Origin of the sequence: Streptomyces sp. NPDC096040 (assembly GCF_040303265.1) — a bacterium.
Classification (GTDB): Bacteria; Actinomycetota; Actinomycetes; order Streptomycetales; family Streptomycetaceae; genus Streptomyces.
In genome coordinates this window covers 56,955-113,502 of record NZ_JBEOTA010000023.1, presented here as the reverse complement: position 1 = coordinate 113,502, position 56,548 = coordinate 56,955, and the positions used below count along the sequence as shown (strand labels likewise).

Here is a 56,548-nt window from a genome sequence, read left to right as displayed (position 1 = left end):
CAGACGGCGATCGCATGCCCGTGCGCGGGCAGCACGCTGAGCGGACGCCGCCCCGCGCGCGCGTATCGCCACCGCAGGGTCCGCCCGTCATACGCCTCGACCACCGCGCCACTCGCGCGTGCGCTGTGCGCGGCAGGACCGGGGGTGAGGTGGTCGCCGTAGGGGGCCGGACGGATCCGCTGCCCCATACATAGGAGGGCGCCGGCCAGGAGAAGGACGAGGGTGATGGGGAGGAGGTGGTGGGTGGGGGGTTTGCGTGGGAGGGGGGTCGGAGGGTGCTGTTCGGCGGGAGCCGCCAACGGACCGAGCGCGCGGGGGCCGCGGGCCGCGGGTTCCCGGTCCCGGGAGCCACCGGGAGGGGGGACCGGATTCTGGGGGCTGCCAGGAGGAGGGGCTGAGGCCCGGAGGCGACCGGGAAGGGCGACTGGGGCCCGGAGACGACCGGCTGGAGGGATCGGGGGCCGGAGGCCACCGGGAAGGGGGATCGGGTTCTGGGGGCCACCGGGCGGAGGGACCGGGTGCCGGAGGCCACCGGCGGGAGGAACGGGGTTCCGGAGGCCCCCGGGAAGGGGGGCCGGGGCCCAGAGCCGACCTGCAGCGGGGGTCTGGTCCCGGGGGACGCCCACCACAGGGACCGGGGCGCGAACGCCACCCGCACAAGACGCCCCGTCCCCAAGACCGCCAACCACCGGGACCGGGGCCCGAACGCCGTCCGCAGAAGACGCCTCGTCCCGAAGACCGTCCGCGGCTCGGGCCTCGACGCGGAAGCCGACGGGAGCGGAGACTCCGGCCCGGAGACCGTCCGCAGCGGGGACCCGGGCCCGGAGACCGACCGGAGCGGAGACTGCCGCCCGGAGACCGTCCGCGCGGGCCTCGTCCCGGAAGCCGCCCACCACAGGGACCGGGGCGCGAACGCCGCTCGCAGAAGACACCCCGTCCCCAAGACCGCCAACCAAAGGCACCGGGGCCCGAACGCCGTCCGCAGAAGACGCCTCGTCCCGAAGAGTGTCCGCAGCGGGGGGCTCGTCCGGGAAGCCGTCGGCTGCGGGCGGCGGCGGTGTCTTGAAGGTTCCGGTGGCGGGCGGTGGGGTTCTCCCGTGTGGCAGAACGGGCACCGCTCCCCCCTTCGGCGCCCGCTCGGGCGCCCTCGTCCCATGGATCAGGCGCAGAGCGTAGCCATGCCAGCGAGGCGGGGGCGGGCGTGACGCGGGGGCGGGGCGGGACGTCGCCCGATCGGGCGTTCGTCGGGACGGTGGCGGTGGTCAACAGCGTGCAGGACTTCTGGAAGCAGGAGTTCCAGCAGCGCCGGGGCACCTACACGAACGCCCCGGCGGTCTTCTACAGCGGCCGGGTCGGCACCGCGTGCGGTACGGCGACCTCGGCGGTCGGGCCGTTCTACGGGATGAGCCACTGAGCCGCCGACCTGCACCGGCGGCGCGGGCCGGGGGCGTTGTCAGTGCCGGGTGCAAGACTGTGGAGCCGGAACGACGGCTTTCGGGGGACCGGCACACAAGGGAGTGATCGGCATGGCAGGCACGACCGGCGGACGGCCGAGCATCTATCCGTCGCTGCTGTACGCGGACGCGAAGGCGGCGATCAAGCAACTGACGGAGGCCTTCGGCTTCACCGAGCTGTCGGTGTACGAGGCCGAGGACGGCATGGTGCTGCACGCCGAGCTGGTGCAGGGCAACGGCGCGATCATGCTGGGTTCCAAGGGCCGCGGCGGCCGTTTCGACGCGGCGATGGAGGGCGCGGGCCCGACCGGCGTGTACATCGTCGTGGACGACGTCGACGCACACCACCAGCGGGCCGTGGACCATGGCGCCGAGATCCTGATGCCCCCGACGGACCAGGACTACGGCTCGCGGGACTACATGGCCCGGGATGTCGAGGGCAATATCTGGAGCTTCGGTACGTACGCCCCGGAGATAGCGGCCTGACCCACCCGACCCGCTCCTGCCGTCAGCCGCCGGTGTGCACCTGGAAGGCGGCCCGGCGGACGGCTTTGGCCAGCGCCGGGTCGGGGTGGGCGGCGGCGAGGGCGACCAGGACCTGCACGGTGCGCGGATGCCCGACGGCCCGCACCTCGTCGAGCAGCGCGGGGACGGTGGGCTGCAGCGCCGACTCCAGATGACGGACCAGCAGCGGTGCCTCGCCGTGGTCGGCGACCGCGGCGGCCGTGTCCACCCAGAGCCAGGTGGCCTCTTCGCGGGTGAGCACCTCGTGGGCGTCCTCCGGGTCGATCCCGTCGTGCTCGGCCAGCCACAGCAGGGCGTACGGCCGCAGGGTGGGCTCGTCGACGACCGCGCGGACGTCCGGTTCGGCGGGGGCGCCGACCACGCGCAGTGCCTCGAAGGCGAGGCCGCGCAGCAGGGCGTCCTCGCCGCGGGCGGCGGCGACGAGTTCGGCGACGGCGCTGCCGACGGGGCGGGCGGCGAGCCAGGCGCGGTACTCGGCGCGGGCCGCGTTGGGGCGGAGCTGGGCGCAGCCGCGCAGCATCTCCTCGGCGGCGACCTCGATGTTCCCGGCGGGGCTCTGCGCGGCCACGCAGATCTGCTCCAGCTTGACCCAGACCGCCCAGTTGCCCAGCGGGGTGAGCGTGGCCTGGCCGGCGCCGTAGGTCAGCGCGCCGACGGAGGCGAGCGCGTGCAGGGCCCAGTCGAGGAGGGGAGCGAGCTCCGCGTCCTCGGCGGGGGCTGGGTCCTCGGCCGGTGCACGGTCCGCCGGGTCGGTGCGGGCGGCGGGCAGGGCGGCGACGGGAACGGCGGACCCGGACCCGGTCTCCGTCCCGTAGGGGACCTCGCAGCGCTCGGTGCGCAGTTCGGTGACCCGCTGCCGGAGCAGGTCCAGGAGCTGCTCGACCGGGACGGGACCGGCGGACAACTGGAGGAAGGAGAGCACCTGGGGCATGGCCGAGACGACCTCGGCGACGGCGGCGGCCTCGAACTCCGGGGGCTCCGGATGGGCGAGCGACCAGGCGTCGAAGAGAGCGACCCAGCCCCGCAGTACGGCACTGTCGTCGCGGTCCCAGGCGCGCAGGCGCCAGCCGGGGCGCGCGCTGTCCCCGTGCACCTCGACCAGGCCGGCGAGCCGGGCGGTGTCCCAATCGGCGCGGATCTGAGCCACGGTCAGGCCCAGATCGCCTGCCGCGCGTTCGGCGGACGCCTCGGAGAGAGTGGCCTTGCCGTCGGCGGTCGCGCCGTCGCTGCCCGGACCGAGGGCCGTGTCGGCCCAGTGGGCGACTCGGGCCGCTCCGGCCAGCCCGGACCGCGCCATTCTGGCCAGTTCGGCGGGGGCCGGGGTGCCCTCGGGGGGGCGGGGTGCGGGGCGGCGCGCGGGCCGCTGGTTCATCGCTCGGGGGGCGGCGGCCAGGGGTCGCGTTCGGACGAGTCGAAGCCTTGAGTCGCGCGGGATACGGGACGTCACGGGTGCAGTCTTCCGGTTGACGGTCCGAAAACCCAAACGGAATGTCACGGCGGGCGACGGGGCTGGCCAACGCACGGGGCCCGAGGGGAGGCGAGGAGGCATGTTCAGGCCAGTGGTACGGCCTTAAACGGAACCTGCGGCACCGACTGGAATCGGGGCCTCCGGCCTGTGTCGGGGTGGGGCGTGGAAAGGGATACACATGAGGGCAACATCACATCAAGAACGCCATGGCACCCAAGAGGGGATATCAGCTGATATCGCGGCCATCACATCAAGGGCGTGAGGAATCGGCGCAGCCGCTCCTCGTACTGATTGGGGTCGGCGTTCCACATGGCTCCGTGCGGGGCGTCCGGCACGGTGTGCAGGGCGATGCGGTCGGGGCGCCGGGCGGCGAGTCGGCGGGAGTACGTCCAGGGGGCCACCGTGTCGTCCGGGCCGTGGACGATCAGGGTGGGCACGGTGGGCTGCTCCGGGTCGACGGGGGCGCCGACGTGGTCGGCGTGCAGGCCGGCGCGGCCCTGGGCGGCACGCACCGCGAGCGGCAGTAGCGGCTCGGGGGTGTGCCGGGCCCTGGCGAGGGCGCGCAGGGTGGCCTCCCAGTTGAGCACCGGCGAGTCCAGGACCAGCCCGGAGACGCGCTCGCGCAGCGCCGAGTGGGCGGCGGCGCGCAGCGCCATGGTGGCGCCGGTGGACCAGCCGTACAGCACGACGCGGCGGGCTCCGTAGCGGACGGCGTAGCGGATCGCCGCGTCCAGGTCGCGCCACTCGCTCTCGCCCAGGTGGTTCAGGCCGTCACGGGGGCGCGGGGCGCCGAGGTCGCCGCGGTAGGCGAGGGCGAGCACGGGCAGGCGCCGGCCGTGCAGGAACGGCATGACGTTCATGGGGAGCTCGCGGGTGGTGCCGAGGCCGTGCACCGCGATCACCCAGGTGTCCCGGTAGCCGGGCACGAACCAGGCGGGCAGCGACCCGAGTTCGCCGGGTATGTCGATGTCGGCGTGGTCCAGGCCCAGTGCCGCGCGCGGGTTGCCGATGTGGACGTTGGGGGTGAGCCAGACCCTGTCGCCGGGTTCGAGGGTGCCGTGGGTCACGCGTTCCAGCCGCCGTACGACGGTGTCGGCGGTGTGCGCGACGGACTCCAGGACGGCGCCGACGACCGCGTGCGAGCCGTTGCCGGCCAGGCCGTAGGTGCCGGGGCGCAGCGAGGCGAGGTCCCGGGTGAGGGCGATGCGGCCGACCGCGGTGCCGTGCACGGTGAGCCGGGGCTCGGTGGGCAGGGGGCGCCCCGGCGGCGCCTTCAGCGCGGCGTCACTGGCCAACCGCCCCGCGGCCACGCCGGCCACGCCGGCGGCGAGTACGGCACCGACGGCTGCGGCCGTGACTTTGACTGGGCGCACCTGTCCAGTGTCGGGGCGGACTTCGGCGACGGCCAGCGGGGGCAGGGGAAACATGAGCCGCCTTGGGGTGTGGGAGGAGCTTCCGACAGGGGCGTCCGGGTTCCCTGTCAGCCGCCGGTCTCACCCCGTCCGCCGGCCGTACCCCCGCAGCAGCTCCCCCACCTCCGCCACCTGTGCCGGTGACAGCAGGCTCGGGGTCAGGCCGGGGACGGCGGACGCCGTCAGCCACAGGTGGCACATCCACTCCAGCTGGGCCGTGCGGTCGTAGGCCTGGGTCAGGGTGGAGCCGTAGGTGATCGTGCCGTGGTTCTGGAGGAGGCAGCCAGAGCGGTCCGTCAAGGCGCGGAGCATGTTCTCGGCCAACTCCTCGGTGCCGTATGTCGCATACGGGGCAACCCGGACGGCGCCGCCGAGCGCGGCGGTCATGTAGTGGATCGCCGGAAGCTCGGGGACGAGTGTCGAGACGGCCGTCGCGTGCACGGCGTGGGTGTGCACGACAGCGCCCGCGTCCGTGCTGCCGTAGATCGCGAGATGCATCGGCAGTTCGCTGGTCGGGACCAGTGTGCCGAGGACCCGGCGGCCGGCGAGGTCGACGCCCGTCACGTCGTCGGGGGTGAGCCGGTCGTACGGCACGCCCGACGGTGTGACCAGCACGGTGTCGCCGACGCGGACGGAGACGTTGCCGGAGGTGCCGACGACCAGTCCGTCGGTCACGGTGCGGCGGGCCGTGGCGACGAGTTCCCGCCAGGCGCGCGCCTCCTCCGCGCGTACATCCCGCCTTCGCGGCTCCGACACACCCTGTGCGCCGCCGCGCCCATCCCGTCCGTCACGCTCGTCCCGCCGTTGCTCAGCCATGGCCCGATCCTGTCAGGCAGCACCCCAACCGGCTTGTACGGCAGGGCACTTTAGGCCGGACGTCCCGAATCCAGTAGAGCGCAAACCACCGCGAAGAGTCCCATTTCAAGGCTTGGCCGAAGATCGCCGAGAATACGCCGATCTTCCAATAATATCTGGACGATTTTTCGTACACGTCGCCATTCCGGGGGGAAACATGGCCCGTGACCGCTCCGTCGTACCGTCACCACAACCGTGACCACGCCCGCGTTCTCGCGGCGGCCGTGGCCGCGCTCGCCCTCGGGGGGGCCGCGACCGCGTTCGGCGGGACACCGGCGTCCGCGGCGAGCCTGCCGAAGGGGCACGACGTCTCCTCGCACCAGAAGAACGTCGACTGGTCGAGCGCCAAGGCGAAAGGCGCGAGGTTCGTCTACATCAAGGCGACCGAGTCCACCACCTACCGCAACCCGTACTTCGGCCGGCAGTACAACGGTTCACGCAAGGCCGGAATCATGCGGGGCGCGTACCACTTCGCCCTGCCGGACAGGTTGTCGGGCGACCGGCAGGCCGCGTACTTCGTAAGCCACGGCGGCGCCTGGGCCGCGGACGGCTGGACGCTGCCGCCCGCGCTCGACGTCGAGTACAACCCGTACGACAAGAAGCACAGGTGCTACGGGCTGAGCCACTCCAAGATGGTCAAGTGGATCAAGTCCTTCAGTGCCGAGCTGGAGCGGGAGACCGGTCAGCGGCCGGTGATCTACACGACCACCCACTGGTGGGACCTCCGCACGGGCGGCAGCAGCGCCTTCGCCGCGGACAACGCCCTGTGGATCGCCCGCCACGGCTCGGCGGACGCGGGAGCACTGCCGACGGGATGGTCGCACTGGACCTGCTGGCAGTACGACGACAGCGGCAGTCTGCCGGGTGACCAGAATCTCTTCAACGGGTCGGCGAGCCGGCTGAAGGCGTTCGCCAGGGGCTCCTGGCCAAGGAACGACCGGGCCGCCGGACCGGAAACGGGACGGCGGCTTCGCCCACTCCCGCGCACGGATACCCCGAAGTCGATCTCAGACACCACGGAGACCACCCCAGTTCATCTTCCGTTCATTCAGGTTGCCTACGGTCCAACAGCCGATGACCCCTGAAGATTGCCTGGGTAAATGGAAAGCTTCTCGCTGATCCTCGCGATTGTGGTGGTGACCGCACTCGCGTTTGATTTCACGAACGGTTTCCACGACACCGCCAACGCGATGGCCACGACCATCTCGACCGGCGCGCTCAAGCCCAAGATCGCGGTGGCCATGTCCGCCGCGCTCAACCTGGTCGGCGCCTTCCTCTCCGTGGAGGTCGCCAACACGATCTCCAAGGGCCTGGTCGACGAGAACGGCATCCGCCCCGAGGTCATCTTCGCCGCCCTCGTCGGCGCGATCCTCTGGAACCTGGTGACCTGGCTGGTGGGCCTGCCCTCCAGTTCCTCGCACGCCCTGATGGGCGGCCTGATCGGCGCCACCGTCGCCTCCGCCGGTTTCGGCGCGGTCCACGGCGACGTCCTGGTCACCAAGGTCCTGCTCCCGGCGGTCGCCGCCCCCGTGGTCGCGGGCATCGCGGCGATGCTCTCCACCCGCCTCTCCTACACGCTCTCCCGGAACGCCGAGGACGAGGCCACCCGCAAGGGCTACCGCGCCGGCCAGATCGCCTCCGCCGGCCTGGTCTCACTCGCGCACGGCACCAACGACGCGCAGAAGACGATGGGCATCATCACCCTCGCGCTGATCGCGGGCGGTGCCGTCGCGCCCGGCTCGAACCCTCCCACCTGGGTCATCCTCTCCGCCGGCCTGGCAATCGCGCTCGGCACCTACATCGGCGGCTGGCGCATCATCCGCACCATGGGCAAGGGCCTGACCGACCTCCAGCCACAGCAGGGCTTCGCCGCCCAGACCAGCGCGGCCACCGCCATCCTGGCCTCCTCCCACCTCGGCTTCTCCCTCTCCACCACGCACGTCGTCTCCGGTTCCGTGATGGGCGCGGGCCTCGGCCGCAAGGGCGGCACGGTCCGCTGGTCCACCGCGACCCGCATGGTCGTCGCCTGGGTGCTCACCCTCCCCGCGGCCGCGGTCGTCGGCGCGCTCGCCGAGTCCGTGACGGACCTCGGCGACTGGGGCACGGCGGTCGTCGCCGTCTTCCTCGTCGCCTCCAGCGCCGCGATCTGGAAGCTCTCCCGCCGCGAGGTGGTGGACAGCGCCAACGTCAACGACACCGACGGCACGGAGCCGGCCGGCGTGGTGACCACGGCGATCGCCGCCGTGACCCCGCCGCCCGCGGGCACGGTGACCGACGACCTCACCGCCACGATCCCGTCCCCCGCCCCGGCCGCCGCCACCGACCCGGCCGCGACCGTCTGACCCCCGAGGAAGAACCGACATGAACATCGACTGGGCAGCCATCGGCTCCGTCTTCGGCGTCAGCCTCGTGGTCACCGTGGGCATGGTGGCTCTCTTCACCCTCGGCATCAAGGGCCTCTCCGCCCGCGAACGCGCCACGGCCCAGGGCAACTCGGCGGCCCTGGCCGTGACCACCGCCTACCTGTGCTTCGCGGCCTGCGCGGCCGTCGTGGCGTACGGCATCCATCTGATCGTGGCCAAGGCCTGACCGCGGCCGAAGCCTGAACGCGAGGCCGGCAAAGGCTCCTCCCCGAATCCGCTCGGGAGGAGCCTTCGGCATGCCCCACGGGCCCCGCTGGACCACCGGTGTGGGCCTTCCCACACAGTCCCCTCGCAGGTCAACGGCAAGTTGACGGGTCTTCCGGGAGCGTGGTGGACTTCCGGAGCCAAGTACGGCGGCAAGAGAGGAAGCCGGTGTGAATCCGGCGCGGTCCCGCCACTGTCACCGGGGTAGCAGTCCCCGGGAGCCAGGAACTCTCACCGCCGGTCTCGTCGAACCAGGGCGTGGACACCCTGAGTGAGGACCTATCGCCATGCGCGGCTGCCGACCGAGGTTGAGTACCCGACCCGTCCCCGACTCTTCGGCCGGCTGAGCCGATGGGTGCCGGTCGCGTCTTCGCGTACGGCGCCGCCGCCGGCCTTCTCGGTGATCTGCTGTTCGGCGATCCGCGCCGGGGGCATCCGGTCGCCGCGTTCGGGCGGACGGCCGGGACCGTGGAACGGCTGCTGTGGCGGGACCACCGCGGGTGGGGCGCCCTGCACACCGCGGTGTGCGCCGGCGGTGCCGTGACCCTGGGCGCCACCGCCCAGCGGCTCGTACGACCCTCCACCGCCGCTTCCGTCGCGCTCACCGCGACCGCCACCTGGGCCGTCGTCGGGGGCACTTCACTCGCCCGCGAGGCCGGCGCCATCGGGCGTGCCCTGGAGGCGGGCGATGTGGAGGCGGCGCGCGCCCGGCTGCCGCATCTGTGCGGGCGGGATCCGCAGTCCCTGGACGCCGACGGGATCGCCCGGGCGGTCGTGGAGTCCGTCGCCGAGAACACGAGCGACGCGGTCGTGGGTGCGCTGGTGTGGGGCGCCGTGGGCGGGGTGCCGGGGCTGCTCGGGTTCCGGGCCGTCAACACCCTGGACGCCATGGTGGGCCACAAGTCGGCCCGTTACCGGCGCTACGGGTGGGCTTCGGCGCGACTGGACGACGTGGCGGGGTGGCCGGGGGCACGGCTCACCGCCGTACTGGCCGCCGTCGCCGGAGGTGACGGCCGGGGGGCCGTACGGACCTGGCGGGCCGATGCGGCGAAGCACCCGAGCCCCAACGCCGGGCCGGTGGAAGCGTCGTTCGCGGGGGCGCTGGGGGTACGGCTCGGCGGGACGCTGTCGTACGGCGGGCGGATCGAGCATCGGCCCGTGCTGAACCGGGAGGGGCGTGCCGTGGAGGTCCGCGACATCTACCGGGCCGTGCGGTTGTCACGGCGGGTCGGATGGCTGGCGTTGGGGGTCGGCGCGGCCGGGTCCCTGCTGCTGGCGTCGCTTTCGGGAAGGACGTCATGAACGGCGGAGGTCTCCTCGTAGCCGGTACCACCTCCGATGCCGGCAAGAGTGTGGTCACCGCCGGTATCTGCCGGTGGCTGGCGCGGCAGGGCGTCGAGGTCGCGCCGTTCAAGGCGCAGAACATGTCCCTCAACTCCTTCGTCACACGCGAGGGCGCCGAGATCGGGCGGGCGCAGGCCATGCAGGCGCAGGCCTGCCGGGTCGAGCCGACCGCGCTGATGAACCCCGTGCTGCTCAAGCCTGGCGGCGAGCAGAGCAGTCAGGTCGTGCTGCTCGGGAAGCCGGTCGGTGAGCTGAGTGCCCGCGGATACCACGGCGGGCGGCAGCAGAAGCTGCTCGGGACCGTGCTCGACTGTCTCGCCGAGTTGCGGGGCACGTATGACGCGGTGATCTGTGAGGGGGCGGGCAGTCCGGCGGAGATCAATCTGCGCCGGACCGACATCGTGAACATGGGGATCGCGCGCAACGCGCGGATGCCCGTGCTCGTCGTCGGCGACATCGACCGCGGGGGCGTGTTCGCCTCCTTCTTCGGTACCGTCGCCCTCCTGTCGCCGGAGGACCAGGCTCTCGTCGCCGGGTTCCTCGTCAACAAGTTCCGGGGCGATGTCTCCCTGCTGGAGCCCGGCCTCGACATGCTCCACGGGCTCACCGGGCGGCACACCTACGGCGTCCTGCCGTTCCGGCACGGCCTCGGGATCGACGAGGAGGACGGGCTCCGTGTCTCGCTGCGCGGCACCGTCCGCGAGTCGAACGTCGCCCCGCCCGTCGGCGCGGACGTGCTGCGGGTCGCCGTCTGTGCCATCCCCCTGATGTCCAACTTCACGGACGTGGACGCGCTGGCCGCGGAACCGGGTGTCGTGGTGCGGTTCGTGGACCGGCCCGAGGAACTGGCCGACGCCGATCTCGTCGTGGTCCCGGGAACCCGGGGGACGGTCCGGGCCCTGGAATGGCTGCGGGAGCGGGGGCTGGCGGACGCGCTGCGGCGCAGGGCCGCCGAGCAGCGACCCGTGCTCGGCGTCTGCGGTGGCTTCCAGGTCCTCGGGGAGCACATCGAGGACGACGTCGAGAGCCGGCGCGGGCAGGTGGCCGGCCTCGGGGTGCTGCCCGTACGGGTGCGGTTCGCCCGGGAGAAGACCCTCACCCGGCCCGTCGGGGAGGCCCTCGGCGAGCGGGTCGAGGGGTACGAGATCCATCACGGGGTCGCCGAGGTGACCGGAGGCGAGCCCTTCCTGGACGGCTGCCGGGTCGGGCAGACCTGGGGCACCCACTGGCACGGCTCCCTGGAGTCGGACGGTTTCCGCCGGGCCTTTCTGCGCGAGGTGGCGGCCGCCGCGGGCCGCCGGTTCGTGCCGGCCCCCGACACCTCGTTCGCCGCGCTGCGCGAGGAGCAGCTCGACCGGCTCGGCGACCTGATCGAACAGCACGCGGACACCGACGCGCTCTGGCGGCTCATCGAGTCGGGCGCGCCGCAAGGACTGCCTTTCATCCCACCGGGAGCGCCCGCATGAGCACTGTGTTGTTGTTGTCGACCGCCGACACCGATCTGCTGGCGGCCCGGGCCGCTGCCGGTGCGGACTACCGGATCGGCAATCCGACGCGCGTCGACGTCGCGGAGGAGCTGCCCGCGCTGATCGAGGGCGCGGACATCGCCGTCGTACGGCTGCTGGGCGGCAAACGGGCCTGGGAGGACGGGCTCGCCGTGCTCCGGGCGTCCGGTGTGCCGACCGTGCTTCTTGGCGGCGAGGCAGTGCCGGACGCCGAGTTGATGGCCGAGTCGTCGGTACCGGCGGGTGTGGTCGCGGAAGCGCTGCGCTATCTCGTCGAGGGCGGGCCCGCGAACCTGCTGGAGCTGTCCCGGTTCCTGTCGGACACCGTGCTGCTGACCGGCGAGGGGTTCGCCGAGCCGCAGAAGATGCCCGAGTTCGGGGTGCACGGCTCCTACGAGATCCGGGAAGGCCGCCCCACGGTCGGGGTGCTCTTCTACCGGGCCCATGAACTGAGCGGCAACACCGCCTTCGTGGACACCCTGTGCGACGCGATCGAGGCGCGTGGCGCCAACGCCCTTCCGGTGTACTGCGGTTCGCTGCGTGGGGCGGACGCCGGGCTGTACGAGATCCTCGCCGGGGCCGACGCGCTGGTCGCCACCGTGCTGGCCGCCGGCGGCACCCACGCCTCGCAGGCCTCGGCCGGCGGTGACGAGGAGGCCTGGGACGTCGGGGCGCTCGCCGATCTGAACGTCCCGGTGCTGCAAGGCCTCTGCCTGACCTCCTCCCGGCAGGCCTGGGGCGAGTCCGACGCCGCCCTCTCCCCCATGGACGCGGCGATGCAGGTCGCCATCCCGGAGTTCGACGGCCGTCTGGTCACCGTGCCGTTCTCCTTCAAGGAGCAGGGCCCGGACGATGTCCCGGTGTACGTCGCCGATCCCGAGCGGGCCGGGCGCGTCGCCGGGATCGCCGTACGGCACGCCCGGTTGAAGCACAAGCCGAACGGGGAGAAGCGTGTCGCGCTGGTCTTCACCGCGTATCCGACCAAGCACTCGCGGGTCGGCAACGCGGTCGGTCTGGACACACCGGCGTCGGCGGTGCGGGTCCTTGACGCCCTCAAGGCGGCCGGCTACGGCGTCACCGAATACCCCGCCGACGGCGACGAGTTGATCCATCGCCTGATCGCGGCCGGCGGGCACGACGTGGAGTGGCTGACCGAGGAGCAGCTGGCCGTCGCGCCCGCACGGGTGCCGCTCGCTGACTACCGGGCGTGGTTCGAGAAGCTCGACCCGGAGCTGCGGGACGCGATGACTCAGGCGTGGGGCGAGCCGCCGGGCTCCCTCTACGTCGACGGGGAGGACATCGTCCTCGCCTCCCTCCGGTTCGGGAACGTCGTGGTGATGATCCAGCCGCCACGCGGCTTCGGCGAGAACCCGATCGCGATCTACCACGACCCGGACATGCCGCCGTCGCATCACTACATGGCCGCCTATCGGTGGCTGGAAAACAGCTTCGGCGCGGACGCGATCGTGCACATGGGCAAGCACGGCACGATGGAGTGGCTGCCCGGCAAGGGGCTCGGGCTGAGCGCCGGCTGTGCGCCGGACGCGGTCCTCGGTGACCTCCCCCTGATCTACCCGTTCATCGTCAACGACCCCGGCGAGGGCACCCAGGCCAAGCGGCGCGGGCACGCCACCGTCGTCGATCATCTGGTTCCGCCGATGGCCCGGGCCGACACCTACGGCGACCTGGCCAAGCTGGAGCAGCTGCTCGACGAGTACGCGCTGGTCTCCGACCTGGACCCGGCGAAGGCGCCGGCCGTGCGGGCGCAGATCTGGACGCTGGTCAAGGCGGCCGAGCTGCATCACGACCTGCATGTGGACGACCAGCCGGACGACGCCGACTTCGACGAGTTCGTGATGCACATCGACGGCTACCTGTGCGAGATCAAGGACGTGCAGATCCGCGACGGCCTGCACATTCTCGGCGGCGGGCCGGTCGGCGAGGCACGGGTGAACCTGGTGCTCGCCGTGCTGCGGGCCTCGCAGGTGTGGGGCGGCCAGGCCAACGCGCTGCCGGGACTCAGGGCATCCTTCGCGGCCCGTTTCGGGCTCAGCGAGAAGGAGTTGCTGGCCGAGCCCGGCGCGCCGGTGAAGGTGCCGGTGGAGCTGACGGATCTCGTGGAGGGTCCGTCGCGTACGGCAGCCGACGCGATCGACCTGCTGGAGCAGCTGTGCCGCCGGGTCGCGGAGGGCATGGAGCAGCGGGGCTGGGCCGTCACCGAGAGCCGGGCGCTGGTACGGGAGGTGCTCGGCACCGAACTCCCGGAAGCCGTAGCGGTGCTGGAGTTCGCCTGCGCCGAGGTCGTGCCCCGGCTGGCACGCACCACGGACGAGATCGGCCACATCCTCAAGGCACTTGACGGGGGTTACGTTCCCGCCGGTCCCTCCGGTTCGCCCACGCGCGGGCTGGTCAACGTGCTCCCCACCGGCCGCAACTTCTACTCGGTCGACCCCAAGGCCATTCCCTCCCGGCTGAGTTGGGAGGTCGGCCAGTCCCTCGCCGACTCGCTGGTGCAGCGGTACCTCCAGGACACCGGCGAGTATCCGAAGTCCGTCGGGCTGACGGTGTGGGGCACCTCCGCCATGCGCACCCAGGGCGACGACATCGCCGAGATCCTGGCGCTGCTGGGCTGCCGTCCGGTCTGGGACGAGGCGTCGCGGCGGGTGACCGGCTTCGAGGTGGTCCCCCTGGACGAACTGGGCCGGCCCCGCATCGATGTCACGGTCCGTATCTCCGGCTTCTTCCGGGACGCGTTCCCGCACGTGGTCGGGCTGATCGACGACGCCGTGCGCAGGGTCGCCGAGCTGGCCGAACCCGCCGACCGCAACTACGTGCGCGCGCACGCCGACGAGGACACCGCCGAGCACGGCGACCGGCGGCGCGCCACCGCCCGTATCTTCGGCTCCAAGCCGGGGGCGTACGGCGCCGGGCTGCTGCCGCTGATCGACGCCCGCAACTGGCGGTCGGACGCGGACCTCGCCGAGGTGTACGCCGTCTGGGGCGGTTACGCCTACGGGCGCGGGCTCGACGGGCGGGCGGCGCGCGGGGACATGGAGACCGCGTTCAAGCGGATCGCCGTCGCCGCGAAGAACGTGGACACCCGCGAGCACGACCTCGTCGACGCCGACGACTACTTCCAGTACCACGGCGGCATGGTCGCGATGGTGCGCCATCTGACCGGCGCCAACCCCGAGGCGTACGTGGGTGATTCGGCCACGCCCGACCAGGTGAGGACCCGTACCCTCGGCGAGGAGACCCACCGGGTCTTCCGGGCCCGGGTGGTCAACCCGCGCTGGATGGCGGCCATGCGGCGGCACGGCTACAAGGGCGCCTTCGAGATGGCGGCGACCGTCGACTACCTCTTCGGGTACGACGCCACGGCCGGGGTCGTGGACGACTGGATGTACGAGAAACTCAGCGCGGAGTACGTCTTCGACGCGGAGAACCGGGACTTCATGAAGAAGTCCAACCCGTGGGCGCTGCGCGGCATCACCGAACGGCTCCTGGAGGCCGCCGACCGGGGCCTGTGGGCCGAGCCGGACGCGGACACCCTGGAGCGGCTGCGCGCCACCTACCTGGAGCTCGAAGGCGACTTGGAGGGCGACCAGTGACCACCCCCTTCCCCTTTACGGCCGTCGTGGGTCAGGACGACCTGCGGCTGGCGCTGCTGCTGAACGCCGTGTCACCGGCGGTCGGCGGAGTACTGGTGCGCGGCGAGAAGGGCACCGCGAAGAGCACCGCCGTGCGGGCCCTGTCGGTGCTGCTGCCGGCCGTGGACGTCGTCGCCGGCTGCCGTTTCTCCTGCGACCCGGCCGCACCGGACCCGGCCTGCCCGGACGGGCCGCACGAGCCGGGTGCCTTCGAGTCCCGCCCGGCACGCATGGTCGAACTGCCGGTCGGCGCCTCCGAGGACCGGCTGGTCGGCGCCCTCGACATAGAACGGGCCCTGGCGGAGGGCGTGAAGGCCTTCGAGCCGGGCCTGCTGGCCGACGCCCACCGGGGCATCCTCTACGTCGACGAGGTCAACCTCCTCCACGACCACCTGGTCGACCTGCTGCTGGACGCGGCCGCGATGGGCGCCTCGTACGTGGAGCGTGAGGGTGTCTCCGTACGGCATGCGGCGAAGTTCCTGCTCGTCGGCACCATGAACCCCGAAGAGGGCGAGCTGCGGCCGCAGCTGCTGGACCGGTTCGGTCTGACGGTGGAGGTGGCCGCCTCACGCGAGCCCGACCAGCGGGTGGAGGTGGTACGGCGGCGGCTCGCCCATGACGACGATCCGGCGGGTTTCGCGGCGCGTTGGGTCGACGAGGAGGCGGCCGTACGGCAACGGATCGTGGCGGCACGGGCGTTGCTGCCATCGGTGCGGCTGGGCGACGGGGCGCTGCGGCAGATCGCGGCGACCTGTGCGGCCTTCGAGGTCGACGGCATGCGCGCCGACATCGTGATGGCGCGGACGGCGACCGCGCTGGCCGCGTGGGCCGGGCGGACCGACGTACTGGCGGAGGACGTCAGGCAGGCCGCGCTGCTCGCGCTGCCGCACCGCAGGCGCCGTAACCCCTTTGACGCGCCGGGGCTCGACGAGGACAGGCTGGACCGGACGCTGGAGGAGTTCTCGGGAGAGTCCGAGGACGACGATCCCGATCCGGACGGTCCCGGCGGGGGCGGCGGACAGCCCGCGCCCGACGACGGTGCCCCGCAGGGCGGCGACACGGGTGCGCGGCCCGAGGCCGGGGAGGACGGCGAGCCGCAGGCCTCCGGCGGCGGCTCGGGCGAGCAGGCGCCGACGCGGGCCGCCGAGCCCTTCCGCACCAAGGTGCTGACCGTGCCGGGGATCGGCGCGGGCGCCGCCGGCCGGCGGTCCCGGGCGCGGACCGAGCACGGGCGTACGACGGGTGCGCGGCGGCCCCGGGGGGCCCTGACCAAGCTGCACCTGGCGGCGACCGTGCAGGCGGCCGCCCCGCACCAGCGGGCGCGCGGGCGGTCCGGGCCGGGGCTTGTGGTCCGGCGGGACGATCTGCGGCAGGCGACCCGGGAGGGGCGTGAGGGCAACCTCGTACTGTTTCTGGTCGACGCGTCCGGGTCGATGGCGGCCCGGCAGCGGATGGGCGCCGTGAAGGGGGCCGTGCTGTCGCTGCTGCTCGACGCCTATCAGCGGCGGGACAAGGTGGGTCTGGTGACGTTCCGGGGGGCGGCGGCCGATGTGGCGCTGCCGCCGACCTCCTCCGTGGACGCGGCGGCGGCCCGCCTTGAGTCGCTGCCGACCGGGGGTCGTACGCCCCTCGCCGCCGGGCTGCTCAAGGCGCATGACGTGCTGCGGGTGGAGCGGTTGCGGGATCCGGCGCGGCGGGCGCTGATGGTCGTGGTGACGGACGGGCGGGCCACGGGCGGACCGGAGCCGGTCGCACTCGCCGGGCGGGCGGCCCGGCTGTTCGCGGCCGGCGGGGTCGCCTCCGTGGTCGTGGACTGCGAGTCGGGGCCGGTACGGCTGGGGCTCGCCGGGCAGCTCGCCGGTGAGCTGGGCGGTACGGCGGTGACGCTCGACGAGTTGCGGGCGGACTCGATCGCCGGACTGGTGAAGGACGTGCAGAGGAGGGCCGCGTAGTGCCGCAGGGACAGCCGAGTGTCGTGCCGGACGACGGGCTGACGACTCGTCAGCGTCGGAACCGGCCGCTGGTCGTCGTGCACACCGGCGTCGGCAAGGGCAAGTCCACCGCCGCGTTCGGGCTCGCGCTGCGGGCCTGGAACCAGGGGTGGCCCATCGGGGTGTTCCAGTTCGTCAAGTCGGCGAAGTGGAAGGTCGGCGAGGAGCGGGCACTGCGCGTCCTCGGGGACTCCGGGGAGGGCGGGACCGTCGCCTGGCACAAGATGGGCGAGGGCTGGTCCTGGGTGCAGCGGGACCTCCAGGGTGACAACTTCAGCAACGAGGAGAAGGCCCGGGAGGGCTGGGAGCAGGTCAAGCGTGACCTGGCGGCCGAGACGTACCAGCTGTACGTGCTCGACGAGTTCGCGTACCCCATGCACTGGGGGTGGGTGGACACGGACGAGGTCGTCGAGGCGCTGCGGAACCGGCCCGGGAACCAGCATGTCGTGATCACCGGGCGGAACGCGCCCGAGAAGCTGGTGGACTTCGCCGACCTCGTCACCGACATGTCCAAGGTCAAGCATCCGATGGACGTGGGACAGAAGGGGCAGAGGGGCATCGAGTGGTGATGTCGTGGTGAGTTCCGTTTCCGTCCCACGGCTGGTCATCGCCGCGCCCTCCTCCGGCAGCGGCAAGACCACCGTTGCCACGGGGTTGATGGCCGCGTTCGCCGCGCGGGGGCTCGCCGTGTCCCCGCACAAGGTCGGGCCGGACTACATCGACCCCGGGTACCACGCGCTCGCGACCGGGCGGGTGGGGCGGAACCTCGACGCGTATCTGTGCGGGCCGGAGCTGGTCGGACCGCTGTTCGCGCACGGTGCGCGGGGATGCGACATCGCCGTGGTCGAGGGTGTGATGGGGCTGTACGACGGGGCCGCCGGGGAGGGTGAACTGGCGTCCACCGCTCATGTCGCGAAGCTGCTGCGGGCGCCAGTGGTGCTGGTCGTGGACGCGTCGTCGCAGTCGCGGTCGGTGGCGGCGCTGGTGCACGGGTTCGCGTCCTGGGATCCGGAGGTGCGGGTCGGGGGCGTGATCCTGAACAAGGTGGCGTCGGACCGGCACGAGGAGTTGCTGCGGGAGGCGCTGGAGTCTTCCGGGGTGCCGGTGTTCGGGGTGCTGCGGCGGGTGGCTCAGGTGGATACGCCGTCTCGGCACCTGGGGTTGGTGCCGGTCGCCGAGCGGCGGGGCGAGGCGGTGGACGCGGTTGCCGCGATGGCGGCGCAGGTGGAGCGGGGGTGTGATCTGGAGGAGTTGCTGGGGCTGGCGCGGGGTGCGGGAGCGTTGTCGTGTGCGGCCTGGGATCCGGCTGAGGCCTTGGTTTCCTCGCCCCCGCCGCCCCTGCCCGTCCCATCCCCAGGGGCTGGCGCCCCTTCGGCCCCCGTTTCGGGGGCTGGCGCCCCCGGGCCCCCGCTTCGGCCCGAAGGGCCTCGTCCTCAAACGCCGGACGGGCCGAGTGGTAGGCCTGTCGTTGCGATGGCCTCCGGGGCCGCCTTCACCTTCTCCTACGCCGAGCACACCGAGCTGCTCGTCGCGGCCGGGGCCGAAGTCGTGCCCTTCGACCCCCTGCGGGACGAGCAACTGCCCGACGGAACACGTGGGTTGGTCATCGGCGGTGGCTTCCCCGAGGTCTACGCCGCCGAGCTGTCCGCCAACGAGCCTCTGCGGAAGGGCGTCGCCGCCCTCGCGGAGAGCCGTGCACCGGTCGCCGCCGAGTGTGCCGGGCTGCTCTATCTGTGCCAGGAGCTGGACGGGCTGGCGATGTGTGGCGTGCTGGATGTCCGTGCGCGGATGACCGAGCGGCTGACTCTCGGCTACCAGGACGCCGTCGCCGTGAGCGACAGTGTGCTGGCCGTCGCCGGGACGCGGATGCGGGGGCATGAGTTTCACCGGACCACGGTCGAGCCGGGGACCGGTGCGGCGCCCGCGTGGGGTGTGCGTACTCCTCGGCCGCGGGTCGAGGGTTTTGTACAGCAGGGTGTGCACGCGAGTTATCTGCACACGCACTGGGCGTCCGAGCCCGGTGTGGCCCGAAGGTTCGTGGAGAGGTGCCGGACGTCATGAGCAACAGCAGGTTGATCGGAGTCGGGGTGGGTCCCGGTGACCCCGAGCTGGTGACCGTCAAGGGGGTCAACGCTCTGCGCGCGGCCGATGTCGTCGTCGTACCGGTGATGGACAGCGGGGAGCGGGGGCGTGCGGAGGCGACCGTGCTGCACTACGTCGACGCGGAGAAGGTCGTACGCGTCGTGTTCGCGCTCAACGAGCGCAGCGACCGGGGGCGGCGGGAGGCCGCCTGGGACGCGGCCGGCGCCAAGGTCGCCGAGTTGCTGCGTGGGCATGGGGTGGTCGCCTTCGCCACCATCGGGGATCCCAACGTCTATTCGACGTTCACCTATCTCGCGCAGACCATCACCGGGCTGGTGCCGGACGTGGTTGTGGAGACCGTGCCCGGTATCACCGCCATGCAGGACCTCGCCGCCCGCTCCGGGGCCGTGCTCACCGAGGGGACCGAGCCGCTGACGCTGGTGCCGGTGACGGCGGGTGCCGAGGTGCTGAAGGACGCGCTGAGCGGGCCGGGGACGGTCGTGGCGTACAAGTTCGGGCGGCAGGCCGGCGCCGTCGCGGAGGCGCTGCGGGAGACCGGGCGGATCGAGGACGCCGTGTGGGGGTCGGCGCTCGGGCTGGACGAGGAGTCCATCCGGCCCGCCGCCGAACTCGACGGCTCCCCGCTGCCGTACCTCTCCACACTCATCGCGCCCCCGCGCCGGGACGGTGGCAGAGGCGGGAAGCTGTGAGCGCGTCAACCCGAGATGCCCACCACCAGCCAGATGAAGGCGGCGCCGGCGACCGTGCACAGCAGGGTGGAGCGGGCCGGGTGTTCGTGGTGGGCCTCGGGGAGGATCTCGGCGGCGGCCAGGTAGAGCAGGACACCGCCGAAGAGGCCGAGATAGCCGCCGAGCACGGTCTTTGGAAGGGTGAAGAAGACGGTGGACAGGGCGCCGAGGACGGGTGCGCAGGCGTCGGCGACCAGCATCCCTACCGCCCGGCGGCGCGCGTTGCCGTAGAGACTCGTGATGGTGAACGTGTTGAAGCCGTCCGCGAAGTCGTGCGCGATCACGGCCAGCGCCACCGCCGCGCCCATGCCGCCGCCCACCTGGAAGGCCGCGCCGATCGCCACGCCGTCCATCGCGCTGTGCCCGACCATCGCGCCGGCCGCCGTCAGGCCCACCTCGGGCGCCCGGTGACCGTGCTCGGCGCCGCCGTGCGCGGCCTGGCGGAGGGCCAGCGTGCGTTCCACCAGATGGGCCAGCAGGAAGCCGGTCACGAAGAGCAGCAGGGCGGCCGGTACGCCGAAGATCTCCCGGCCGGCCGCGTGCAGCGCCTCCGGCAGCAGGTCGAGGCCGACCACCCCGAGCATCAGGCCGCCGGCCAGGCCCAGGACCAGATGGCGGCGGTCGGTCACGCGCTGTGCCGTCCAGCCGCCGGCCAGCGTCATCAGGAACGCGCCGAGCGCGACGAAGACCGCCATGTGCCCTTGCTATCCGATCGACCGGCCCCAGCGCACATCCAGCAACACCGGTAACACCGTTTGTCCAGAGAGGACCGATTTTCCATGGCCGATGCCGCTGCTCCCGCCGGCAAGGTGACCTTCGTCGGTGCCGGCCCCGGCGCCGCCGACCTGCTGACGTTCCGGGCCGCGCGCGCGATCGCCGAGGCCGACGTGGTGATCTGGGCCGCGAGCCTGGTCCAGGCGGAGGTCCTTCAGCACGCGCGCGAGGACGCGGAGATCCTCGACTCGGCCACGATGTCCCTGGAGGACGTCGTCGCCGTGTACGAGCGGGCGCGGGCCGAAGGGCTGCGGGTCGCCCGGATCCACTCCGGCGATCCGGCCCTGTGGGGCGGTACGCAGGAGCAGGTCGACCGGTGTGCCGGGATCGGCGTCGAGGTCGAGATCGTGCCGGGTGTGTCCTCCTTCTCGGCCGTCGCGGCGCTCGCCCAGCGCGAGCTGACCATTCCCGAGGTCGCGCAGTCCGTCGTCCTCACCCGGCTCGGCGGCGGCAAGACGCCGATGCCGCCGGGCGAGGAGGTCCGGGAGTTCGCCCGGCACGGCACCACCATGGCGATCTTCCTGTCCGCCGCGCGCAGCGGGCAGCTGGTGCGGGAGTTGCTGGAGGGCGGCTATCCGACGTCCACGCCGGTCGTCGTCGCCTATCAGGCGACCTGGCCGGAGGAGCTGATCGTGCGGTGCACGATCGAGACGCTGGAGGAGACGGTCAAGGAGCACAAGCTCTGGAAGCACACCCTCTTCCTGGTCGGCCCCGCCCTGGACGCCCACGGCACCCGCTCGCACCTCTACCACCCGGGCCACTTCCACGGCTTCCGCAAGGCCGACCCGGAGGCCCGGAAGGCGCTGCGCGAGCGAGGGGCCAGTACATGATCACGGTCATCGGTACGGGGACGGGGGTGCCCCTGCCGCCGGAGTCGCTGGCCGGGGCCGAGCTGGTGGTCGGCGGGCGGCGGCACCTGGACGCGGTCCGGCTGCCGGAGGGGGCCGGGCGGATCGTCCTCGGGCCGCTGGCGCCCGCGCTCGACGCCATCGAGGAGTACGCCGGCAAGGACCGGTCCGTGGTCGTGCTGGCCTCCGGGGACCCCGGGTTCTTCGGGATCGTGCGGGCGCTGGCCGAACGGTTCGGGCCGGAGCGGCTCGAGGTGCGGGCCGGCGTGTCGTCCGTCGCCGCCGCGTTCGCGCGGGTCGGGCTGCCGTGGGACGACGCGGTGGTGGTGAGCGCGCACGGGCGGGAGCCGCGTACGGCGGTACACGTGTGCCGGGCGCATCCGAAGGTGGCGGTGCTGACGGGGCCGGGGGCGGGCCCGGCGGAGCTGGGGGCCACGGTGCCGGCGGACCGGCGGCTCGTCGTGGCGAGCGCGCTCGGTGATCCGGAGCGGGAGCGGGTGGAGTGGGTCACGCCCGCCGAGGCCGCCGGCCGGGACTGGGGAGCGGACGTCAGCGTGGTGCTGTGCCTGGACGCGGCACGGGCGCTCGGTGCGGTGCGTACCGTCGCCGGGGTGCCTGCCGGGCCTGCCCGATGGGCCCTGGACGAAGGGGAGTTCGCACACCGCGACTCGATGATCACGAAGTTCGAGGTACGGGCGCTGGCGCTGGCCCGGCTCGGGCCGCGCCTCGGCGACCTGGTCTGGGACGTCGGCGCGGGCTCCGGGTCCGTGGCGGTGGAGTGCGCACGCCTCGGGGCGGCCGTAGTCGCCGTGGAGAAGGCCACGGACGGGGTCGAGCGGATCGCCGCCAACGCGCGGGCGCACGGCGTGTACGTGGAGGTGGTGCACGGTACGGCGCCGGACGCCCTGGCCGGGCTCCCCGATCCCGACGCCGTGTTCGTCGGTGGGGGTGGCGGCGAGCTGCCCGCGGTCGTCGGCGCCTGCGCGCTGCGTGCCCGGCGGTCGGTGGTGGTCGCGCTGGCCGCCCTGGACCGGGTGCCGGCGGCGCGCGAGGCGCTCACCGGTGCCGGGTTCTCCTGCGACGGGGTGCTGCTGCAGTCGTCGCGTCTCGCGCCGCTGCCGGGGGATGTGACCCGGCTGGCGGCGGCCAACCCCGTGTTTCTGCTGTGGGGGACCCGAATCCCCCTTTTCGAAGAAGGAGTTGCTCAGTGATCGGCCTCATTTCCGCCACCGCGGCGGGGGCGGCGGCGCGCGACCGGCTGGCCGCGGCGTGGCCGGACCGCACGCGGGTGTACGACGGTCCGGTCGGGGACGCCGTGCGGTCCGCGTTCGCGGAGTGCGGGCAACTGGTGTGTTTCCTGGCCACGGGGGCGGTGGTACGGCTGATCGCCCCGCTGCTGGACGAGAAGACGACCGACCCGGGTGTGGTGTGCGTCGACGAGGGCGGGCGGTTCGCCGTGTCCCTGGTCGGCGGGCACGCGGGTGGTGCGAACGAACTCGCCCGGGAGGTGGGCGAGGTGCTGGCCGCCCAGCCGGTGGTGACCACCGCGACGGACTCCGTCGGGCTGCCCGGCCTCGACACTCTCGGCTTCCCGGTCGAGGGCTCGTTGGCGATCGTGTCGCGGGCGCTCCTTGACGGCGAACCGGTCGCCCTGCGCACCGAGTTGACGTGGCCGCTGCCGCCGCTGCCGCTGGCCGAGGAGGGCGCGTACACGGTCCGGCTGACCGACCGCGCGGTCGCACCCGCCGAGCACGAGGTCCTGTTGCGCCCGCCGTCCCTCGTCGTGGGCGTCGGCGCCTCCAGGAGCGCTCCCGTCGACGAGGTGCTCACCCTGATCGAGGGGGCCTTGCGGGACGCGGGACTCTCTCCTCGCAGCATCGCCGAACTCGCCACCGTCGACGCCAAGGCCGACGAACCCGGCATCGTCGAGGCGGCAGCACGGCTCGGGGTCCCCCTGGTGACGTACTCCGCCGAGGAGCTGGCCGGCGTGGAGGTGCCCAACCCCTCCGACGCGCCCCTGGCCGCCGTCGGCACCCCGTCCGTCGCGGAGGCCGCGGCCCTGGTGCGCGGGGGCGAACTCCTCGTGCCCAAGCGGAAGTCGGGCGCTCAGCCGGCCATGGCGACCTGTGCGGTCGTACGGCGGCTCGCGCGCGGGCGGCTCGCGGTCGTCGGGCTCGGACCCGGCGCCCGTGATCTGCTCACCCCGCGGGCCAGGGCCGAACTCCGGCGCGCCTCCGTGCTCGTCGGGCTCGACCAGTACGTCGACCAGATCCGCGACCTGCTGCGGCCCGGCACCCGCGTCCTGGAGTCGGGGCTCGGCGCCGAGGAGGAGCGGGCGCGGACCGCGGTCGCCGAGGCGCGTGCGGGGCATGCCGTCGCGCTGATCGGCAGCGGGGACGCCGGCGTGTACGCCATGGCCTCCCCCGCGCTCGCCGAGGCCTCCGACGACATCGACGTGATCGGCGTCCCGGGCGTCACCGCGGCCCTCGCCGCCGGGGCGATCCTGGGTGCGCCGCTGGGCCACGACCATGTCTCGATCAGCCTGTCCGACCTGCACACCCCGTGGGAGGTCATCGAGCGCCGGGTACGGGCCGCCGCCGCGGCGGACATCGTGGTGACCTTCTACAACCCGCGCTCCCGGGGCCGCGACTGGCAGCTGCCCAAGGCGCTCGGCATCCTCGGCGAGCACCGCGAGCCGACGACGCCGGTCGGTGTCGTACGCAACGCCTCACGTCCCGACGAGTCGAGCCGTGTGACCACCCTGGGCGCGCTGGACCCGGCGTGGGTCGACATGATGACCGTCGTGACCGTGGGCAACACGGCGACCAGGAACATCGCCGGGCGCATGGTCACCCCGCGCGGTTACCGCTGGCAGGAGACCGCTCCGGAGGGGGCCGAGTGAACCGGGTCGTCCATCCCATCGAGCAGGAGTCCTTCCGGCGGCTGCGCGCCCGCCTCGACACCTCGCACTTTCCGCCGCTGACCCGCGCCGTCGTGGAGCGGGTCATCCACTCCGCCGCCGACCTGGAGTACGCGGCCGACCTCGTGACCGACGAGGACGACCTGGTGAGGGCGCATGCCGCGCTGCACGCCGGGGCGCCGGTCGTCGTGGACGTGGAGATGGTCGCCGCCGGGATCACCCGCCGGGAGACGGTGTGCCGGCTGCGCGATGCCAGGTCCGGCCCTGGGCTGACCCGTTCGGCACATGCCGTCCGGCTCGCGTACGAGGAGGTCGGGCCCGGCGCCCTATGGGTGATCGGCTGTGCGCCGACCGCCCTCGAGGAGCTGCTGACGCTCGACGCGTCCCCCGCGCTCGTCATCGGTCTGCCCGTCGGTTTCGTCGGCGCGGCCGAGTCCAAGGCCGCGTTGCGCGCGAGCAGGCTGCCCGCCGTGAGCAACGTGTCCGAGAAGGGCGGCTCGGCGGTCGCCGCCGCCGCGCTCAACGCCCTGCTGTACCACCCCACTTCCGAGGAGAGCCTGTGACCACCCCGCCCGCCCTGCTCATCGCCGGCCACGGCACCCGGGACGACGCCGGGGCCGAGGCGTTCCGTGACTTCGTACGGGAGCTGGGGCGCCGCCACCCCGAACTGCCCGTCGCCGGCGGCTTCATCGAGCTGTCCCCGCCCCCGCTGGGCGAGGCGGTGACCGAGCTGGTGGAACGGGGAGTACGGCGCTTCGCCGCCGTACCGCTGATGCTGGTCTCCGCCGGGCACGCCAAGGGCGACATCCCGGCCGCGCTGGCCAGGGAGAAGGAACGGCACCCCGGGATCTCGTACACGTACGGGCGTCCGCTGGGCCCGCACCCCTCGCTGCTGGCCATCCTTGAGCGACGCCTGGACGAGGCGCTGGGCGCCGGCGAGGGGCGCGCCCCGATGGACCGGGCGGACGTGACCGTGCTGCTGGTGGGCCGGGGTTCCACGGACCCCGACGCCAACGCCGAGGTGCACAGGGCGGCGCGGCTGCTGTGGGAGGGGCGCGGGTACGCCGGTGTGGAGACGGCGTTCGTGTCGCTGGCGGCGCCGGACGTGCCGAGCGGACTCGACCGCTGTCTGAAACTGGGGGCGCGCCGAATCGTCGTACTCCCGTACTTCCTGTTCACCGGGATCCTGCCGGAGCGGGTGCGGCAGCAGACCGAGGGCTGGGCGGCCGCGCACCCCGAGGCGGAGGTGCGTTCGGCGGACGTCATCGGGCCCGAGCCCGAGCTGCTCGACCTGGTGATGGAGCGATACCGGGAGGCGGCAGCTGACGAGGTGCGGATGAACTGCGACTCGTGTGTGTACCGGATCGCGCTGCCCGGTTTCGAGGACAAGGTGGGGCTGCCGCAGCAGCCGCACTTCCACCCCGACGACGAGGGTCACCACCACGGCCACGGCCACCACCATCATGGCGGGCACGCGCATGCGCACTGACGACGGCTCCGGCGGCTCCGGAGGCCGGCACGATCTGCGGCACCACGGCGACGCCGAGGTCCGTGACCACGGTTCGGCGCTGGTCGACCTCGCGGTCAATGTGCGGGCCGACACTCCCCCGGCCTGGCTGCGGGAGCGGATCGCCGGATCGCTGGGCGGGCTCGCGGCCTACCCCGACGGGCGGGCGGCGCGGGCGGCGGTCGCCGCGCGGCACGGGCTGCCTGCGGAGCGGGTGCTGCTGACGGCGGGCGCGGCGGAGGCGTTCGTGCTGCTGGCGCGTGCGCTGAGGGTGCGCCGGCCGGTGGTGGTGCATCCGCAGTTCACCGAGCCGGAGGCGGCGCTGCGGGACGCGGGGCACACCGTGGGCCGGGTGCTGCTGCGGGAGTCGGAGGGGTTCGGGCTCGATCCGGCGGCCGTTCCGGAGGACGCCGACCTGGTGCTGGTCGGGAACCCGACGAATCCGACGTCCGTGCTGCATCCCGCCGAGGCGATCGCCCGGCTCGCCCGGCCCGGGCGGACCCTGGTGGTCGACGAGGCGTTCATGGACGCGGTGCCGGGTGAGCGGGAGGCGCTGGCCGGGCGGACCGATGTGCCGGGGCTGGTGGTGCTGCGCAGTCTGACGAAGACATGGGGGCTGGCCGGGCTGCGGGTCGGCTATGTGCTGGCCGCGCCGGAGATCATCGCCGAGTTGGCGCGGGCGCAGCCGTTGTGGCCGGTGTCGTCGCCGGCGCTGGTGGCGGCCGAGGCGTGTGTGGCGCCGCGCGCGCTGGCGGAAGCGGCGCACGCGGCTCACCGGGGGGCGGCCGACCGGGCCCATCTGGTGGCGGGGCTCGATGAGTTCGCGCCGGACGGGGTGCGGGTGGTGGGGCCTGCGGAGGGGCCGTTCGTGCTGGTAAGGATGCCGGGAGCCGCCGCCGTGCGCCGGCAACTGCGGATACTGGGGTATGCGGTGCGGCGGGGGGACACGTTTCCCGGGCTGGATGAGGAGTGGCTGCGGGTCGCTGTGCGGGATCGGGTGACGGTGAACGGGTTTTTGCAGGCGCTTGATCAGGCGCTGACGTTGATACGCGCGTGAAGGGGGAACTGCGCTCCGTTGTCGGGTGCCGGTTGTCTGTGGCTGGTCGCGTCCGCGCGGCGGTAGCCGCACATCGACTACCGCCCCGCGCCCCTCAAAAGCAGGGCGTCAACGCCTGCGTCGAGCCAATGCCACCGCTCCTCCACCCGCCGCTACGAGCGCGAGCGCTCCGCCCGCCACATACGGCGTCACCGAACTCCCGCCCGTCTCCGCCAGCTTGGTCTCCTGCGCCGGGGCGCCCTGCGGCTTGACGTCGGCCACCGGATCGGCAGGATCCGCAGGATCCGGTGGTGTCTCGCACGTCGCCTTCGCCAGGGTCAGCGTTCCTTCCACGTCGGCCACGTTCAGCTTGAGCGGGTTCACGGAGACCTTGAGTTCGAGGGCGCTGGCCGCCGCCGTTCTCGAAGTCGTCTCGCGCTTGGACAGGTCGAGGCGGACCTCACCGACGCCGGGGACCTTGACGTCGGTGGGGCCGCCCGCGCTCAGCGTCACCCGCTTGCCGAGGACCGTGACGGCGCCGAGCACGTTCGCGGAGGCCACCGGCTGCCTGCCGGTCTCGCAGGTGGCCTTGGAGGTGACGGTGTCGAGTTCGACGAGGGACAGCAGAGGCAGGCCCGGCAGGTGCAGCCGGGCGTGGGCGAGGTGGACCGAGCCCTCGGCCCGGCTGTCGGAGACCGTCGCCTTCGCCGAGGCGACGTCCGCGTCCAGGACGCTGAACGGCTTGCCACCGTCCACTCCGTCGAGCGTGGCGGTCAGCGCGGTGCGGTCGGCGCTCTGCGGTGCCCGGACCTCGTTCAGGGAGACCGCGAGCGGGACGTTCACGGTCTTGTCGAGGAGGGAGACGTCCAGGCCGGTGCGGAGGACGACCGCGCCGGCGCGACCCTGGTCGGTGGTCGCGTGTGCGGCGCCCGCGCCGGCCAGGGCCGCGGGACCGGCGACCAGGACGGTGGCGGTCGCGACGGTCGCGAGACGGCGTGCGGGCATACGGAATGTGTCGCTGTTCAAGGTGGTGGGACCCCCAGAGGAAACTTGCTCGGGACCCGCCAAGAATTACGCACTGTGGGTGAACGGGCGGCAATCCTGCGTTACTTCACTCATTAGTGGGCTTTCCGTGCATGTATTCGAGTCGGTAGGCACAGGAGTTCCTTTACTCGACGACCTGCCCGTTCAGCACCACTCGCCGGGGGGATGCGAGGACGCGTACGTCCGCGCGCGGGTCGCTCTCGTACACCACCAGGTCCGCCGGTGCGCCCTCCTCCAGGCCGGGCCTGCCGAGCCAGGCGCGGGCGGCCCAGCTGGTCGCCGCGAGCGCGTCGACGGGCGGGAGCCCGGCGGTCACCAGCTCGGCGACCTCGCCCGCGACCAGACCGTGGGCGAGGGTGCCGCCGGCGTCCGTGCCGACGAACACCGGGATGCCGGCGTCGTAGGCGGCGCGGACGGTGTCGTAGCGGCGCTCGTGGAGCCGGCGCATATGGGCCGACCAGCGCGGGAACCTGGTGTCGCCGCCCGCCGCGAGCTGCGGGAAGGTGGCGATGTTGACGAGGGTCGGGACGATGGCGACACCGCGCGCGGCGAAGAGGGGGATCAGCTCCTCGGTCAGGCCCGTCGCGTGCTCGATGCAGTCGATGCCGGCCTCGACCAGGTCCTGGAGCGAGTTCTCGGCGAAGCAGTGGGCGGTGACCCGGGCGCCGAGCCGGTGCGCCTCCGCGATCGCCGCCTCCACCGCTTCCCTCGGCCAGCTGGGGGCCAGGTCGCCGAGGTCGCGGTCGATCCAGTCGCCGACCAGCTTGACCCAGCCGTCGCCGCGCCGGGCCTCCTGGGCGACATACGCGACCAGGTCCTCCGGCTCGATCTCGTGAGCGAAGTTCCTTATGTAGCGGCGGGTGCGGGCGATGTGCCGGCCGGCCCGGATGATCTTCGGGAGGTCCTCGCGGTCGTCGACCCAGCGGGTGTCGGAGGGCGACCCGGCGTCCCGGATCAGCAGCGTGCCGGCCTCCCGGTCGGTGAGGGCCTGCTTCTCGGCGGTCGCCGCGTCGACGGGTCCGTGCGGGCCGAGGCCGACATGGCAGTGGGCGTCGACGAGACCGGGGAGCGCCCAGCCCTCGACGGTCCGGAGGTCACGGGCGCCGGCGGGACGGTCGTAGGAGACCCGGCCGCCCACCACCCACAGTTCGTCGCGGACGTCCTCGGGTCCCACCAGGACCCGGCCCTTCACGTGCAGCACCGCTTGATCGCTCATACCACGCACGATAGTTCGTCGGGTGCGGGTGGTTCGTGGTTGCTCGCGCCCACGCGGCGGAGCCGCATACTGATACAGCCCGCGCCCCTTTGGGGCGCTGCTCAGCGGGCGCGTCCTACGCGGAACCGTCCTCTTCCACATTCGCCATCGCCGGATCCAGCAGCCTCGACAAGAAGTGGCGCGTCCGCTCATGGCTCGGGTTGCCGATGACCTGGTCCGGCGTGCCGTCCTCGACTACGACTCCGCCGTCCATGAACACCACCCGGTCGGCGACCTCCCGCGCGAAGGTCATCTCATGGGTGACGACCATCATCGTCATGCCCTCCTGTGCCAGCATCCGCATCACCGCCAGCACATCCCCGACCAGCTCCGGATCGAGGGCCGAGGTCGGCTCGTCGAAGAGCATCACCTCGGGCCCCATCGACAGCGAGCGGGCGATCGCCACTCGCTGCTGCTGGCCGCCGGAGAGGGAGGCGGGGTAGGCGTTCGCCTTCTCCGTGAGGCCGACGCGCTGGAGGTTCTCGACGGCCACCCGGGCCGCCGTCGCCTTGTCCCGCTTCAGGACCCGGCGCTGCGGCAGCGTGAGGTTCTCGGTCACCGTGAGGTGCGGGAAGAGGTTGAACTGCTGGAAGACCATGCCGATCCGGCGGCGTACGGCGTCGATGTCGACGTCGGGGTCCGTCAACTCCGTGCCGCCGACGAACACCTTGCCCCTGGTGGGTTCTTCAAGGAGGTTGACGCACCGGAGCAGCGTGGACTTGCCGGAGCCCGACGGGCCGATGACGCACACGACCTCACCCTGGCCGATCTCCAGGTCGATGCCGCGCAGCACCTCGTTGTCGCCGAAGGACTTGTGCAGGTCCTTCACCTCGATCTCGGGTCGGCTCATTTGACGGCCTCCTGGGCCTTCGCCTCCATACGGCGCACCACGAAGCCGAGCGGGATCGTGACCAGCAGGTAGCACAGGCCGGCGACGAGGATCGGCGTGGAGTTGGCGGTGGTACTGGCCAGGTCACGGCCGTACTTGGACAGTTCGCGCTCCTCCAGGGTGACGCCGAGGAACAGGACCAGGGAGGAGTCCTTGAACAACAGGACCAGTTCGTTGGTCAGAGGCGGGAGGATGATGCGGAACGCCTGCGGGATGACGATCGAGACCATCGCGCGGGCCGGGGAGAAGCCCAGCGAACGGGCCGCCTCCAGCTGGCCCTTGGGGACCGCCTGGATGCCCGCGCGGATCGTCTCGGCCATGTAGGCGGCGGCGACCAGGCCGAGGGCCAGGGCCACCTTGCCGTAGGTACCGCCGATGATCTCCGTGCCGGGGAAGGCGAGCGGGACCGCGACCCCGATGAAGATGAAGATCAGCAGGGCGGGCAGGCCGCGGAAGATCTCGATGTAGATGCCGGCCAGCCAGCGGTAGGGGCCGACGGAGGACAGCCGCATCAGCGCTATCAGCATGCCGAGCGCCAGGCCGACGACGAAGCCGGACACCGTGTAGAGCACGGTGTTCTTCAAGGCCAGCGTGATGACGTCGGGGAACATCTGCTTGGCGATGTCCCACTGGGCGAACTGGTTCCGCAGCCGTCCCCAGTCGGCGCCGACCGCGAAGGCGATCACGGCGGCGACGAAGACGACGTACTGCACACCGCGCGACAGCCGACGCTTCTGACGCCGGGTCAGGCCCTTCTTGCGGGGCTGTAGTGCCGCGTCCGTGGCGGTCATGAGGCGGAGGGAGACGCGGCGGCCGCGTCGTACGGGCCGATCCACTTCTCGTACAGCTTCTTGTAGGTGCCGTCGGCCTTGGCGTCCGCGATCGCCTTGTTGACGGCGGCGAGGAGCTTGGTGTTGCCCTTCTTGACCGTGAAGCCGTACTGCTCACCGGTGTTGATCTGCCCGGCGACCTGGAAGGCGGCGGCGTTGGCCTTGTCCTTCAGCCAGCCCTGGACCACCGGGTAGTCGATGACGACGGCCTTGACCTGGCCGGTGCGCAGGCCGTTGAGGACGGCGTCGGAGGACTCGAAGGAGACCGGGTCGAAGCCCTGCGCCTTCGCGTAGTCCTCGCCGGTGGTCTGCGCCTGGGTGCCCAGCTTGACCTTCTTCGCCTTGGCGTCGGCGAGCGAGGTGATACCGCTGTCCTTGGCGACCAGGAGGGCCTGGGTGGCGTCGAAGTACGGGTCGGAGAAGTCGACGTTCTTCTTGCGCTCGGCGGTGATGGTCATGCCGGCCGCGGCCAGGTCGCACTCGCCGGAGTTGAGGAACGCGCCCGTCTTGAAGTTCTCGAACGGCGTGTCGAGGATCTGCTGCTTCACGCCGAGATTCTTGGCGACGAGGTCGATCATCGACACGTCGAAGCCCTGCACCTTGCCGTCGACCTCCGACTGGAACGGCGGGTACGGGAGGTGGGTGCAGGTGGTGAGCTGGCCGGCCTTGACGAGTTCGACCCCGCCCGCGGCCGTCCTGGAGGCGCTGGAGCCGTTGCCGCTCGACGTGCAGCCGGCCACGAGGGCCAGCCCGGCCGCGGCGGTGACAGCGGCCAGGGCGCGAGCCCGGCGGCGCCCGAGGAGCGTGGTCACGAGACCTCCGGTGAGTCTGTGGGGGAGCTTTGGATTCCGCTTGCGGGTTCCGATTATAAGGAGATGTTTGGGTATCTCAAACCAAACCGATGGCGGTGAGGCTGTCCGGCCTAAGAAGTCGCCGGTCCAAGGGGCGGGAGGGGTGCCGGTTACGCTCATGCTGATCTGCCCCTCCGTGAGCGAAGAGAGCACCGCCGTGACCCATCCCTTCCTCGACCTGCCCCCGCTGAGCGCCGCGCACTTCGCCGCGATCGAGGACCGCGTGGCCCGGTTGCTGGACACCCGGCAGGACGTCGTGATCATGCAGGGCGAGGCGCTGCTGCCGCTGGAGGGCGCGATCAGGGCGACGGCGGGGCCGGGGACGACCGCGCTGAACGTGATCACCGGCCCGTACGGGCAGACCTTCGGGAACTGGCTCCGGGACTGCGGCGCGACGGTGATCGACCTCACGGTGCCGTTCCACACGGCGGTGACGGCCGCGCAGATCCAGGAGGCGTTCGCCGAGCATCCGGAGATCGACTTCGTCTCCCTGGTGCACGCGGAGGCGGCGACCGGCAACACCAACCCGGTCGCGGAGATCGGCGCGGTGGTACGGGAGCAGGGAGCCCTCTTCTACCTGGACGCGGTCGCGTCGGTCGGGGCCGAGCCGGTGCTGCCGGACGCCTGGGGCGTCGACCTGTGCGTGATCGGGGCACAGAAGGCGATGGGCGGCCCGGCCGGTGTCTCGGCGGTGTCGGTGAGCGAGCGGGCGTGGGCCCGGATGGCGGCGAACCCGCGGGCCCCGCGCCGGTCGTATCTGTCGCTGCTGGACTGGAAGGAGCGCTGGGTCGACGGCGGCCGCAAGGCGCTGCTGCACGCGCCGGCCCAGCTGGAGATGCTGGCACTTGAAGCGTGCCTGGAGCGCATCGAGGCGGACGGGCTGGAGTCGGTCATGCGCCGTCACCGTACGGCGGCGCTGGCCACCCGGGCCGGGGCGGCGGCCCTGGGCGGCGGCCTGGAGCCGTATGTGTACGAGGAGTCGGACGCGGCACCGGTCGCCACGACGCTGCGGGTGCCGTCGGGTGTGGTGGCCTCGGAGCTGGTCGCCGAGGCCCTGGCGGGCGACGGCACACTGCCGCTGGCCGCGGGCGGGGGCGCGCTGGCCACGGAGATGATCCGGGTGAACCACTACGGGGTGGACGCGACGGTGGGCGCGGTCCGGTCGAGCCTGGCGGCGCTCGGCGCGGGGCTGGCGAAGCGGGGCCGGACGGTGGACCTGGAGGGGGCCCGGCGGGCGGCGGAGTCCGTCTGGCGATAGGGGCCGGAAAGGGGTGGGTGGCGCCGCCGTCGGTGCCACCCTCACCGAGGGACTTGCCCCCGCCATCGGCGGCGTATCGAAAGCGTTACCAGAGCCTGAATTCAAAGCAATTCCGAATTCCCTTTTGATCGATGGCTTACCCGAGTCTTCTGCCCGCTTTTTGCGGAGCTAAACCGGGGGAATTTCATCCAGGTTTCAACCCTGTGACGCACTCCACAATACCGGGTCATTTGCCCGCTTTGGGGCGGTAAATATCGGGACATACAGGCACGGCAGTTCAAGCCGGCTACGACGCCTGTCGTGCATTTTTGTATTTGCCTCGCTAAATTCAGTCCGCATGACTGCCCCACAAGCAGACCTGATCGTCGAGCGCCCGATGGTGACCGACGGCGCCGCCCTGTGGCGTATCGCAAAGGATTCCGGAAGCCTCGATCTGAACTCCTCGTACAGCTATCTGCTGTGGTGCCGGGATTTCGCCGGCACATCGGCGGTGGCCCGCGGTGCGGACGGCGAGCCCGTCGGGTTCGTGACCGGATACACCCGGCCGGACCGGCCGGACACGCTGCTCGTCTGGCAGGTGGCCGTGGACGCCGGGCAGCGCGGGCGCGGTGTCGCGGCGCAGCTGCTGGACGGGCTGACGGCGCGGCTGGCCGCCGAACAGCCGCTCACCGCCGTCGAGACCACCATCACGCCCGGGAACACCGCCTCCGAGCGGCTTTTCACCTCGTACGCCGCCCGACACGGCGCCACCGTCGAGCGCACGGTGCTGTTCGAGGCCGGCGAGTTCCCCGACGGTCCGCACGACCCCGAAGTCCTGTACCGCATCGGCCCCTTGACCCCCACATCGCACTGAGGAGCCCCCTGTGACCATCACCCAGCCCGACCTGAGTGTCTTCGAGACCCTGGAGTCCGAGGTCCGCAGCTACTGCCGCGGCTGGCCCACCGTGTTCGACCGGGCCCGGGGCAGCCGGATGTACGACGAGGACGGCCACGAGTACCTGGACTTCTTCGCCGGCGCCGGATCACTCAACTACGGCCACAACAACCCGGTGCTGAAACGGGCGTTGCTCGACTATCTGGAACGGGACGGGGTCACCCACGGCCTCGACATGTCGACCACCGCCAAGCGGTCGTTCCTGCAGACCTTCCAGGACCTGGTGCTGCGGCCGCGCGACCTGCCGTACAAGGTCATGTTCCCCGGGCCGACCGGCACCAACGCCGTGGAGTCCGCGCTGAAGCTGGCGCGGAAGGTGAAGGGGCGCGAGGCGATCGTGTCGTTCACCAACGCCTTCCACGGGATGTCCCTCGGGTCGCTCGCCGTCACCGGCAACGCGTTCAAGCGGGCCGGGGCCGGGATCCCGCTGGTGCACGGGACGCCGATGCCCTTCGACAACTACTTCGAGGGCACCGTCCCGGACTTCCTCTGGTTCGAGCGGCTGCTCGAGGACCAGGGGTCGGGACTCAACAAGCCCGCCGCGGTGATCGTGGAGACCGTGCAGGGCGAGGGCGGCATCAACGTCGCCCGGCCCGAATGGCTGCGCGCCCTCAAGGAGTTGTGCGAGCGGCAGGACATGCTGCTGATCGTCGACGACATCCAGATGGGCTGCGGGCGGACCGGCGCCTTCTTCTCCTTCGAGGAGTCCGGCATCACGCCCGACATCGTCACGGTGTCGAAGTCCATCAGCGGCTACGGGCTGCCCATGTCGCTGTGCCTGTTCCGGCCCGAGCTGGACGTGTGGGAGCCGGGCGAGCACAACGGCACCTTCCGCGGCAACAATCCCGCCTTCGTCACCGCGACCGCCGCCCTGGAGAGCTACTGGACCGACGGTCCGGCGATGGAGAAGCAGACCCGGGCCAAGGGCGAGCAGGTCGAGCAGGGGCTCATCGCGATCGTCGAGGAGAACCTCGCCGATGTGCGGGAGTACCGGGGACGTGGCCTGGTGTGGGGCATGGAGTTCCACGAGAAGGCGCGGGCCGGGCGGATCGCCAAGCGCGCGTTCGAACTCGGGCTGCTCATCGAGACGTCGGGGCCGGAGAGCGAGGTCGTCAAACTGCTGCCCGCCCTGACCGTGACCCCGGACGAGCTGGACGAGGGGCTGAGCATCCTCGCCCGGGCCGTCCGGGAGACCGTCTGACCAGGATCAAGCAAGGAGGCTGTACACCACCGTGATCGTCCGTTCGTTCAAGGAGATCGAAGGCACCGACCGGCATGTCAAGGCCGCGTCCGGGACCTGGGAGAGCAAACGCATCGTCCTCGCCAAGGAGCGGGTCGGCTTCTCGGTACACGAGACGATCCTGTACGCGGGTACGGAGACGTCGATGTGGTACGCCAACCACATCGAGGCCGTCGTCTGCGTCGAGGGCGAGGCCGAGCTGACCGACCACGAGACCGGGACGTCGTACACGATCACGCCCGGCACCATGTACCTCCTCGACGGGCACGAGCGGCACACGCTGCGCGTCAAGGAGGACTTCCGCTGCCTCTGCGTGTTCAACCCGCCGGTCACCGGCCGGGAGGACCACGACGAGAACGGCGTCTATCCGCTGCTGACGGAGGAGGGCTGACCCATGACCACGATCACCGACCTGTACCCGAGCCGTGGCCCGGTCGAGGTATCCGTCCCCCGCAAGGACCCGGTCGTCTGGTCGGCGCCCGGTGCGGCCGGGCCGATCGCCACGGACCAGCTGGAGGCGTTCGAGCGGGACGGCTTCCTCGCCATCGACCAGCTCATCGCGGACGACGAGGTCGCCGTGTACCGGCGGGAGCTGGAGCGGCTCGTCAACGACCCGGCGATCCGGGCCGACGAACGCTCCATCGTCGAGCCGAAGTCGAAGGAGATACGGTCCGTCTTCGAGGTGCACCGGATCAGCGAGGTGTTCGCGAACCTGGTGCGCGACCAGCGGGTGGTCGGCCGGGCCCGGCAGATCCTCGGCTCGGACGTGTACGTCCACCAGTCGCGGATCAACGTCAAGCCCGGGTTCGGGGCCAGTGGCTTCTACTGGCACTCGGACTTCGAGACCTGGCACGCCGAGGACGGGCTGCCGAACATGCGGACCGTGTCGGTCTCGATCGCCCTGACCGAGAACTACGACACCAACGGCGGGCTCATGATCATGCCGGGCTCGCACCGGACGTTCCTGGGCTGCGCCGGGGCCACGCCAGAGGACAACTACAAGAAGTCGCTGCAGATGCAGGACGCGGGCACGCCGTCGGACGAGGCGCTGACCGCGATGGCGGGCGAGTACGGCATCAAGTTGTTCACGGGCAGGGCCGGTTCGGCGACCTGGTTCGACTGCAACTGCATGCACGGCTCCGGCGACAACATCACGCCGTTCCCGCGCAGCAACGTCTTCATCGTGTTCAACAGCGTGGAGAACGCGGCGGTGGAACCGTTCTCGGCACCGGTACGCCGACCGGAGTTCATCGGGGCGAGGGACTTCACGCCAGTCCGTTGAACGCGGCAGCGGCACTCGGACGCAGCATCGAGGCCAGGGACTTCACGCCCGTGCGGTGATGTCCCGCTGAACCGGCCGGGCCGGGACCTCCCGTGGGACGGGGTCCCGGCCCGGTCGTGTCGGCGTCCGCTCAGCCGCCGAGCGCGTCAAGGAGCCGGTCCACATCCGCGGCCGTGTTGTACAGGTGGAAGGCGGCCCGCAGATTGCCGGCGCGGTTGGAGACCTCGATGCCCGCGCGGCTCAGCCCGGTCTGGCGGTCGCCGAGTCCGGGCACCGAGACGATCGCCGAGCCGGGGGACGGCACGGGCGCGTGGCCGAGGGCGGCGAGTCCGGCCCGGAACCGGTCGGCGAGGGCCAGGTCATGGGCATGTACGGCGTCGACGCCCAGTTCCTCGATCAGATCGAGCGAGCGGCGCAGGCCCGCGAAGGTGAACAGGGCGTGGGTGAGGTCGAACCGCCGGGCGGAGTGGGCGAGTTCGGCGACCGGGCCGTAGCAGCTGTCCCACGGCTCCTCGCCCGCGACCCAGCCCGCGAGCAGGGGGGTCAGCCCGCCGAAGTCCTCGGGGACCACGAGGAAGGCGGTGCCGTGCGGGCCGAGCAGCCACTTGAAGGAGACCGCGGCGGTGAAGTCGTAGCCGTCGGCGTCCATCGGGAGCCAGCCGGCGGACTGGGAGAAGTCGACGTAGGTACGGGTCCCGTGCTCGCGGGCGGCCTCCCGCAGGGCGGGCAGGTCGGCGATACGCCCGTCGGCGGACTGAGCGGCGCTGACCGCGACCAGCGCGGTGCCGGGTCGGACGGACTCGGCGATCCGCTCCAGCGGCACGGAGCGGACCTTGAGGTCGCCGCGGACGTGGAACGGGTTCAGCACGGAGGTGAAGTCGTCCTCGGCGGTGAGGACTTCGGCGCCGGCGGGCAGGGAGGCGGCGATCACACCGGTGTGCGCGGCGACCGAGGCGCCCACCGCGACCCTGGTCGCCGGGACGCCGGCGAGCCGGGCAAACCCGGCCCGGCAGGCCTCCACGTCCTCGTACAGCGAGGTCAGCGGTCGGCCCTCGGCCCGCAGCAGGGCCGCCTCGTGCAGGGCGGCGACGGTGCGGGCCGGCAGCAGGCCGTTGCTGGCGGTGTTGAGATAGATGCTCTTCGGGGTGAACTCGGCGCGGACGAGGCTCTCGAACGTCTCCGTGGTCTCCATGGCTCCACTCTGCGGCCCGCGGAACCCCCCGTCCATTGCGGATTTTTACGCAGAACCGCTAAGCGCTGCTTATACGACCGCCCTGACCTGGAGTTTCTCAGTGCTGCGGCACCGCGCATCCGTCCGGCCCGCAGGCCTCGGCGCCACCCTCGTCGATCAGCTTCAGCGGGGAACGGGCGCCCCAGGCCTGGCTGAGCGCCTGGGTGAACACCTCGGCGGGCTGGGCGCCGGAGACCCCGTACTTGCGGTCGAGGACGAAGAAGGGCACCCCGTTCGCACCGAGCTGGGCGGCCTCGCGCTCGTCGGCGCGGACCTCGTCGGCGTAGCGGGCCGGGTCGGCGAGCACGTCGCGCACGGCCGCCGCGTCCAGCCCGGCCTCCACGGCCAGCTCGACGAGCCGCTCGGCGCCCTCGATGAACAGGGACCGCTCCTCCGCGAAGTTCGCCCGGTACAGGATCTGGATCAGCTCGTCCTGCCGGCCCTGCTCCTTGGCGAGGTGCAGCAGCCGGTGCATGTCGAAGGTGTTGCCGTGGTCCCGGCCGCGGGTCTGGTAGTCGAGGCCCTCGGCGGCGGCTTGGGCGCCCAGGTTGTCCTCGCCGGCCTGGGCCTGCGCCTCGCTCATGCCGTACTTCTTGGTGAGCATCGCCAGCACCGGCTGGACGTCGTCCTTGGCGCGGCCGGGGTCCAGTTCGAAGGAGCGGTGCACGACCTCGACCTCGTCGCGGTGCGGGAAGGCGGCGAGCGCCTTCTCGAAGCGGGCCTTGCCCACGTAGCACCACGGGCAGGCGATGTCGCTCCAGATCTCGACGCGCATGTCTTCGGCTCTCCAGGTAGTCAGACGTCCTTCAACTGTCTGAACCTTCAAACAGCCCGGTTCATTCCCCGCTCACCGCATAGCGCAGACAGAGGTGATGGTCACCGTCGGCGGGCGGGTGCTCCGGATCCGGGCCCCAGCCCTGGCGGGCGTAGAAGGCCCGGGCCCGCCGGTTTCCGATGTGCACGTCCAGCACGGCCGTCCGCTTGCCGTCGGCCCGCCACTGCTCCAGACAGGCGGTGTGCAGGGCGGTGCCGATACCGGCCCGCCAGTGGCCGGGGTCGACATGGAACTGGAACAGCTTGACCGTTTCGGCGGGCGCGCCCTCCGGGGTACGGAAGGAGGCGATGGCGGTGATCACGCCCGCTTCGACGGCGCACAGCACATGCCCGTCGGGCCGCTCGACGGCCGCCCGCCAGGCCGCCGTCCAGTCGATGCCGTCGTCCGGGAGGCCGTCGGGGTAGTACGTCGACCGGGCCCGGCGGTGCAGCGCGGCGATCCTCTCCGCCTCGGCGGACAGGGCCGTACGGATCACCCGGAGCCCCTTCACACGGTCATGGATCATGCAGCGGAGGACGCGGCGGCGCCCGCGCCGGTTCCGTGCCGGCTGAACTGGGCGCGGTAGGTGCTCGGGGTGAGACCGGTGCGGCGGACCAGGTGGGCGCGGAGGGAGTCGGCGGTGCCGAGGCCGCAGGCGGCGGCCACCTGGTCCATGGGGAGCATGGTGGTCTCCAGGAGTTCCCTGGCCCGTTCGATCCGCTGGTGCAGCAGCCACTGCAGCGGGCTGACCCCGCTCTCGGCGTGGAAGCGGCGCGTGAGGGTGCGCACGGAGACTCCGGCGTGCCGGGCCAGGTCGGTGAGGGTGAGCGGCTCGTCGAGGTGTGGTGGCCGTCCTGCTCGTCCCCATGGCGCTGGGCTGCGCGCTGACCGTGCCGCCGCTGACCATCGTGATGAGGACGGTGGGCGTGCCGGGGCCGACGGACAGCAGGCCCGGCAGACCGGCCGCGGCCAGTGCCTGGCCGATCAGCATCGGCAGTCGCGAGCCGTAGCGGCCGGCCAGCTTCCCGGACGGACGCCGTACCGGCCGAGCGGGCGGGCCTGGCGGCCGGGGTGCTCAACGCGGCACGCCAGGTGGCCGGCGGACTCGGGATCGCGGTGTTCGGGACACTGATCAACGACGGCTTCGCCACCGGTATGCGGGTGAGCCTGCTGCTGGGAGCGGCCCTGTTCGCCGTGACCTTTCTGCTCAGCTTCCGTCGCGGAGGTCGGCCGGCCAGTCGGGCCTGAAGTCGATGTGGTCGTACGTCACCACACACCCCTCCCCCATCGGCGACTGGGTCATGAAGCCGACCAGCGCGGCCTCCGTCTCCTTCTCGCCGCCCAGCGTGAACAGCCGCACGAAGACCCACCTCTTGCCGTCGCGGGAGGCGTGGAAGGCGAGTGCCCGCCCGGTCCGGCTGATCCGCAGCCAGACCGAACTCCCCTCCACCGGGAAGGCGTTGGCGTCGTCGGAGTGGCCCCGGGTGACCACCGTGCAGACGGTGGGGACATCCGGGGAGTTCTCAAGACAGAGCTTGGCCCAGGCCCGGTCGCCGACGTGGACGTACAGCACCCCGGCGTCGAAGGCGGCACCGAACCCGACGGTGACCCGGGCGATCAGCTGGAAGTCCCCCTCGGGCGCCCCGAGCAGCCGGGGCGCGTCCGAGGCGGGATCCAGGGCCTCCCCGGTGGGCGACACAAACCGATCCTGCCGGGCCCCGGCCCACCCGGTGAGCACACCGTCTTCGTAGGACCAGTGCCCGTCGGGCCCATAAGTGCGGAGGGGAAAGGGCAGTTCGGGAAGTTCGAAGTCCATGGCGACAGTCTCGCAGTGCGCCCCGCAAGGGGCGCGGGGAACCGCGCGAGCAACCACAACGCACCGTCAGCCCGCCACGCCCCCACGCCCCCGCGCCCCCGCGCCCCTACGGCGCTACCGCTCCAAAACCCCGTTGAACCGCCGAGGAAGCCCCAGCGGATTGTCGTCCCGCAACTCCTTCGGCAGCAAAGCCTCCGGCGCTCCCTGATAGGCCACCGGCCGCAGCCACCGCTCAATGGCCGTACCGCCCACCGAAGTGGACGTGGACGTGGTGGCCGGGTAGGGCCCACCGTGATGCTGAGCCGGCGCCACGGCGACTCCCGTCGGCCACCCGTTCACCAGCACCCGACCGGCCAGCGGCGTGAGCTCCGCGAGGATCTCCGCCCCGAGCCCCTCCCCCGCGGCCTCCTCGGCGGAGACATGAACCGTCGCCGTGAGATTCCCCGGCAGCCGCGACAGCACCGCCGTGGCCTCATTCCGGTCCGCGTAACGAACCACCACGGTCACCGGCCCGAAGCACTCCTCGAGGAGCAGGTCGTACGCCCCCTCCTCGGCCAGCCGGCTCGCCGGCACTGTGAAAAACCCGGCACTGACGGTGTGCTCGCCGCCCGCCCCCGGCGTCACCGGGCTCTCCACGTCGGGGAGTTCGGTGCGCTCGGCGACCCCGGCGACGAAGTTGTCCCGCATCCGGTGGTCGAGCAACACCCCCGCGTCGGTGTCGCTGACCGCGTCCGTGAGGGACTTGACCAGGCCGTCACCGGCGGCGTCGGCCGGCACCAGCACCAGCCCCGGCTTCACACAGAACTGGCCGACGCCCATCGTCATCGACCCGGCGAGCCCGGTGCCGATCTCCCCGCCGCGCTCGGCGGCCGCGGCCTCCGTGACGAGGACGGGGTTGAGCGAGCCGAGCTCGCCGTGGAACGGGATCGGCACCGGACGCGCGGCGGCGGCGTCGAACAGCGCACGCCCGCCCCGCACCGAACCGGTGAAACCGGCCGCGGCGATCAGCGGGTGCTTGATCAGCTCGATACCGGCCTCGAAGCCGTGAACGAGACCGACCACGGTGGCGGGGATGCCGTGCTCGACGGCGGCCCGGCGCAGCACCGCGGCGACCATCTCCGACAGCGCCGGGTGATCGGGGTGGGCCTTGACGACGACCGGGTTGCCCGCGGCGAGCGCGCTCGCGGTGTCGCCGCCGGCGACCGAGAAGGCGAAGGGGAAGTTGGAGGCGGAGTAGACGGCGACGACACCCAGCGGGACCTTGTAGCGGCGCAGGTCCGGGATGGGCGGGGTGGCGGTGGCGTCGGGGTGGTTGATGATGACGTCGAGGAAGGCGCCCTCGTCGACGATGTCGGCGAAGGCCCGCAGCTGGTAGGCGGTACGCGCGAGTTCGCCGGTGAGCCGGACCGGGCCGAGCGCGGTCTCGGCGTCGGCGGCCTCCACGAGGTGGCCCTTGGACGCGTCGAGTCCGGCGGCGGCGGAACGCAGGAAGGCGGCGCGGACCGTGCGGTCGGCGAGGGAGCCACGCACGGCGTGCGCGGCCGTGACCGTGGCGTCCACCTCCTCGGCTGTGGCTTCCACCGCAACCTGTTCACGCTGCTTCCCGGTGCGCGGGTCGACACTCCAGACTGGTGCTGCTGCCACCGCGGGTCCCTCCATGTAGTGCGTTGTGCCGCAGTATCCGGGTCATTCACCAGGGATGTTCGATATACTGAACGCTGTCTCTGATGATGAATATGCTGTTGGAGACTATAACCTCGGTTTCTCGTCCAACGAAGGGGTCAAGGGCGATGTCGGCAGTCGAGACAGGCGGCGGGGCACAGGTCAAGTCCGCGGTACGGACCGTGGAGTTGCTCGAGTACTTCGCCGGCCGGCCCGGTATGCACTCCCTCGCGGCGGTCCAGGAGGCCGTCGGGTATCCCAAGTCCAGCCTCTACATGCTGCTGCGCACGCTGGTGGAGCTGGGCTGGGTGGAGACGGACGCGACCGGCACCCGGTACGGCATCGGCGTACGGGCCCTGCTGGTCGGCACGTCCTACATCGACGGCGACGAGGTGGTCGCGGCGGCCCGTCCCACCCTCGACCGGCTCTCCGACGACACCACGGAGACCATCCACCTGGCGCGCCTCGACGGCACGAACGTGGTCTACCTGGCCACCCGCCAGTCCCAGCACTATCTGCGCCCCTTCACCCGGGTCGGCCGCCGCCTCCCCGCGCACTCGACCTCCCTCGGCAAGGCGCTGCTCGCCACCCACACCGACGAGCAGGTCCGCAAGCTGCTCCCGGAGACCCTCCCGGCGCTCACCGAGCACACCCTCACGGACCGCGAGAAGCTCATCGAGGAGCTCCACCAGATCCGTGAGCAGGGCTTCGCGATCGACCGTGAGGAGAACACCCTCGGACTGCGCTGCTTCGGTGTGGCGATCCCGTACCGCACCCCGGCCCGCGACGCGATCAGCTGCTCGGTCCCGGTGGCCCGCCTCACCCCCGCCCACGAGCAGATGATCAAGGACGCCCTGTTCGACGCCCGGGACCGCCTGACGCTGGCGACGCGACGGCTCTAGGCCGGAGCCGCATGAGCGGATGATGAGAAATCCGCCCGTACGGGAACGGACGACCCGCCTTCGCTCGTCTGTCTGAGCGGGATGAACAAGACGATCAGGCGGGCGTCCGTCTTCGCACTGCTGCTCGTGATCGCTCTGCTGGTCAGGGCGACATGGGTGCAGTTCTACGACGGTCAGGCCCTCGCGGACGACACGGACAACCGGCGCAACGCGATCGAGACGTACTCGCGGCCGCTCGGGAACATCATCGTGGCCGGTGAGTCGATCACCGGCTCGGCACAGACCCTGAGCAACAGCGACCTCAAGTACAAGCGCACGTACACGGACGGCAAGCTGTACGCGGCCGTGACGGGCTACGCCTCGCAGAGCTATGCCCCGACCCAGCTGGAGGGCATCTACCAGGACCTGCTGAACGGCACCGACAACCGGCTGAAGACGGTCATGGACACGGTCACCGACCAGCGCGCCGACCCTGGCAACGTAATCACGACGATCGACCCTGCCGTCCAGAAGGCGGGTTACCAGACGCTCGGCGGCAAGAAGGGCGCGGCGGTCGCGATCGACCCGAAGACCGGCAAGATCCTCGCGGTCGTGTCCACCCCGTCGTACGACCCTTCCTCGCTCACCGACGCCAACACGGCCGGTGCGGCCTGGAAGAAGCTGAACGCCGACGCGGACAAGCCGCTCACCAACCGGGCACTGCGCCAGCCGCTCCCGCCGGGTTCGACGTTCAAGCTGGTGGTCGCGGCGGCGGCCCTTGAGGACGGCCTCTACGCGAACGTCGACGACAAGACCGACAGCCCGAACCCGTACACCCTGCCGGGCACGACGACCCCGCTGAAGAACGAGAGCACCACGGCCCCCTGCGAGAACGCCTCGATCCGCACGGCCCTGCGCTACTCCTGCAACAACGTCTTCGGCAAGATGGCCGTCGACCTCGGCCAGGACAAGGTCCGGGCCATGGCCGAGAAGTTCGGCTTCAACAACGCCAAGCAGGACATCCCGGTGCGGGCCTACGCGAGCGTCTACCCGTCGGACATGGACAAGTCCCAGACCGGCCTCTCCGGTATCGGCCAGTTCGACGTCACGGCGACCCCGCTCCAGATGGCCATGGTGTCGGCTGCCATAGCCAACGGCGGCAAGCTGGTCTCGCCGCATATGGTCTCGCAGATCACTGACAGCGGTGGCGATGTGCTCAAGAACTACGACGATGACACCAGCACCGAGCAGATCGTCAGCTCCGGCACGGCCGAGCAGTTGCAGTCCGCGATGCAGACCGTCGTCGAGCAGGGCACCGGCACGAACGCGCAGATCGACGGCGTGACGGTGGGCGGCAAGACGGGCACGGCCCAGCACGGCGAGAACAACTCCAAGACCCCGTACGCCTGGTTCACGTCGTACGGCAAGTCCGACAGCACCGGCAAGGAGGTCGCGGTGGCCGTACTGGTCGAACAGTCGGACGCGGCGAGGTCGGAAGTGAGCGGCAACGGCCTGGCGGCGCCGGTGGCCAGGGCGATGATGCAAGCGGCGCTGAAGTAGAGCGCCCCGTCAGGGGCGCCGGGCTGTATCAATGTGCGGCTCCGCCGCGTGGGCGCGATCGGCCACACTCGACCGGCAGCCGATCGCGCGGCTCTCCTACTTCACACCCAGCACCTGCTCCACCGGATCAATGGCGAAGTACACCAGGAACAAGGCCGACACGACCCACAGCAGCCAGTTGACCTCCTTCGCCTTCCCCAGTACCGCCTTGATCACCACATACGCCAGGAACCCCGCCCCGATACCGTCGGTGATCGAGTAGGTGAACGGCATCGCGGCGATCGTCAGGAACGCCGGGATGGCGATCTCGTACTTGTCCCAGTCGATGTGCTTGACGTGGGTCATCATCAGGAAGCCCACGGCGATCAGCGCGGGCGCCGCCGCCTGCAGCGGCACGATCGTCAGCAGCGGCGTGAGGAACAGGGCGAGCCCGAACAGCCCGCCGGTGATCAGGTTGGCGAACCCGGTGCGCGCCCCCTCCCCCACCCCTGCCGCCGACTCGATGTACGCCGTGTTGGAGGAGGCCGAACCCATACCGCCGGCCACCGCCGCCGCGCCGTCGATGAACAGCACCCGCCCGATACCGGGCACCTGCCCCTTCTCGTCCAGCAGCCCGGCCTCCGCGCTGATGCCCACGATCGTGCCCATGGCGTCGAAGAAGTCGGACAGGATCAGCGTGAAGACCAGCAGCACGGCGGTGAGGACACCGGCCTTGGCGAAGCCGCCGAACAGGCTGAAGTGACCGATGAGTCCGAAGTCGGGGGCGGCGGCGATCTTGTCGGGGACCTTCGGCGTGGTCAGGCCCCAGCTCTTGATGTCGGCGACCGAGTCGATGACGATCGCTACGACGGTCATGGTGACGATGCTGATCAGGATCGCGCCCTTCACCTTGCGCGCGACCAACGCGATAGTCAGGAGCACGCCAAGACAGAAGACCAGTACGGGCCAGCCGGTGAGCCGGCCGACGGCACCCAGCTGCACCGGCACCGTCGTGTCCGCGGCGTCCGGGATCCGGCTGACGAACCCGGCGTCGACGAAGCCGATGAAGGCGATGAACAGACCGATGCCGACCCCGATCGCCTGTTTCATCGGCTGCGGGATCGCGTTCATGATCGCCTCCCGCAGGCCGGTCACCACCAGCACACAGATCAGCAGACCTTCGAGGACGACCAGGCCCATCGCGTCGGACCAGCTCATCAGCGGCGCCAACTGGAAGGCCACGACTGCGTTGAGGCCGAGTCCGGCCGCGATCGCCAGCGGCAGATTGCCGCCGACGCCCATGATGACCGTCATCACACAGGCCACCAGTGCGGTGGCGGTGACCAGTTGGCCGGTGTCGAGGGTGTGGCCGAACTTGTCCTTTGCGCTGCCGAGGATGATGGGGTTCAGGACAAGGATGTAGGCCATGGTGAAGAACGTGGCGAAGCCGCCGCGTATCTCGCGGCCGAAGCTGGACCCCCGTTCGGAGATCTTGAAGAACCGGTCGACGGCGTTCCGGGCAGGTGGCGCGGCGCCCTGCCGCTCGTCCACCTTCTGCGACTCGGACATGGTCGTACTCCTCGTTGCCTGAGCGATCGTGTGCGGATGCTGGCTGGATTGTTCCCGCGTTCAACCGGTTTCAGGTTTTCTCCGTGTTACGGAATCAGTCCTGGTGGACTCCGATCGACCGGACCGCCACCGAACCCCCGTACGACACACACGAAAAGATCACTGCTACGCTCCGGATCTCGCCGGAACGTTCCTCCGGACGTTCGCATGTCGATTCACCTGTCATTCGCATGACACACACACGCTCGTGACGCAGACACCCTGACAGAAGAGGTCACCCGTGGGCACAGTCGTCGACGACGCCGCCTCCGTGGAGTTCCATGCCTTCTTCGAACGCCACTACGCCGAACTCTCCCGCCTCGCCCATATGTTGACCGGCGAGGCCGACGCCGCCGACGACCTGGCCGCCGACGCCCTGCTGGCGCTGTGGCACCGCTGGGACCGGGTGCGCGCGGCCGACCACCCGGTGGCCTACGCCCGGGGCGTCGTCGCCAATCTGGCCCGTACCCGCATCCGCAGCGCCGTGCGCGAGCGGCGCCGTATCGCCCTGTTCTGGTCGCACCGCGAGGAGAAGACCGAGAACCCGGACATCGCCGGAGTGGTCGACGTCCAGGGGGCGTTGCGCCGCCTGCCGTTCCGCAAACGGGCGTGTGTGGTGCTTCGGCATGCGTTCGACCTGTCGGAGAAGGACACCGCGCTCGCCCTGGGGATCTCGGTGGGTACGGTTAAGAGCCAGACGTCGAAGGGCATGGCCGAGCTGCGGAGGCTGCTCGGCGACTCCCAGGGTGCTGTTCCGCAGCGGGTGCACGCGGCGATGGCGCCGCGCGCCGGTGAGAGCGGAGGAAGGAACCGATGAGGCAGCAGGACGTGCACGGCGAGCTGCGCGCCCGGCTGCACGAGGCGGCCGAGGAGCACGAACCCGACCGTGCCCGCATCCTGGCCCGGGTCGAGCGGGGTATGGCCGCACAGGCCCGTCCCGGCCATCGCGCCACCCTTCCGCCCGTGTTCGGCTGGGTCCGGGTGGTCAGCGCCACGGCGGCGGTCGCCGTGGTCCTCGGTGTCGGCGGCTACGCGGTCGCCTCGGCCGTGAAGGACCCTCCCACCGAGAAGACGGTCGCGGTGTCGCCGACGCCCTCCGCGTCCCCGGACGCGACCTCCCGGCCACCGTCCCGCCCGGCGGTCCCGCCCTCCCCCAGCGCGCCCCCGAAGTCCTCCTCCCCCGGGGTGGGTTCGACGCCCTCCGCGACCGCGAAGGCCTCCACCACCCCGACCGCTCCGGTCGCCGGGGGCGAGCAGGACGGGCCGCTGTGGTCGGACGGCTCGATGGACCCGCACAGCAACGACTTCTGGGCGCAGTCCAACGTCACCCTGAAGACCTCCGGGCAACTGACCTCGCTCACCGTGCGGTTGAAGGTTGCCCAGACCGGCGGGGTGGCCTCCACCGGATCGTGGCGGTCGTTGCCGGAGACCGACTTCACGCAGACGGTGACCGAGCAGGACGGCTTTTTGGTCTACACCTGGACGCTCAAGGCGGACCGCAAGGTCGCGGTCGGCGAGTGGGTGTTCGCGGGCCAGTACAACCACGAGCGCGGCAGCCGCGACGCCAAGGCCGACAGCTACACGATCACGGGCGGCGCGGACGGCAAGCAGTACGCGGTGACGGGCGGCTTCGCGACGCACACCACCAGCAGCGACGGCGACTCCTGAGCCGGCCGTCCGTGGAGGCCGGCGCACGGAGGACAACCGTCAGCTCCCCGTGCACCGGCCACCCGGTGGGCGCGGGCGTCAGTTCATCGTCGCGCCGACGGCGGTGGAGCCCGTGGTCAGGAACGTGGTCGCCGGCAGCGAGCCGTCGGAGCCACGCGCCCCGTACGCGGTCGTCGCGTCGGTCGACTTGAAGGCGGGCGTGCTCACACCGCCGTCCCAGCTGTTCGCGGCGGAGACGGTCGAGGACCCCAGCTTGTCCGCGCCGCCCTTGTCGCTCACCGCGAGGTTCCGGGCCAGCCGGGCCTTGCTGGTGGCGAAGTAGAACCCGGCCTCCGTGTTCGAGTAGGCCGTGTTGCGGTTCAGCACGAGCGCGCCGGTGTTGGAGTTCTCGGTGAACCCGTTCAGCGTGTTGTCCCAGGCCGCGTTGTCGTTGACGACGTGCGCGACGGCGACGCCCCCGCCGCCCAGCTTGAACCCGTTGCCGTTGCCCTCGAAGGCGGAGTCGTTCCAGCGGTTCTTGCCGTTTCCGAAGGCCCAGCTGTGCTCGATGGTGACCGGGGAGGAGAACTGCCAGAGGTCCAGCCCGTCGTCCGAGTTGTTGTAGAGGCGGGCGCCGGTCACCTTGTTTCCCGTGCCCGAGCCGAACTTGATGGCGATCCCGTCGGCGTTCTGGCCGTGCCCGGACGCGTCGTAGTTGCCGTAGCTGTCGAGGTTCCGCACGAGGTTGTTGACGGTGCCGTCGCCGCGCAGGGTGAAGCCGGAGTCACCGTTGTCGGCGGTGACCAGGTTCTTGAAGATGCCGCCCGTGGACGAGGTGACGACGAAGCCCTGGGCCGGGGAGTTCTGGAAGGTGAGGTCCTGGACGGTCCAGTAGCTGCCGTAGATCCCGGTGAGCCAGGAGCCCGCGGGCAGCTTGGAGCCGTCGATCTTCACCTTCTCACCGCTGTGGGCCTTGAGCGTGATGCGGTTCGAACTGGTGCCGCTGACCGTCGACTTGAGAGTGGCGGTCGGGTAGTACGTGCCCGCGCGGACCTGGATGACGGTGCCGGCGGTGGCGTTCGCGACGGCCGACTCCAGCTGTGCGGTGGTGGAGACGGTGACCGTGCTGGTGGCGGCCTGGGCGCCGCCGTTCGACAGGCCGAGGTAGACGCCTCCCGCCCCCGCGGCGACGGCCACCGCCGCGGCGATCGAGAGGGTACGCGTCCTGCGGTGGCGTCCGGTGCTGAAGCGCACTGGCCGTTCCTTTCCTTGACGTCGCTGACGACGTGCTGACGAGGGGAGCGAAACGGGCCGGAGGGGCCGCCCCGGCCCGTTTCTGTCTCCCAGTCGCCACCGCGGCGCAAAGGGTTGCCGCGTCTGCCGACTACGGCCTACGACACGAAGTACGTCGGGTTCGGCAGCTTGTACGTGCGGTCCGCGTGGCCGCCGTCCAGGTCCGAGTACTGGTCGCCGAAGTTGGCGATGATGTCGTACCCGAGGTCGTTCTCGATGTGCTTGCGGGTGCCGCCCTTGTACTGCACGGTCGTGCAGGTCCAGCTGCCCGCGGTGGCGCAACCGCTCAGGTAGGACGGCGGGTTGGCCGTGTCCTTCAGGAACATGTGCCCGGCGTCGAGGTTGACGTCGGCACCGATCTTCTTCAGGTTCTCGACGGCGGCGGTGCGCTGCGCCTCGCTGAGACCGGAGTTGTAGAAGACCTCGACCCCCTTCTCCGCCGCGTACTGGACCAGCTCGGCGCTGCCGAAGACGCCCGGGCGGTCGGCCTTGTTGACGTAGGCCGCCCAGGTGGCGGAGTTGTACGTGTAGTTGTAGCGCTTCTCGTAGTCGAGGCTGAGCAGCAGCGTGTCGTCGATGTCGAAGACGACCGCGGGCTTCTCGCCCTTGCGGTGGGCCTTGCGCGCGGCCCGGTCGATGTACCGCTCGGCGTCCTTGTCGAGGCGCGCCAGGTCCTGGGCGTACGGGCTGGTCGGCGAGGCCTGGTAGACGCCGTTGGCGTCGGCGGCGGTGCCGTAGTAGGTGTCGATGTCCTTCACCAGGAGCCCGATGTTGTAGGGCTCGTGGGTGGAGTTCGCGGTCGACTGGCCGGCGGTGGCGGCGCCGGCGCCGTAGAGGGCGCCGGCGGCGACCGCGCAGGCGGTGGTGATCGCCGCGATGCGAAGTGACTTATGCATGACAGGAGTTCTACGCGCGTCACCCGGGTGGGCGCGAGCCCCGTTGCCTGATCGATATCTCATCCACAGGCAAAAAACGGGTCAAGCGCCCTGGAGGGAATGGTTCCGGATGTCCGGGTCAGTCCATGGTGGCACCGATGGTGGTGCTGCCCGTCGTCAGGAAGGTCGTCGCGGGCAGCGTGCCGCTGGAACCGCGGGCGTTGTACGTACTGCTCGCGTCCGTCGACCTGAAGGCGGGGGTGCTGATCCCGCTGTCCCAGTTGTTGCCGGCCGAGACGACGGCGGAGCCCTTGCTGACCAGCCCGCTTCCGTTGCTGACCGCGAGGTTCTTGCCGAGCCTCGCTGCGCTGGTGGCGAAGTAGTAGCCCCAGTTGCCGTTGGCGTAGGCGGTGGTGCGGTTGATGACGATCGCGCCGGTGTTGGAGTTCTCGGTGAACCCGTTGCCCGCGTTGCCCCAGGCGGCCGAGTTGTTGACGACGTGTGCGACCACCTCGCCGTCGCCGCCCAGCTTGTAGCCGTTGCCGTCGCCCGCGAAGGCCGAGTCGGACCAGCGGTTGTATCCGTTGCCGAAGGACCAGGTGTGCTCGACGGTGACCGGCGAGGAGAAGGACCAGAAGTCGATCCCGTCGTCCGAGTTGTTGTACGTCCGCGCCCCCGTGATCAGGTTCCCGGTCCCCGAGCCGAACTTGACGGCGATCCCGTCGGCGTTCTCCCCGTGGGTGGCGGCGTCGTAGTTGCCGTAGGAGTCGATGTTCTTGACGGTGTTGTTCACCGTCCCGTCGCCGGTGAGCGTGAAGCCGGAGTCGCCACCGTTGATGGTCTTGATGTTGTTCCAGCTGGTGCCGGTGCAGGACTGGCAGACGACCGCGCTGTCCGGGGAGTTCTGGAAGGTGATGTCGGAGACGTTCCAGTAGTCCGCGGTCAGCTTGAAGATCCAGGAGCCGGAGGGCAGCGAGGACCCGTCGATCTTCACGGTCTCCGAGCCGTACGCGGTGAGCGTGACCGGCGACGACGAGGTGCCGTTGGCGGTGGACTGGAGCGTGGCGGTCGGGTAGTAGGTGCCGCCGCGGACCTGGATGACCGTGCCGGCGGTGGCGTTCTTGATGGCGTTGGTCAGGTCGGTGGAGTTGCTGACCACGACGGTCGCCGCGTGCGCCGGGGTGGCGAGCACGGCGAGTCCCAGCGATGCCGTGGTCACGGCGAGCGCGGTGATGGTGCTGATTCGACGCATGACGTGCGGGTCCTTTCGTCGGTCAGAGCTTGCGGACGGGTTTCCAGTCGCCGAGGTAGGTCGCGGGGGTGTGCGAGGCGGCCTCGGCGGCGCTGAGCTGGGGCCGGTTCCCGGGGACGGTGATCACCGCGCCCGGCCCGTGGTTCCGGTACTCGTGGAACCGCATGGACTGCCAGGGATAGGCGTCCCGCATGTTCGTGTAGGGCGCGACGGGGTCGATCCCGGGGCCGATGAGACTGTCCCGCACGACCAGCGAGGGCCAGGCGGTGGTCTCGTACGTCGGCACCCAGGGCCGCGCCAGCTTGTACGCCCCGTCCTCCGCACCGGAGGAGAACCGGCAGCGGACGGCGAGGAACCCGTGCGGGTTGGCACGGGCGGTCGAGGGGGCGAACACCATGCCCTTGGGGGTGAAGTCCACATCCCGTCGCAGGGTGCGGAAGTGGCAGTTCCCGTACACCGCGGTCGCCCGCCCGAAGACGAAGTCCACGTCACCCTCGATGTGGCAACGGTGGAAGAACTGCCGGTCGAAGGAGCCGAGTTCGCTGGTGTCGGCGAACAGGGTGTCCTGGTGGGCGAGCAGTCGCACGTTCTCGAAGTGGGTACGGTCCCCGGTGAGATACGCGGCGACGGCCTGGGTCCCGGCGATCTCCGGGTGGTCGGCGCGCAGCCAGTCGTTGGCGAGGGTGAGATCCCGTACGACGAGCCCGGCCGCCGCGGAGGTGAAGGTCGCGGAGCCCGCCGTGCCGTAGGTCCCCGAACCGTCCGGCTTCTGTGTCCCGTTGGCGTTGTCGAAGACGATGACGGCGGCCCGGGGATCACGACTCGCGCCCCGCAGGTTCAACCGCACCTTGTCCGCAGGCACGTTGACGACCTCGCGGTACGTCCCCGGGTGTACGACGATCGTCCAGCCCGGCCCGGACACCGCGTCCACGGCCGCCTGGACGGAGTCACCGGGGCGGACGTGCAGGACACGCCGGTCGTGGTCCGGGGCGAAGGCCGAGGTCGCTCCGACGGCGGCGGCGAGGAGGGTACGTCTGGACAGCACGTCAGCGCCCCTTCCCCGGGATCCAGTCACCGAGATAGGCCTCCCGAGTCGCGGACTCGGCCTGCTCTGCGGTGAGTTGGGGCCGGTTGGCGGCGACCGTGATCTCGGCGCCGGGACCGAGGTTGCGGTACTCGGCGAAGCGCTGGTCCTGCCAGGGGAAGGTGTCCGACATGTTGGCGTAGGGCGCGATCGCGTCGATGCCGGGGCCGAGGTGGCTGTCCCGGACGACGAGCGAGGGCCGGGCGGTGGTGTCGGAGCTGGGCACCCAGGGGCGGGCGAGCCTGTAGCAGGCGCGCGGGGCTTCGCTGGTGATACGGCTCCTGGTCACCAGACAGCCGCGTGGGTTGAGGGCCGCCGTCGAGGGCGCGAACACGAACCCGTACGGGGCGGCCGCCAGGTCGGTCCGGTTCAGGGTGCGGAAGTGGCAGTCCTCGTACACCGCGGTCGCCCGCCCGAAGACGAAGTCGACATCGCCCTCGGCATAGCAGTGGGCGAAGTACTGGCGGGCGAAGACACCGAGGGCCGGCGTGTCGGCGTACAGGGTGTCCTGGTGCCCGAGGAACCGGCAGTGGTGGAAGGCGCTGCGATCGCCCTGCACCTTGAGGGCGACGGCCTGGGTGGCGGAGATCTCCGGGTGGTCGGCGCGCAGCCAGTCGTTGGCGAAGGTGATCCAACGGGCGGCGAAGCCGTCGGCCTGCACGGTCGTGGTGGCGGAGCCGGTGGTGCCGTAGGTCCCGCCGCCGGGCCTGGCGGTGCCGGCCGCGTTGTCGTGGACGATGACGACGTCACGCGGATTCTCGGAGGCGCCGATCCAGGTGGCCTCGGTGCGGGTGGTGTCCAGGGCGACCGTCTCGCGGTAGACGCCCGGGGCGAGGACCAGGGTCCAGCCGCTGCCGGTGGCCGCGGTGACGGCGGCCTGCACGGTGGTGAAGTCGCCGCGGCCGTACGGGTCGACGTACAGGGTCTTCGGGGTGCGGCGGCGCTCGGGCGACCCGTACCGCCCGAACGGACGGCGGCCGGCGGCGGCCCGCGCGGGGACGGCGGCGAGGCCCAGCGCGGCGCCCGCCCCGGCGCTCGCGCTCAGGAAACCCCGTCTGGACAGGGCAGGTCGAGGATGGTGCGAGGGCATGCGGATGCTCCTTCGCGGTGCGGCTCAGGTGAGGGAGAGGACCGGGGCGGTGGGGCGCCCCGGGCCCGAAGAGGCGGCGGGGTCAGCGCAGTCGGCCGGCCCCGGCCCCGCAGTCGACGATGCGTGGCACGGCCTGCGCCGGGTCGACCCTCGTGCGCAGGGTCGGGGTCCAGGTCGAACCCGCCTGGAGGGTCTCGGCCGGGATCTGCGCGTTGTGGACGGCGATCAGGTCGGTCAGCTCGCCGTTGACGTAGTTGTCGTCGGCGGTGAGCGTCGACTCCTTCCACTTCTTCAGGACCGAGCCGGCCTTGACGGTGTCGGGCAGGGTGAACGCGTTGTGCTCGGCGACGAGTTGGGATTCCAGACCGATGCCGTAGCTGTAGCCGTAGCCGTCCTCGGCGACGAAGTGGTTGTTGTAGGAGTCGACCTGTCCGAACCGGACCCGCGGCGCGCGCTCCACCAGGTTGGAGAACAGGTTGTGGTGGAAGGTGACCTTGAGGTGCCCCCGGTCGACGGCCGCGGTCGAGGCGCTGTCGCTGTTGCCGATGAGGATCGTCTTGTCGTGGTCCTCGAAGACGTTCCAGGAGGCGGTGACGTAGTCGGCGCCCTTGACGATGTCCAGCTCGCCGTCGTGCTGCTCGTAGATCCGCCCGAAGTAGTAGGGCAGGGTGCTGTCCGGGTGATCACCGTCGGTGAACGTGTTGTGGTCCATCCACACATGGGTCGACCCGTAGACCACCGCGCTGTCGTACTCGGAGTTCCAGTTGCCGTCGGCGGTGTCGGTCGGGTCCCACTGCGGGAAGCAGTCAAGAGGGCTCTCGAAACCCAGGTTGCGGATGATGACGTTGTCGACGGCCTTGATCTGAAGGCTGGCGCCCTTGAAACCGGCGTCCTTGCCGATGCCGACGATGGTGGTGTTGGCCGGGATGTTCGCCTTGATGTAGGTGTCCTGGTTGGCGGCGGAGGCGCGGCGCAGCCCCTCCGGGCTGTCGTCGGGTTCGCCGTCCAGGTTGGTGGCGTGCCCCCAGGCCTCGGGTGAGTACTTGGCGAGGTAGGCGTCGAAGTCGTAGCCGGGCACGGCGAACGAGTCACAGCTCGGCCCGTCCGCGTCGATCGTTCCCCTGACTCGGATGATCTTCGGTGCGCTGCCGCCTGCGGCGAGGGCGGCCTTGAACTCGTCCCAGGTGGTGACGGTGTAGACGTGCGCGGGGTCGGCGGCGGCTCCGCCGGTGGTCCCGGTGGTGGCGGCGGCCCAGCCGTCGTCCGCGTCCAGCACCTGGCGGTCGAGCGTGGCCCGGTGCGGGGCGGCCTGGGCGGTCCCGGTCACGGCCAGCACGAGGGCCGTGCAGCCCACGACGGTGGCTATGACGCGTCCATGACATTTCTGTGTACGCACTGTGCGGGTCTCCTCAGCTATGCGGGTGGCCAGATGATCCAGGAGGTGGGAATGGACTCGTGCAGCCGGCTCGCGGGGGCGCGACCAGCCACTACGGGCCCGCAGCCCCCCACAGCCGAAACCACCCGAGCTCTCAGTGATGAGCCTTCCAGTCCGCCTGGGCCTTGTTGAGCTGATCGGCCAGCGTGTCCAGGAACTCCTTCGCCGTCAGCTTCCCGAGCAGCACCTTCTGGAAATTCGGCTCGTTGTCGGACTTGGAGATGGTGTTCCAGTCCGGCAGGTAGTAGGGAAGCTGCACGATCTTCGTGTCCTCGCCGTTCAGAGCCTGAGCCGCCAGCCTCGTCGGCTCGGCCTGCTGGATCCACGCGTCCTGCGCTGCCTCCGTGTTGGCGGGAATCTGCCCCGCGGACTCGTTGAACTTGGAGTTCTCCTCGTGCGAGAGGGCGAACTCGATGAACTTCCAGGCGGCGGCCTTGTTCTTGCCGGGCTTGAACAGACTCAGCCCGTCCACCGGATTGGAGATCTGCACCCGGGTGCCGTCGGCCTGCGTGGGATTGGGCAGCCCCCGGAACTTGTCGGCACCCAACGCCTTCAGGTGATCCTGGTACGACCCCAGGTTGTGGCTCAGCATTCCGATCGTGCCGCTGTCCCACTGCGCGACCATCTTGGTGAAGTCGTTGTTGACGTCGGCGGACGGGGTGTCCTTCTTGTACAACGCGACGAACCTCTCCAGCGCGGCCACGTTCCTGGGGTCGTTGACGGTGGTCTTGTCACCGTTCCAGAACGAGGTGATCCCGCTCTGGCTGTACGCCGCGTCCAGGGCCGGCGCGATGGATCCCTCGCCGCCGCGAATGGTGAACCCGAACTCGTTCTTCGCCTGGTCGGTGAGTTTGTCGGCGGCCTCGTAGAACTTCGCCCAGGTGGTCGGCGCGTCCAGACCCGCATTCTTGAACAGGTCCGTCCGGTACCAGAGCGTGCCGTTGTTCGATGAGGTCGGGATCTGGTACAGCTTGTCGCCGCCGCCCGCCGACCGGCTGCTGTCCACCAGGTTCTGGTTGAGCTTGCCGTTCAGCGAGCTCTTGGCGAGCCGGCTGTCCAACGGCTCCAGAGCGCCCTGGACCGCGACCTCGGCGAGCATCGCGGTGCCGACACCGCCCACGTCGGGCAGGCCACCGCCCTGGATGGCGGTGTCGTACTTGGACTGGGCGCTCGCCGCCGGGATCCCGACGTACTTGACCTTGATGTCGGGGCTCTGCTTCTCGAAGTCGGCGATGATCTGCTTCCAGATGTCGGTGCGAACACCGCCGTTGTTGTCCCAGAAGGTGATCGTGCCCTTGCCGGAGCCCTCGTTGCCCTTGTCCCCCGCGCTGCCGCTGCCGTCGTCGCCGCAGGCGGTGGCGGTCAGGGCGAGCACGGAGCCCAGGGCGACGGCGACGGCCGCACGCCTGCTTCTGTGCACACGGATGCTTCTCTTCACTGGTCGGCTCTCTTCTTCTGGATCCAATGGAGATGTGAGGCGGTGCGGAAGTACGGCTACCGGGCGCTGATTTGGAACCGGGTGAAGGTGGCCGCCCCGGCGTGGCCCGGCCCCTCGGGTGCCACGGCGAAGAGGCCGAGCAGGGCGCCGACCCAGCGCCAGGGCGTGGCGGTGAACACCGGTCCGGACGGGACGAAGCCCGTCCCGACGTCGTACGAGAACCGGCAGCGCGCCCCCCGGCCGATCTCGATCCGCAGCCGGGCCCGTCCCTCGGGCGCCGGGCAGCCCCGCGAGGCGTCGCGTTCCCGGTCGGCGACGGCCTCGGCGAACCGGTGCACCAGCCGCACCGCGCCGTCCGGTCCGCACTCCAGCCCGATCCAGCCGAAGGCGTCCCCGAGGACCGCGAGCCCCGCCCGCGCACCCGGCTCCGTGCTCTGCAGCCGGAGTCCGGCCTCGACCGTGCACGGCGACCCGGGCAGCCGCTGCGTCAGCACCTGTGGCAGTCGCCGCAGGTCGTGGGCGTCCGCCGAGCGCACGCACGCCAGCCGCAGGC

Annotated in this window: 50 protein-coding genes, 4 pseudogenes and 1 riboswitch (2 of these 55 only partly in view); of the genes and pseudogenes, 29 read left to right on the top strand and 25 right to left on the bottom strand. The window is 71.3% G+C overall.

The features are described from left to right. A protein-coding gene (locus tag ABTY98_RS29170) for a hypothetical protein (RefSeq protein ID WP_352224006.1) crosses the window boundary here: on the bottom strand, window positions 1-188 show its beginning. Its footprint begins 418 nt before the window's first position; the window shows 188 of its 606 coding nt (coding positions 1-188); its start codon is at window positions 186-188; its stop codon lies beyond the left edge, outside the window. Window positions 189-1,084: 896 nt separating this feature from the next. Here ABTY98_RS29170 and ABTY98_RS29165 point away from each other — a divergent pair. Both ABTY98_RS29165 and ABTY98_RS29160 read left to right on the top strand, forming a co-directional pair. Next, a pseudogene (locus tag ABTY98_RS29165) lies at window positions 1,085-1,399 on the top strand (neutral zinc metallopeptidase); the annotation flags it as partial. 127 nt (window positions 1,400-1,526) lie between these two features. Continuing rightward, on the top strand, window positions 1,527-1,940 hold the full coding sequence (locus tag ABTY98_RS29160) for a VOC family protein (RefSeq protein ID WP_352224005.1): 414 nt from the start codon (window positions 1,527-1,529) through the stop codon (window positions 1,938-1,940). A 22-nt stretch (window positions 1,941-1,962) separates the two neighbouring features. Here ABTY98_RS29160 and ABTY98_RS29155 read toward each other — a convergent pair whose 3' ends face one another. From ABTY98_RS29155 to ABTY98_RS29145, 3 genes are all read right to left on the bottom strand, one after another. Then, window positions 1,963-3,351, bottom strand: a complete 1,389-nt coding sequence (locus ABTY98_RS29155; protein WP_352224004.1) for a hypothetical protein — start codon at window positions 3,349-3,351, stop codon at window positions 1,963-1,965. Between the two features lie 341 nt (window positions 3,352-3,692). Beyond that, window positions 3,693-4,820, bottom strand: coding sequence for an alpha/beta hydrolase family protein (locus tag ABTY98_RS29150; RefSeq protein ID WP_352224003.1), 1,128 nt, complete (start codon window positions 4,818-4,820; stop codon window positions 3,693-3,695). 120 nt (window positions 4,821-4,940) lie between these two features. Further along, window positions 4,941-5,675, bottom strand: coding sequence for a class II aldolase/adducin family protein (locus ABTY98_RS29145; RefSeq protein WP_352224002.1), 735 nt, complete (start codon window positions 5,673-5,675; stop codon window positions 4,941-4,943). Between the two features lie 196 nt (window positions 5,676-5,871). On the opposite strand from ABTY98_RS29145, the pseudogene ABTY98_RS29140 reads away from it, so the two are divergent. The 10 genes and pseudogenes from ABTY98_RS29140 to cobI form a co-directional block, all read left to right on the top strand. Further along, window positions 5,872-6,637, top strand: a pseudogene (locus ABTY98_RS29140) (lysozyme); the annotation flags it as partial. A 177-nt stretch (window positions 6,638-6,814) separates the two neighbouring features. Beyond that, window positions 6,815-8,056: an inorganic phosphate transporter gene (locus tag ABTY98_RS29135; RefSeq protein ID WP_352224001.1), complete on the top strand. Its 1,242-nt coding sequence runs from the start codon at window positions 6,815-6,817 to the stop codon at window positions 8,054-8,056. Window positions 8,057-8,075: 19 nt separating this feature from the next. Continuing rightward, complete coding sequence (locus tag ABTY98_RS29130) at window positions 8,076-8,303, top strand: hypothetical protein (protein WP_352224000.1); 228 nt, start codon at window positions 8,076-8,078, stop codon at window positions 8,301-8,303. 148 nt (window positions 8,304-8,451) lie between these two features. Continuing rightward, a riboswitch (cobalamin riboswitch) is annotated at window positions 8,452-8,594 on the top strand. A 98-nt stretch (window positions 8,595-8,692) separates the two neighbouring features. After that, complete coding sequence (locus ABTY98_RS29125) at window positions 8,693-9,643, top strand: cobalamin biosynthesis protein (RefSeq protein WP_352223999.1); 951 nt, start codon at window positions 8,693-8,695, stop codon at window positions 9,641-9,643. Further along, window positions 9,640-11,151, top strand: a complete 1,512-nt coding sequence (locus ABTY98_RS29120; RefSeq protein ID WP_352223998.1) for a cobyric acid synthase — start codon at window positions 9,640-9,642, stop codon at window positions 11,149-11,151. The genes ABTY98_RS29125 and ABTY98_RS29120 overlap by 4 nt, the downstream gene beginning before the upstream one ends. After that, window positions 11,148-14,801, top strand: coding sequence for a cobaltochelatase subunit CobN (cobN, locus tag ABTY98_RS29115; protein WP_352223997.1), 3,654 nt, complete (start codon window positions 11,148-11,150; stop codon window positions 14,799-14,801). The genes ABTY98_RS29120 and cobN overlap by 4 nt, the downstream gene beginning before the upstream one ends. Continuing rightward, entirely contained in the window at window positions 14,798-16,792 is a 1,995-nt protein-coding gene (locus ABTY98_RS29110; RefSeq protein ID WP_352223996.1) for a putative cobaltochelatase, read from the top strand. Before cobN ends, ABTY98_RS29110 begins: the two co-directional genes overlap by 4 nt. Continuing rightward, window positions 16,792-17,400, top strand: a complete 609-nt coding sequence (gene cobO, locus ABTY98_RS29105) for a cob(I)yrinic acid a,c-diamide adenosyltransferase (RefSeq protein ID WP_352223995.1) — start codon at window positions 16,792-16,794, stop codon at window positions 17,398-17,400. Before ABTY98_RS29110 ends, cobO begins: the two co-directional genes overlap by 1 nt. A gap of 4 nt (window positions 17,401-17,404) precedes the next feature. Then, window positions 17,405-18,892: a cobyrinic acid a,c-diamide synthase CobB gene (locus tag ABTY98_RS29100; RefSeq protein ID WP_352223993.1), complete on the top strand. Its 1,488-nt coding sequence runs from the start codon at window positions 17,405-17,407 to the stop codon at window positions 18,890-18,892. Further along, window positions 18,877-19,623: a precorrin-2 C(20)-methyltransferase gene (gene cobI, locus ABTY98_RS29095; RefSeq protein WP_352223992.1), complete on the top strand. Its 747-nt coding sequence runs from the start codon at window positions 18,877-18,879 to the stop codon at window positions 19,621-19,623. The genes ABTY98_RS29100 and cobI overlap by 16 nt, the downstream gene beginning before the upstream one ends. Window positions 19,624-19,628: 5 nt before the next feature. Here the strand turns inward: cobI and ABTY98_RS29090 are convergent, their stop codons facing one another. After that, window positions 19,629-20,357 carry a ZIP family metal transporter gene (locus ABTY98_RS29090; RefSeq protein WP_352223991.1) on the bottom strand — a complete coding sequence of 243 codons (729 nt, stop codon included), beginning with the start codon at window positions 20,355-20,357 and terminating at the stop codon, window positions 19,629-19,631. A gap of 84 nt (window positions 20,358-20,441) precedes the next feature. Between ABTY98_RS29090 and cobM the strand changes: the two genes are divergently transcribed. From cobM to cobC, 6 genes are read left to right on the top strand one after another with little or no spacing between them, the layout of a single operon-like run. Continuing rightward, a complete protein-coding gene (gene cobM / locus ABTY98_RS29085; protein WP_352223990.1) occupies window positions 20,442-21,266 on the top strand; it encodes a precorrin-4 C(11)-methyltransferase in 825 nt (274 codons plus the stop codon). Next, window positions 21,263-22,495, top strand: a complete 1,233-nt coding sequence (gene cbiE / locus ABTY98_RS29080) for a precorrin-6y C5,15-methyltransferase (decarboxylating) subunit CbiE (protein ID WP_352223989.1) — start codon at window positions 21,263-21,265, stop codon at window positions 22,493-22,495. Before cobM ends, cbiE begins: the two co-directional genes overlap by 4 nt. After that, window positions 22,492-24,186, top strand: a complete 1,695-nt coding sequence (cobJ, locus tag ABTY98_RS29075; RefSeq protein ID WP_352223988.1) for a precorrin-3B C(17)-methyltransferase — start codon at window positions 22,492-22,494, stop codon at window positions 24,184-24,186. The genes cbiE and cobJ overlap by 4 nt, the downstream gene beginning before the upstream one ends. Further along, window positions 24,183-24,767 carry a precorrin-8X methylmutase gene (locus ABTY98_RS29070; RefSeq protein WP_352223987.1) on the top strand — a complete coding sequence of 195 codons (585 nt, stop codon included), beginning with the start codon at window positions 24,183-24,185 and terminating at the stop codon, window positions 24,765-24,767. Before cobJ ends, ABTY98_RS29070 begins: the two co-directional genes overlap by 4 nt. Beyond that, window positions 24,764-25,693, top strand: a complete 930-nt coding sequence (locus ABTY98_RS29065; protein WP_352223986.1) for a sirohydrochlorin chelatase — start codon at window positions 24,764-24,766, stop codon at window positions 25,691-25,693. The genes ABTY98_RS29070 and ABTY98_RS29065 overlap by 4 nt, the downstream gene beginning before the upstream one ends. Continuing rightward, the gene (cobC, locus tag ABTY98_RS29060; RefSeq protein WP_352223985.1) at window positions 25,683-26,768 is read left to right on the top strand and encodes an Rv2231c family histidinol phosphate aminotransferase CobC; all 1,086 of its coding nucleotides are present in this window, start codon (window positions 25,683-25,685) and stop codon (window positions 26,766-26,768) included. The genes ABTY98_RS29065 and cobC overlap by 11 nt, the downstream gene beginning before the upstream one ends. Window positions 26,769-26,876: 108 nt before the next feature. On the opposite strand, the gene ABTY98_RS29055 is transcribed toward cobC, so the two are convergent. The 5 genes from ABTY98_RS29055 to ABTY98_RS29035 all read right to left on the bottom strand — a co-directional run bounded on the left by ABTY98_RS29055 (window position 26,877) and on the right by ABTY98_RS29035 (window position 31,577). Beyond that, window positions 26,877-27,773 (bottom strand): SCO1860 family LAETG-anchored protein, encoded by an 897-nt coding sequence (locus ABTY98_RS29055; protein WP_352223984.1) that lies wholly within the window; start codon window positions 27,771-27,773, stop codon window positions 26,877-26,879. A gap of 142 nt (window positions 27,774-27,915) precedes the next feature. Continuing rightward, complete coding sequence (locus tag ABTY98_RS29050; RefSeq protein WP_352223983.1) at window positions 27,916-29,007, bottom strand: amidohydrolase family protein; 1,092 nt, start codon at window positions 29,005-29,007, stop codon at window positions 27,916-27,918. A 115-nt stretch (window positions 29,008-29,122) separates the two neighbouring features. Beyond that, window positions 29,123-29,896: an amino acid ABC transporter ATP-binding protein gene (locus ABTY98_RS29045; protein WP_352223981.1), complete on the bottom strand. Its 774-nt coding sequence runs from the start codon at window positions 29,894-29,896 to the stop codon at window positions 29,123-29,125. Next, on the bottom strand, window positions 29,893-30,726 hold the full coding sequence (locus tag ABTY98_RS29040; RefSeq protein WP_352223980.1) for an amino acid ABC transporter permease: 834 nt from the start codon (window positions 30,724-30,726) through the stop codon (window positions 29,893-29,895). Before ABTY98_RS29040 ends, ABTY98_RS29045 begins: the two co-directional genes overlap by 4 nt. Continuing rightward, complete coding sequence (locus ABTY98_RS29035) at window positions 30,723-31,577, bottom strand: ABC transporter substrate-binding protein (RefSeq protein ID WP_352223979.1); 855 nt, start codon at window positions 31,575-31,577, stop codon at window positions 30,723-30,725. The genes ABTY98_RS29040 and ABTY98_RS29035 overlap by 4 nt, the downstream gene beginning before the upstream one ends. A gap of 196 nt (window positions 31,578-31,773) precedes the next feature. On the opposite strand from ABTY98_RS29035, the gene ABTY98_RS29030 reads away from it, so the two are divergent. The 5 genes from ABTY98_RS29030 (at window position 31,774) to thpD (ending at window position 36,330) form a co-directional block, all read left to right on the top strand. Continuing rightward, window positions 31,774-32,874: a pyridoxal-phosphate-dependent aminotransferase family protein gene (locus ABTY98_RS29030; protein WP_352224053.1), complete on the top strand. Its 1,101-nt coding sequence runs from the start codon at window positions 31,774-31,776 to the stop codon at window positions 32,872-32,874. Window positions 32,875-33,211: 337 nt separating this feature from the next. Further along, window positions 33,212-33,727, top strand: coding sequence for a diaminobutyrate acetyltransferase (gene ectA, locus ABTY98_RS29025; protein ID WP_352223978.1), 516 nt, complete (start codon window positions 33,212-33,214; stop codon window positions 33,725-33,727). Window positions 33,728-33,737: 10 nt separating this feature from the next. Continuing rightward, window positions 33,738-35,009: a diaminobutyrate--2-oxoglutarate transaminase gene (gene ectB / locus ABTY98_RS29020; RefSeq protein WP_352223977.1), complete on the top strand. Its 1,272-nt coding sequence runs from the start codon at window positions 33,738-33,740 to the stop codon at window positions 35,007-35,009. Between the two features lie 31 nt (window positions 35,010-35,040). Then, complete coding sequence (locus ABTY98_RS29015; RefSeq protein ID WP_352223975.1) at window positions 35,041-35,439, top strand: ectoine synthase; 399 nt, start codon at window positions 35,041-35,043, stop codon at window positions 35,437-35,439. Between the two features lie 3 nt (window positions 35,440-35,442). Beyond that, window positions 35,443-36,330: an ectoine hydroxylase gene (thpD, locus tag ABTY98_RS29010; protein ID WP_352223974.1), complete on the top strand. Its 888-nt coding sequence runs from the start codon at window positions 35,443-35,445 to the stop codon at window positions 36,328-36,330. Between the two features lie 130 nt (window positions 36,331-36,460). On the opposite strand, the gene ABTY98_RS29005 is transcribed toward thpD, so the two are convergent. The 4 genes and pseudogenes from ABTY98_RS29005 to ABTY98_RS28990 all read right to left on the bottom strand — a co-directional run. Then, a complete protein-coding gene (locus tag ABTY98_RS29005; protein WP_352223973.1) occupies window positions 36,461-37,522 on the bottom strand; it encodes an aminotransferase class V-fold PLP-dependent enzyme in 1,062 nt (353 codons plus the stop codon). Between the two features lie 97 nt (window positions 37,523-37,619). Next, window positions 37,620-38,336 carry a DsbA family oxidoreductase gene (locus ABTY98_RS29000; RefSeq protein ID WP_352223972.1) on the bottom strand — a complete coding sequence of 239 codons (717 nt, stop codon included), beginning with the start codon at window positions 38,334-38,336 and terminating at the stop codon, window positions 37,620-37,622. A 61-nt stretch (window positions 38,337-38,397) separates the two neighbouring features. Further along, the gene (locus ABTY98_RS28995) at window positions 38,398-38,901 is read right to left on the bottom strand and encodes a GNAT family N-acetyltransferase (protein ID WP_352223970.1); all 504 of its coding nucleotides are present in this window, start codon (window positions 38,899-38,901) and stop codon (window positions 38,398-38,400) included. Further along, window positions 38,898-39,218, bottom strand: a pseudogene (locus ABTY98_RS28990) (helix-turn-helix domain-containing protein); the annotation flags it as partial. The pseudogene ABTY98_RS28990 and the gene ABTY98_RS28995, both read right to left, overlap by 4 nt. Before the next feature lie 2 nt (window positions 39,219-39,220). Between ABTY98_RS28990 and ABTY98_RS28985 the strand changes: the two are divergent. Further along, complete coding sequence (locus tag ABTY98_RS28985) at window positions 39,221-39,385, top strand: hypothetical protein (protein ID WP_352223969.1); 165 nt, start codon at window positions 39,221-39,223, stop codon at window positions 39,383-39,385. Window positions 39,386-39,404: 19 nt separating this feature from the next. After that, window positions 39,405-39,623, top strand: a pseudogene (locus ABTY98_RS28980) (MFS transporter); the annotation flags it as partial. Here ABTY98_RS28980 and ABTY98_RS28975 read toward each other — a convergent pair. Then, entirely contained in the window at window positions 39,583-40,191 is a 609-nt protein-coding gene (locus ABTY98_RS28975; protein ID WP_352223968.1) for a DUF1349 domain-containing protein, read from the bottom strand. The pseudogene ABTY98_RS28980 and the gene ABTY98_RS28975 sit on opposite strands and share 41 nt — an antisense overlap. 114 nt (window positions 40,192-40,305) lie before the next feature. Further along, window positions 40,306-41,835: an aldehyde dehydrogenase (NADP(+)) gene (locus tag ABTY98_RS28970; protein ID WP_352223966.1), complete on the bottom strand. Its 1,530-nt coding sequence runs from the start codon at window positions 41,833-41,835 to the stop codon at window positions 40,306-40,308. A 146-nt stretch (window positions 41,836-41,981) separates the two neighbouring features. Here ABTY98_RS28970 and ABTY98_RS28965 point away from each other — a divergent pair, with 146 nt between their 5' ends. Then, a complete protein-coding gene (locus tag ABTY98_RS28965; RefSeq protein ID WP_352223965.1) occupies window positions 41,982-42,755 on the top strand; it encodes an IclR family transcriptional regulator in 774 nt (257 codons plus the stop codon). 81 nt (window positions 42,756-42,836) lie between these two features. Continuing rightward, entirely contained in the window at window positions 42,837-44,294 is a 1,458-nt protein-coding gene (locus ABTY98_RS28960; RefSeq protein WP_352223964.1) for a peptidoglycan D,D-transpeptidase FtsI family protein, read from the top strand. Between the two features lie 96 nt (window positions 44,295-44,390). Here the strand turns inward: ABTY98_RS28960 and ABTY98_RS28955 are convergent, their stop codons facing one another. Then, the gene (locus ABTY98_RS28955) at window positions 44,391-45,842 is read right to left on the bottom strand and encodes an NCS2 family permease (RefSeq protein WP_352223963.1); all 1,452 of its coding nucleotides are present in this window, start codon (window positions 45,840-45,842) and stop codon (window positions 44,391-44,393) included. 280 nt (window positions 45,843-46,122) lie between these two features. On the opposite strand from ABTY98_RS28955, the gene ABTY98_RS28950 reads away from it, so the two are divergent. Continuing rightward, window positions 46,123-46,698: a SigE family RNA polymerase sigma factor gene (locus tag ABTY98_RS28950; protein WP_352223962.1), complete on the top strand. Its 576-nt coding sequence runs from the start codon at window positions 46,123-46,125 to the stop codon at window positions 46,696-46,698. Further along, complete coding sequence (locus ABTY98_RS28945) at window positions 46,695-47,549, top strand: hypothetical protein (protein WP_352223961.1); 855 nt, start codon at window positions 46,695-46,697, stop codon at window positions 47,547-47,549. Before ABTY98_RS28950 ends, ABTY98_RS28945 begins: the two co-directional genes overlap by 4 nt. 78 nt (window positions 47,550-47,627) lie before the next feature. Here the strand turns inward: ABTY98_RS28945 and ABTY98_RS28940 are convergent, their stop codons facing one another. The 8 genes from ABTY98_RS28940 to ABTY98_RS28905 form a co-directional block, all read right to left on the bottom strand. Continuing rightward, window positions 47,628-48,782: a right-handed parallel beta-helix repeat-containing protein gene (locus tag ABTY98_RS28940; RefSeq protein WP_352223959.1), complete on the bottom strand. Its 1,155-nt coding sequence runs from the start codon at window positions 48,780-48,782 to the stop codon at window positions 47,628-47,630. Between the two features lie 137 nt (window positions 48,783-48,919). Beyond that, window positions 48,920-49,717 (bottom strand): HAD family acid phosphatase, encoded by a 798-nt coding sequence (locus ABTY98_RS28935; protein WP_352223958.1) that lies wholly within the window; start codon window positions 49,715-49,717, stop codon window positions 48,920-48,922. Between the two features lie 118 nt (window positions 49,718-49,835). Next, on the bottom strand, window positions 49,836-50,948 hold the full coding sequence (locus ABTY98_RS28930; RefSeq protein ID WP_352223957.1) for a right-handed parallel beta-helix repeat-containing protein: 1,113 nt from the start codon (window positions 50,946-50,948) through the stop codon (window positions 49,836-49,838). Between the two features lie 22 nt (window positions 50,949-50,970). Continuing rightward, complete coding sequence (locus ABTY98_RS28925; RefSeq protein ID WP_352224051.1) at window positions 50,971-51,990, bottom strand: pectinesterase family protein; 1,020 nt, start codon at window positions 51,988-51,990, stop codon at window positions 50,971-50,973. Between the two features lie 4 nt (window positions 51,991-51,994). Continuing rightward, window positions 51,995-53,122 carry a pectinesterase family protein gene (locus tag ABTY98_RS28920; protein ID WP_352223956.1) on the bottom strand — a complete coding sequence of 376 codons (1,128 nt, stop codon included), beginning with the start codon at window positions 53,120-53,122 and terminating at the stop codon, window positions 51,995-51,997. 82 nt (window positions 53,123-53,204) lie between these two features. After that, on the bottom strand, window positions 53,205-54,518 hold the full coding sequence (locus tag ABTY98_RS28915; protein WP_352223954.1) for a pectate lyase family protein: 1,314 nt from the start codon (window positions 54,516-54,518) through the stop codon (window positions 53,205-53,207). Window positions 54,519-54,651: 133 nt separating this feature from the next. Then, window positions 54,652-55,995 carry an ABC transporter substrate-binding protein gene (locus tag ABTY98_RS28910; RefSeq protein ID WP_352223953.1) on the bottom strand — a complete coding sequence of 448 codons (1,344 nt, stop codon included), beginning with the start codon at window positions 55,993-55,995 and terminating at the stop codon, window positions 54,652-54,654. 56 nt (window positions 55,996-56,051) lie between these two features. Continuing rightward, window positions 56,052-56,548, bottom strand: partial view of a glycoside hydrolase family 43 protein gene (locus tag ABTY98_RS28905; protein ID WP_352223952.1) — the final stretch only. 1,042 nt of this gene lie beyond the right edge of the window; the window shows 497 of its 1,539 coding nt (coding positions 1,043-1,539); its start codon lies beyond the right edge, outside the window; its stop codon occupies window positions 56,052-56,054.

Bases quoted from the DNA above. Each gene is read 5' to 3' on its own strand.
- ABTY98_RS29045 (WP_352223981.1), bottom strand. From the start codon at position 29,896: ATGAGCCGACCCGAGATCGAGGTGAAGGACCTGCACAAGTCCTTCGGC.
- cobN (WP_352223997.1), top strand. From the start codon at position 11,148: ATGAGCACTGTGTTGTTGTTGTCGACCGCCGACACCGATCTGCTGGCG.
- thpD (WP_352223974.1), top strand. From the start codon at position 35,443: ATGACCACGATCACCGACCTGTACCCGAGCCGTGGCCCGGTCGAGGTA.
- ABTY98_RS28920 (WP_352223956.1), bottom strand. From the start codon at position 53,122: ATGCCCTCGCACCATCCTCGACCTGCCCTGTCCAGACGGGGTTTCCTG.
- ABTY98_RS29040 (WP_352223980.1), bottom strand. From the start codon at position 30,726: ATGACCGCCACGGACGCGGCACTACAGCCCCGCAAGAAGGGCCTGACC.
- ABTY98_RS28955 (WP_352223963.1), bottom strand. From the start codon at position 45,842: ATGTCCGAGTCGCAGAAGGTGGACGAGCGGCAGGGCGCCGCGCCACCT.
- cobM (WP_352223990.1), top strand. From the start codon at position 20,442: ATGGCCGATGCCGCTGCTCCCGCCGGCAAGGTGACCTTCGTCGGTGCC.
- ABTY98_RS28930 (WP_352223957.1), bottom strand. From the start codon at position 50,948: ATGCGTCGAATCAGCACCATCACCGCGCTCGCCGTGACCACGGCATCG.
- ABTY98_RS29125 (WP_352223999.1), top strand. From the start codon at position 8,693: ATGGGTGCCGGTCGCGTCTTCGCGTACGGCGCCGCCGCCGGCCTTCTC.
- ABTY98_RS28965 (WP_352223965.1), top strand. From the start codon at position 41,982: ATGTCGGCAGTCGAGACAGGCGGCGGGGCACAGGTCAAGTCCGCGGTA.
- ABTY98_RS29135 (WP_352224001.1), top strand. From the start codon at position 6,815: ATGGAAAGCTTCTCGCTGATCCTCGCGATTGTGGTGGTGACCGCACTC.
- ABTY98_RS29130 (WP_352224000.1), top strand. From the start codon at position 8,076: ATGAACATCGACTGGGCAGCCATCGGCTCCGTCTTCGGCGTCAGCCTC.
- ABTY98_RS29050 (WP_352223983.1), bottom strand. From the start codon at position 29,007: ATGAGCGATCAAGCGGTGCTGCACGTGAAGGGCCGGGTCCTGGTGGGA.
- ABTY98_RS28960 (WP_352223964.1), top strand. From the start codon at position 42,837: ATGAACAAGACGATCAGGCGGGCGTCCGTCTTCGCACTGCTGCTCGTG.
- ABTY98_RS28935 (WP_352223958.1), bottom strand. From the start codon at position 49,717: ATGCATAAGTCACTTCGCATCGCGGCGATCACCACCGCCTGCGCGGTC.
- ABTY98_RS28975 (WP_352223968.1), bottom strand. From the start codon at position 40,191: ATGGACTTCGAACTTCCCGAACTGCCCTTTCCCCTCCGCACTTATGGG.
- ABTY98_RS29120 (WP_352223998.1), top strand. From the start codon at position 9,640: ATGAACGGCGGAGGTCTCCTCGTAGCCGGTACCACCTCCGATGCCGGC.
- ABTY98_RS29090 (WP_352223991.1), bottom strand. From the start codon at position 20,357: ATGGCGGTCTTCGTCGCGCTCGGCGCGTTCCTGATGACGCTGGCCGGC.
- ABTY98_RS29005 (WP_352223973.1), bottom strand. From the start codon at position 37,522: ATGGAGACCACGGAGACGTTCGAGAGCCTCGTCCGCGCCGAGTTCACC.
- ABTY98_RS29155 (WP_352224004.1), bottom strand. From the start codon at position 3,351: ATGAACCAGCGGCCCGCGCGCCGCCCCGCACCCCGCCCCCCCGAGGGC.
- cobC (WP_352223985.1), top strand. From the start codon at position 25,683: ATGCGCACTGACGACGGCTCCGGCGGCTCCGGAGGCCGGCACGATCTG.
- ABTY98_RS29145 (WP_352224002.1), bottom strand. From the start codon at position 5,675: ATGGCTGAGCAACGGCGGGACGAGCGTGACGGACGGGATGGGCGCGGC.
- ABTY98_RS29160 (WP_352224005.1), top strand. From the start codon at position 1,527: ATGGCAGGCACGACCGGCGGACGGCCGAGCATCTATCCGTCGCTGCTG.
- ectA (WP_352223978.1), top strand. From the start codon at position 33,212: ATGACTGCCCCACAAGCAGACCTGATCGTCGAGCGCCCGATGGTGACC.
- cbiE (WP_352223989.1), top strand. From the start codon at position 21,263: ATGATCACGGTCATCGGTACGGGGACGGGGGTGCCCCTGCCGCCGGAG.
- ABTY98_RS28945 (WP_352223961.1), top strand. From the start codon at position 46,695: ATGAGGCAGCAGGACGTGCACGGCGAGCTGCGCGCCCGGCTGCACGAG.
- ABTY98_RS29000 (WP_352223972.1), bottom strand. From the start codon at position 38,336: ATGCGCGTCGAGATCTGGAGCGACATCGCCTGCCCGTGGTGCTACGTG.
- ABTY98_RS28995 (WP_352223970.1), bottom strand. From the start codon at position 38,901: ATGATCCATGACCGTGTGAAGGGGCTCCGGGTGATCCGTACGGCCCTG.